General features: G+C 36.6%; 62 protein-coding genes (2 of these 62 cut by a window edge). 22 read left to right on the top strand and 40 right to left on the bottom strand.

The genetic code is table 11. From position 1 onward, the window contains the following. Positions 1-1,976: the 5' portion of a tetratricopeptide repeat protein gene (locus tag DDF69_RS12580; RefSeq protein WP_114821080.1), read on the bottom strand. It extends 988 nt beyond the left edge of the window; the window shows 1,976 of its 2,964 coding nt (coding positions 1-1,976); it begins with the start codon at positions 1,974-1,976; its stop codon lies beyond the left edge, outside the window. 257 nt (positions 1,977-2,233) lie between these two features. Between DDF69_RS12580 and DDF69_RS12575 the strand changes: the two genes are divergently transcribed. From DDF69_RS12575 to DDF69_RS12565, 3 genes are all read left to right on the top strand, one after another. Continuing rightward, positions 2,234-4,471 (top strand): CocE/NonD family hydrolase, encoded by a 2,238-nt coding sequence (locus DDF69_RS12575; protein WP_114821079.1) that lies wholly within the window; start codon positions 2,234-2,236, stop codon positions 4,469-4,471. A 104-nt stretch (positions 4,472-4,575) separates the two neighbouring features. After that, positions 4,576-6,258, top strand: a complete 1,683-nt coding sequence (locus DDF69_RS12570; RefSeq protein WP_114821078.1) for an APC family permease — start codon at positions 4,576-4,578, stop codon at positions 6,256-6,258. A gap of 158 nt (positions 6,259-6,416) precedes the next feature. Continuing rightward, positions 6,417-6,755, top strand: a complete 339-nt coding sequence (locus DDF69_RS12565; RefSeq protein ID WP_034697086.1) for a DUF962 domain-containing protein — start codon at positions 6,417-6,419, stop codon at positions 6,753-6,755. A 637-nt stretch (positions 6,756-7,392) separates the two neighbouring features. Here DDF69_RS12565 and DDF69_RS12560 read toward each other — a convergent pair. From DDF69_RS12560 to DDF69_RS12550, 3 genes are all read right to left on the bottom strand, one after another. Further along, entirely contained in the window at positions 7,393-7,857 is a 465-nt protein-coding gene (locus DDF69_RS12560; RefSeq protein WP_114821077.1) for a hypothetical protein, read from the bottom strand. 26 nt (positions 7,858-7,883) lie between these two features. Then, the gene (locus DDF69_RS12555; protein WP_114821076.1) at positions 7,884-8,339 is read right to left on the bottom strand and encodes a lipocalin family protein; all 456 of its coding nucleotides are present in this window, start codon (positions 8,337-8,339) and stop codon (positions 7,884-7,886) included. A gap of 119 nt (positions 8,340-8,458) precedes the next feature. After that, positions 8,459-10,468: a hypothetical protein gene (locus DDF69_RS12550; protein WP_373427980.1), complete on the bottom strand. Its 2,010-nt coding sequence runs from the start codon at positions 10,466-10,468 to the stop codon at positions 8,459-8,461. 155 nt (positions 10,469-10,623) lie between these two features. Here DDF69_RS12550 and DDF69_RS22295 point away from each other — a divergent pair, with 155 nt between their 5' ends. Then, on the top strand, positions 10,624-11,238 hold the full coding sequence (locus DDF69_RS22295) for a DUF4377 domain-containing protein (protein ID WP_228411985.1): 615 nt from the start codon (positions 10,624-10,626) through the stop codon (positions 11,236-11,238). 139 nt (positions 11,239-11,377) lie between these two features. Here the strand turns inward: DDF69_RS22295 and DDF69_RS12535 are convergent, their stop codons facing one another. Continuing rightward, positions 11,378-12,316: an SPFH domain-containing protein gene (locus DDF69_RS12535; RefSeq protein ID WP_114821074.1), complete on the bottom strand. Its 939-nt coding sequence runs from the start codon at positions 12,314-12,316 to the stop codon at positions 11,378-11,380. A gap of 203 nt (positions 12,317-12,519) precedes the next feature. After that, positions 12,520-13,875, bottom strand: a complete 1,356-nt coding sequence (locus tag DDF69_RS12530; RefSeq protein WP_114821137.1) for a deoxyguanosinetriphosphate triphosphohydrolase — start codon at positions 13,873-13,875, stop codon at positions 12,520-12,522. A 198-nt stretch (positions 13,876-14,073) separates the two neighbouring features. Here DDF69_RS12530 and DDF69_RS12525 point away from each other — a divergent pair, with 198 nt between their 5' ends. Both DDF69_RS12525 and DDF69_RS12520 read left to right on the top strand, forming a co-directional pair. Then, complete coding sequence (locus tag DDF69_RS12525; RefSeq protein WP_114821073.1) at positions 14,074-14,703, top strand: class I SAM-dependent methyltransferase; 630 nt, start codon at positions 14,074-14,076, stop codon at positions 14,701-14,703. Positions 14,704-14,720: 17 nt separating this feature from the next. Then, entirely contained in the window at positions 14,721-15,527 is an 807-nt protein-coding gene (locus tag DDF69_RS12520; protein WP_228411984.1) for a DNA-formamidopyrimidine glycosylase family protein, read from the top strand. Positions 15,528-15,736: 209 nt separating this feature from the next. Here the strand turns inward: DDF69_RS12520 and DDF69_RS12515 are convergent, their stop codons facing one another. Both DDF69_RS12515 and DDF69_RS12510 read right to left on the bottom strand, forming a co-directional pair. After that, positions 15,737-16,459: a LytR/AlgR family response regulator transcription factor gene (locus tag DDF69_RS12515; protein ID WP_114821071.1), complete on the bottom strand. Its 723-nt coding sequence runs from the start codon at positions 16,457-16,459 to the stop codon at positions 15,737-15,739. Beyond that, positions 16,459-17,535, bottom strand: coding sequence for a sensor histidine kinase (locus tag DDF69_RS12510; RefSeq protein WP_114821070.1), 1,077 nt, complete (start codon positions 17,533-17,535; stop codon positions 16,459-16,461). The genes DDF69_RS12515 and DDF69_RS12510 overlap by 1 nt, the downstream gene beginning before the upstream one ends. Positions 17,536-17,726: 191 nt before the next feature. Between DDF69_RS12510 and DDF69_RS12505 the strand changes: the two genes are divergently transcribed. The 3 genes from DDF69_RS12505 (at position 17,727) to DDF69_RS12495 (ending at position 20,044) form a co-directional block, all read left to right on the top strand. Then, the gene (locus tag DDF69_RS12505) at positions 17,727-18,155 is read left to right on the top strand and encodes a hypothetical protein (RefSeq protein ID WP_114821069.1); all 429 of its coding nucleotides are present in this window, start codon (positions 17,727-17,729) and stop codon (positions 18,153-18,155) included. Positions 18,156-18,162: 7 nt separating this feature from the next. Then, positions 18,163-19,134 carry a hypothetical protein gene (locus tag DDF69_RS12500; protein WP_114821068.1) on the top strand — a complete coding sequence of 324 codons (972 nt, stop codon included), beginning with the start codon at positions 18,163-18,165 and terminating at the stop codon, positions 19,132-19,134. A gap of 253 nt (positions 19,135-19,387) precedes the next feature. Then, positions 19,388-20,044 carry a glycosyltransferase family 32 protein gene (locus DDF69_RS12495; RefSeq protein ID WP_114821067.1) on the top strand — a complete coding sequence of 219 codons (657 nt, stop codon included), beginning with the start codon at positions 19,388-19,390 and terminating at the stop codon, positions 20,042-20,044. Here DDF69_RS12495 and DDF69_RS12490 read toward each other — a convergent pair. Then, positions 20,041-20,376, bottom strand: a complete 336-nt coding sequence (locus tag DDF69_RS12490; protein ID WP_114821066.1) for a DMT family transporter — start codon at positions 20,374-20,376, stop codon at positions 20,041-20,043. The two genes, DDF69_RS12495 and DDF69_RS12490, sit on opposite strands and share 4 nt — an antisense overlap. A gap of 1,185 nt (positions 20,377-21,561) precedes the next feature. Here DDF69_RS12490 and DDF69_RS12475 point away from each other — a divergent pair. From DDF69_RS12475 to DDF69_RS12455, 5 genes are all read left to right on the top strand, one after another. Further along, positions 21,562-22,281, top strand: a complete 720-nt coding sequence (locus tag DDF69_RS12475) for an AAA family ATPase (protein WP_114821063.1) — start codon at positions 21,562-21,564, stop codon at positions 22,279-22,281. Further along, entirely contained in the window at positions 22,278-23,024 is a 747-nt protein-coding gene (locus DDF69_RS12470; RefSeq protein ID WP_114821062.1) for a YggS family pyridoxal phosphate-dependent enzyme, read from the top strand. Before DDF69_RS12475 ends, DDF69_RS12470 begins: the two co-directional genes overlap by 4 nt. Before the next feature lie 6 nt (positions 23,025-23,030). Then, positions 23,031-23,471, top strand: coding sequence for a hypothetical protein (locus DDF69_RS12465; RefSeq protein ID WP_114821061.1), 441 nt, complete (start codon positions 23,031-23,033; stop codon positions 23,469-23,471). 594 nt (positions 23,472-24,065) lie between these two features. Then, a complete protein-coding gene (locus DDF69_RS12460; protein WP_114821060.1) occupies positions 24,066-24,677 on the top strand; it encodes an REP-associated tyrosine transposase in 612 nt (203 codons plus the stop codon). 148 nt (positions 24,678-24,825) lie between these two features. Next, positions 24,826-25,224 (top strand): helix-turn-helix domain-containing protein, encoded by a 399-nt coding sequence (locus tag DDF69_RS12455; protein ID WP_114821059.1) that lies wholly within the window; start codon positions 24,826-24,828, stop codon positions 25,222-25,224. A 247-nt stretch (positions 25,225-25,471) separates the two neighbouring features. Here DDF69_RS12455 and gcvP read toward each other — a convergent pair whose 3' ends face one another. Further along, entirely contained in the window at positions 25,472-28,330 is a 2,859-nt protein-coding gene (gene gcvP / locus DDF69_RS12450) for an aminomethyl-transferring glycine dehydrogenase (protein WP_114821058.1), read from the bottom strand. Between the two features lie 487 nt (positions 28,331-28,817). Between gcvP and DDF69_RS22190 the strand changes: the two genes are divergently transcribed. Continuing rightward, on the top strand, positions 28,818-28,967 hold the full coding sequence (locus DDF69_RS22190) for a hypothetical protein (RefSeq protein WP_164723264.1): 150 nt from the start codon (positions 28,818-28,820) through the stop codon (positions 28,965-28,967). 1 nt (position 28,968) lies between these two features. On the opposite strand, the gene DDF69_RS12445 is transcribed toward DDF69_RS22190, so the two are convergent. The 29 genes from DDF69_RS12445 to tpx form a co-directional block, all read right to left on the bottom strand. After that, the gene (locus DDF69_RS12445; RefSeq protein ID WP_114821057.1) at positions 28,969-29,616 is read right to left on the bottom strand and encodes a J domain-containing protein; all 648 of its coding nucleotides are present in this window, start codon (positions 29,614-29,616) and stop codon (positions 28,969-28,971) included. 390 nt (positions 29,617-30,006) lie between these two features. Then, positions 30,007-30,336: a hypothetical protein gene (locus DDF69_RS12440; RefSeq protein ID WP_114821056.1), complete on the bottom strand. Its 330-nt coding sequence runs from the start codon at positions 30,334-30,336 to the stop codon at positions 30,007-30,009. A gap of 2 nt (positions 30,337-30,338) precedes the next feature. After that, the gene (locus DDF69_RS12435) at positions 30,339-30,539 is read right to left on the bottom strand and encodes a hypothetical protein (protein WP_162800920.1); all 201 of its coding nucleotides are present in this window, start codon (positions 30,537-30,539) and stop codon (positions 30,339-30,341) included. Between the two features lie 253 nt (positions 30,540-30,792). Continuing rightward, entirely contained in the window at positions 30,793-31,050 is a 258-nt protein-coding gene (locus tag DDF69_RS12430; protein ID WP_114821054.1) for a hypothetical protein, read from the bottom strand. Positions 31,051-31,140: 90 nt separating this feature from the next. Next, a complete protein-coding gene (locus DDF69_RS12425; protein ID WP_114821053.1) occupies positions 31,141-31,473 on the bottom strand; it encodes a hypothetical protein in 333 nt (110 codons plus the stop codon). 11 nt (positions 31,474-31,484) lie between these two features. Beyond that, positions 31,485-32,039 (bottom strand): RNA polymerase sigma factor, encoded by a 555-nt coding sequence (locus DDF69_RS12420; protein WP_228406519.1) that lies wholly within the window; start codon positions 32,037-32,039, stop codon positions 31,485-31,487. A gap of 703 nt (positions 32,040-32,742) precedes the next feature. Next, positions 32,743-34,746 (bottom strand): S9 family peptidase, encoded by a 2,004-nt coding sequence (locus DDF69_RS12415; RefSeq protein ID WP_114821136.1) that lies wholly within the window; start codon positions 34,744-34,746, stop codon positions 32,743-32,745. Between the two features lie 172 nt (positions 34,747-34,918). Then, positions 34,919-35,377: a DoxX family protein gene (locus tag DDF69_RS12410; protein ID WP_114821052.1), complete on the bottom strand. Its 459-nt coding sequence runs from the start codon at positions 35,375-35,377 to the stop codon at positions 34,919-34,921. A gap of 116 nt (positions 35,378-35,493) precedes the next feature. Then, complete coding sequence (locus tag DDF69_RS12405; protein ID WP_114821051.1) at positions 35,494-35,952, bottom strand: SRPBCC family protein; 459 nt, start codon at positions 35,950-35,952, stop codon at positions 35,494-35,496. Positions 35,953-36,037: 85 nt separating this feature from the next. Further along, positions 36,038-36,466: an SRPBCC domain-containing protein gene (locus DDF69_RS12400; protein ID WP_114821050.1), complete on the bottom strand. Its 429-nt coding sequence runs from the start codon at positions 36,464-36,466 to the stop codon at positions 36,038-36,040. A gap of 117 nt (positions 36,467-36,583) precedes the next feature. Beyond that, complete coding sequence (locus tag DDF69_RS12395; RefSeq protein ID WP_114821049.1) at positions 36,584-37,417, bottom strand: SDR family oxidoreductase; 834 nt, start codon at positions 37,415-37,417, stop codon at positions 36,584-36,586. Between the two features lie 46 nt (positions 37,418-37,463). Further along, positions 37,464-38,330: a VOC family protein gene (locus DDF69_RS12390; RefSeq protein ID WP_114821048.1), complete on the bottom strand. Its 867-nt coding sequence runs from the start codon at positions 38,328-38,330 to the stop codon at positions 37,464-37,466. A 133-nt stretch (positions 38,331-38,463) separates the two neighbouring features. Continuing rightward, positions 38,464-38,703, bottom strand: a complete 240-nt coding sequence (locus DDF69_RS12385; protein WP_228411983.1) for a hypothetical protein — start codon at positions 38,701-38,703, stop codon at positions 38,464-38,466. Between the two features lie 35 nt (positions 38,704-38,738). Beyond that, positions 38,739-39,152 (bottom strand): SRPBCC family protein, encoded by a 414-nt coding sequence (locus DDF69_RS12380; RefSeq protein ID WP_114821047.1) that lies wholly within the window; start codon positions 39,150-39,152, stop codon positions 38,739-38,741. A 78-nt stretch (positions 39,153-39,230) separates the two neighbouring features. Beyond that, positions 39,231-39,662 carry a VOC family protein gene (locus DDF69_RS12375; RefSeq protein ID WP_114821046.1) on the bottom strand — a complete coding sequence of 144 codons (432 nt, stop codon included), beginning with the start codon at positions 39,660-39,662 and terminating at the stop codon, positions 39,231-39,233. An 89-nt stretch (positions 39,663-39,751) separates the two neighbouring features. Further along, the gene (locus DDF69_RS12370) at positions 39,752-40,528 is read right to left on the bottom strand and encodes an alpha/beta fold hydrolase (protein ID WP_114821045.1); all 777 of its coding nucleotides are present in this window, start codon (positions 40,526-40,528) and stop codon (positions 39,752-39,754) included. Between the two features lie 2 nt (positions 40,529-40,530). After that, positions 40,531-41,055, bottom strand: a complete 525-nt coding sequence (locus tag DDF69_RS12365) for a DinB family protein (RefSeq protein ID WP_114821044.1) — start codon at positions 41,053-41,055, stop codon at positions 40,531-40,533. 283 nt (positions 41,056-41,338) lie between these two features. Further along, positions 41,339-41,800 carry a hypothetical protein gene (locus DDF69_RS12360; RefSeq protein ID WP_114821043.1) on the bottom strand — a complete coding sequence of 154 codons (462 nt, stop codon included), beginning with the start codon at positions 41,798-41,800 and terminating at the stop codon, positions 41,339-41,341. A gap of 28 nt (positions 41,801-41,828) precedes the next feature. Further along, on the bottom strand, positions 41,829-42,239 hold the full coding sequence (locus DDF69_RS12355) for a VOC family protein (RefSeq protein WP_114821042.1): 411 nt from the start codon (positions 42,237-42,239) through the stop codon (positions 41,829-41,831). 97 nt (positions 42,240-42,336) lie between these two features. Continuing rightward, a complete protein-coding gene (locus DDF69_RS12350) occupies positions 42,337-42,744 on the bottom strand; it encodes a VOC family protein (RefSeq protein ID WP_114821041.1) in 408 nt (135 codons plus the stop codon). A 77-nt stretch (positions 42,745-42,821) separates the two neighbouring features. Further along, positions 42,822-43,412, bottom strand: coding sequence for a Crp/Fnr family transcriptional regulator (locus DDF69_RS12345; protein ID WP_079242156.1), 591 nt, complete (start codon positions 43,410-43,412; stop codon positions 42,822-42,824). 252 nt (positions 43,413-43,664) lie between these two features. Then, positions 43,665-44,876, bottom strand: coding sequence for a DUF763 domain-containing protein (locus tag DDF69_RS12340; RefSeq protein ID WP_114821040.1), 1,212 nt, complete (start codon positions 44,874-44,876; stop codon positions 43,665-43,667). 63 nt (positions 44,877-44,939) lie between these two features. Next, positions 44,940-46,070, bottom strand: coding sequence for an FAD-dependent oxidoreductase (locus DDF69_RS12335; protein ID WP_114821039.1), 1,131 nt, complete (start codon positions 46,068-46,070; stop codon positions 44,940-44,942). 47 nt (positions 46,071-46,117) lie between these two features. Continuing rightward, positions 46,118-46,951: a helix-turn-helix domain-containing protein gene (locus DDF69_RS12330; RefSeq protein WP_114821038.1), complete on the bottom strand. Its 834-nt coding sequence runs from the start codon at positions 46,949-46,951 to the stop codon at positions 46,118-46,120. A gap of 7 nt (positions 46,952-46,958) precedes the next feature. After that, positions 46,959-47,363, bottom strand: a complete 405-nt coding sequence (locus tag DDF69_RS12325) for a glyoxalase superfamily protein (protein ID WP_114821037.1) — start codon at positions 47,361-47,363, stop codon at positions 46,959-46,961. 11 nt (positions 47,364-47,374) lie between these two features. Next, the gene (locus DDF69_RS12320; RefSeq protein WP_114821036.1) at positions 47,375-47,722 is read right to left on the bottom strand and encodes a VOC family protein; all 348 of its coding nucleotides are present in this window, start codon (positions 47,720-47,722) and stop codon (positions 47,375-47,377) included. A gap of 87 nt (positions 47,723-47,809) precedes the next feature. Beyond that, positions 47,810-48,499: an alpha/beta hydrolase gene (locus DDF69_RS12315; RefSeq protein ID WP_114821035.1), complete on the bottom strand. Its 690-nt coding sequence runs from the start codon at positions 48,497-48,499 to the stop codon at positions 47,810-47,812. Positions 48,500-48,566: 67 nt separating this feature from the next. Beyond that, positions 48,567-49,142, bottom strand: a complete 576-nt coding sequence (locus DDF69_RS12310; RefSeq protein ID WP_114821034.1) for a Crp/Fnr family transcriptional regulator — start codon at positions 49,140-49,142, stop codon at positions 48,567-48,569. Positions 49,143-49,226: 84 nt separating this feature from the next. Continuing rightward, positions 49,227-49,727, bottom strand: coding sequence for a thiol peroxidase (gene tpx, locus DDF69_RS12305; RefSeq protein WP_114821033.1), 501 nt, complete (start codon positions 49,725-49,727; stop codon positions 49,227-49,229). Between the two features lie 357 nt (positions 49,728-50,084). Here tpx and DDF69_RS12300 point away from each other — a divergent pair, with 357 nt between their 5' ends. Next, the gene (locus DDF69_RS12300) at positions 50,085-52,304 is read left to right on the top strand and encodes an NADP-dependent isocitrate dehydrogenase (protein WP_114821032.1); all 2,220 of its coding nucleotides are present in this window, start codon (positions 50,085-50,087) and stop codon (positions 52,302-52,304) included. 7 nt (positions 52,305-52,311) lie between these two features. After that, positions 52,312-53,610 carry a hypothetical protein gene (locus tag DDF69_RS12295; RefSeq protein WP_162800919.1) on the top strand — a complete coding sequence of 433 codons (1,299 nt, stop codon included), beginning with the start codon at positions 52,312-52,314 and terminating at the stop codon, positions 53,608-53,610. A gap of 38 nt (positions 53,611-53,648) precedes the next feature. Here DDF69_RS12295 and DDF69_RS12290 read toward each other — a convergent pair whose 3' ends face one another. Beyond that, positions 53,649-53,987: a winged helix-turn-helix transcriptional regulator gene (locus tag DDF69_RS12290; protein ID WP_114821030.1), complete on the bottom strand. Its 339-nt coding sequence runs from the start codon at positions 53,985-53,987 to the stop codon at positions 53,649-53,651. Positions 53,988-54,087: 100 nt separating this feature from the next. On the opposite strand from DDF69_RS12290, the gene DDF69_RS12285 reads away from it, so the two are divergent. The 5 genes from DDF69_RS12285 to DDF69_RS12265 all read left to right on the top strand — a co-directional run. Then, positions 54,088-54,834, top strand: coding sequence for an SDR family oxidoreductase (locus DDF69_RS12285; RefSeq protein ID WP_185144345.1), 747 nt, complete (start codon positions 54,088-54,090; stop codon positions 54,832-54,834). A 169-nt stretch (positions 54,835-55,003) separates the two neighbouring features. Continuing rightward, the gene (locus tag DDF69_RS12280) at positions 55,004-55,987 is read left to right on the top strand and encodes a heme-binding domain-containing protein (protein WP_114821029.1); all 984 of its coding nucleotides are present in this window, start codon (positions 55,004-55,006) and stop codon (positions 55,985-55,987) included. Next, positions 55,984-56,427, top strand: a complete 444-nt coding sequence (locus tag DDF69_RS12275) for a hypothetical protein (protein WP_114821028.1) — start codon at positions 55,984-55,986, stop codon at positions 56,425-56,427. The genes DDF69_RS12280 and DDF69_RS12275 overlap by 4 nt, the downstream gene beginning before the upstream one ends. 80 nt (positions 56,428-56,507) lie before the next feature. Continuing rightward, positions 56,508-57,521 (top strand): sensor histidine kinase, encoded by a 1,014-nt coding sequence (locus DDF69_RS12270; protein WP_114821027.1) that lies wholly within the window; start codon positions 56,508-56,510, stop codon positions 57,519-57,521. Then, positions 57,502-57,671: the 5' portion of a LytR/AlgR family response regulator transcription factor gene (locus tag DDF69_RS12265; RefSeq protein WP_114821026.1), read on the top strand. 595 nt of this gene lie beyond the right edge of the window; only the first 170 of its 765 coding nucleotides appear in the window; its start codon is at positions 57,502-57,504; its stop codon lies off the right edge, out of view. The genes DDF69_RS12270 and DDF69_RS12265 overlap by 20 nt, the downstream gene beginning before the upstream one ends.

The following is a 57,671-nucleotide window of genomic DNA, read 5'->3' as shown; positions in this document are numbered from 1 at the left end:
TTCTGGTCGATATAATTCTGCGCCCTGTAGATAGAAGCATTCGCAATTAAATCCTTATCAGAAGATCCTTTAATTACTTTTCCGAAATAATCGTTGGAGTTCGCAAAATCATCCTGAGCTGCGTAAGCCGTTCCAATTTCGTATTGAGCATCATCATAATATTCGGAATCCGGATATTTTGATAAAAGGTTTTTAAGGTTGTTAATCTTCGCCTGTGTATCTCCCTTGAATCCTAAAGCCATCGCTTTTTGGTACAAAGTATAATCCGTAGCATCTTCGTTTTTATCATAGATGGCAATCGCTTCGTTCAGATCATTGTTGGCATAATGGATATCTGCAAGACGAAGTTCTGCATCATTTTTAAACTCCGGTTTCGGATTGATAAGATATTGTTTGAAGTACGTTGCTGCCTGATCAAATTTCTTGGATTTAAAATAAGCATATCCTAAATCATAAGGCAACTGCTGTTTTTCAGGGAAGTTTTCAGTAAGAAGCTTTTCGTAACGTACAATGGCAGAAGGATAATTTCCTTTCTGGTAATATACCTGTGCCAGCCAGTACAAAGCTCTGCTGTTGAATTCTTTATTGATATTAAAACCAAGACTTCTTAAGAAATATTTCTCCGCTTCATCATAATTTCCTTTGTTGAATTCTTCAGTCCCTAGTAAATAAGAAACTTCCTGATCTACTTTGTTGATCTCAGGGGTTGAACTCTGCAATCTGTCAATCGCATTCAGCGTTTCTTTATAGTTTCCGGAATACAGATAAGATTTCACCAATAATGACCTCATTTCTGTGGCATTGGCTCCGTTCTGATTTTCGTTGATATAACTTTGGATGACCGCCGAAGGACTTTCAAACGGGTTACCGATATCGTAACTTAATTTAGCGTACTGCTCATGAGCCAGCTTTTTCACTTTTGCATCATAATCCATCTGATAAGAAGAACGGAATGCAGAAAGAGCCTCCTGTTTTTTATCTACAGCCAGATAAGCATTTCCTAACTGGTAGTAAGCATTTTGTGCCAAAGCAGAATTGCTGTTCAGAAGCTGGTTGTAATAAGAAACCGCTTCATCATATTTTTTAAGCTGTGCGGCTACAAATCCCATCTCATACAAATCGTTTTCAGATGGATTCTGCTGTACACTCAGATAATCTTTTAAATGCGGGTAGGCAGAAGTATAATCATTCTTCATGAAATAACTCTCCCCGATGATCTTATGAACTTCTGCTTTATAAGAATCTGAAATATTTTCATTTAGCAAAGCATTTCCTTCGGTAATAGCCTGATCATAGTTCTTATCGTTGTAATACATCTGTACATAATAAGGACGTACCAGTTTGGAGAATTTATCCTGATCTTTTATCGAATCAAAATACTGGAAAGCTTTATCATTCTGTCTGTTGCTGTAATATAAATGCCCCAGCATATACGCGATATCTCCTTTTTGAGACTGATCTGCAGTTTTATAAGCTTCTTCCAGGGCATCAGTAGCTCCTTTGGAATCACCCGTCATAAACTTTGCGTACCCCAGTTTCAGAATATACTGGGTATTTTCCTCTTTCGAAAGCTGATACTGGTTTACTTTTTTCAAAGTCTCCAGCGCTTTGTCGAAATCCTTTTTTGCCAAATAGTAATCTGCCAGCGGAAGATTAGCCTGCGCAAAATAAGCAGAATTAGGATATTCTTTGATGAAAGCCGTTAACCCTTCTTCAGCATGATTTTTCTGAAGAATCACACCGATTACATTATCAAAAAACTGCGCAGCTTCTTTTTTCGAACGCGACAAATTCTGATTATAGAAGTATTGTCTTGCATATTCGTATTGGGAAGCGTTGTATATTTTGGTCTGATAAAGATTTTCGGCTAGATTGAACCTGTAATTTTCTTTCTGGGTAAAATATTGAGACTGTTGAGCATCGGTGATTCCGAAATAAATTACAGCAGCCGCTAAAAGTATTTTTTTTGATTTCATTCTTCTTGATATAAGAAAATTAGTCTAAATAAGTTAACGAAAATATTAAAAACTTATTGTTTAAGCAAGTTTTAACAGATTTAATGGTCGAAAATAACAATTTAATAACAATGAAAATTTTCTCACTGTACAATGATAAAATTTACTACTTTCGTCTGATAAAATGTAAACAGTTTTAATAAACAGTTATCAAAAACACATTTTAATTTGATACTTTTTCAACAGCAGCTAAAAACATACCATAAACACACCAATCCATGAAATTTAAGATACTTTTAGCATTAATTTTTGTAAACCTCCTGCAGGCACAAAAATTTTATTTTCCAAAGACAGCTGTAAATGACTCCGTTATACTGGAAAAGCAGATGCCGGGACTTGCACAGCAAGTGATTCCTCTCCTTGAGTCTGCAAAGTATAAACCTGAAAATACGGTTGATCTTATGGATAATCTTTTCCGCGTGCAGCTGGTGGCTCAGGATTATAAAAATTCATTGGCCTCCCTTTTCGAAAACCGTAATCTCTTTGCAGACCATAATATGGGAGGGTACAGAAATATAGGATTTGAACTGTACAGTCTGGCTAAACTGGCACAAAAAGAAACTAATACCTCTTTTTCAGCCTCTCTTCAGAAAGTATTTAATCAAAAATACGAAAGCCTTCCGGAAAAACTGATTCCAAGACTGGAACTCGCTCTTAATGGAGATGTGGACGCATCCAGAAAACTATTGAAGAACCTGCTTGATAAACAAAAAAATAAGGACAGCATCGATTACAAAACAGCGCTGGCTTTATGTAAAAGTTATCTGAACTATAAAACCTACTCCAGCATCAAACCTCAGGTCATGCAGCAGCTTGCTTCGAAAGACAAGGAAAGATTCATTATTGAAACGAAAGATCTTAAGATCAATGGAAATACCTTATCAATCACAATTGTTCGCAGAAAGGAAAACACATCCCCACTTCCTGTTATTTTAACCAATAATATCTATGCAGGTCCCATTGATGGTTTCTTTGGAAAGAGAGCCGCTACATACAATTACGTAGGGGTTGTTGTGAATACCAGAGGCAAGAGAAACAGCAATGATGTGAACAATCCTTTTGAGCATGAATCGCAAGATATTTATGAAGTGATAGACTGGGTCAGCAAACAGCCCTGGTGCAATGGGAAAGTAGGAATGATCGGAGGAAGTTATTTAGGTTTCAGCCAGTGGGCAGCCGTAAAAAAATTGCATCCGGCATTGAAGACGATTGTTCCTCAGGTTGCAGTAGGCATCGGGATTGATTATCCGGCACAGAACAATATCTTTATGAGCTATATGCTGCAGTGGATCCAGTATGTTACCAATAATAAGTTTACCGATGAAGCAGATTTTACCAATGCTGTAAAATGGGATTCTATTTTTACAAAATGGTATAAAAGCGGGGAATCATTCAGGTCGTTAGATAAAATAAGCGGAAAGCCAAGTAAAATATTTCAACGATGGCTGGATCACCCGGGATATGATGAATACTGGCAGAAAATGGTTCCTTACAAAAAGGATTTTTCTAAAATCAATATTCCTGTTCTGACAACAACCGGATATTATGACGATGATCAGATTGGTGCGCTGTATTATTTTAAACAGCATCATCTGTACAATAAAAATGCAGATCATTATCTGGTCATAGGCCCTTATAATCATGGAGGAGCACAAAGTTTCGGATTTACTTACGTGAATGGAAACCCTATTGATCCTTTGGCGAGAATAAGTATTGATGATCTTGCTTTCTCATGGTTTGACTATATTCTTAAAGGCGGTAAAAAACCAGAAATTTTAAAAGACAGAATCAATTTTCAGGTGATGAACACCAATACATGGAAGCATGTAGCCGATCTTGATAAAATGCATAATTCTTCTTTGAAATTCTACCTTCAGGACAAAAAAAATACATCTTCCGTATTTAATAAGCCTGAAACCAAAAATTTCACAACACAAATTGTTGATCTTAAAAACAGAGACCAGAAAGACACTTATTACAAAGTCAGTAAAAAAGACAGCATAAAAATGACAAATTCTGTCGCTTTTGAAAGTGAAGTTCTTGACAAGTATATCATCATGAGCGGAAACCTTTCCGGAGTCTTCAATGTTTCCATCAATAAAAGAGATTTTGATACGGATACTTATCTGTACCAGATTTCTCCGGATGGAAAATCCTATTTACTATCAACTCACATTGTGAGAGCCAGCTATGCGAAGAACAATGAAAAACGACAGCTTCTTGAACCCAATACAATGGAACAGATTCCGATTAACAATTCTTATTTTATGAGTAAAAAGATTGAAAAAGGAAGCAAACTCCTGTTATTGGTTGGAGTGAATAAAAATCCTAACTGGCAGATCAATTATGGTTCCGGTAAAGATGTAAGTGATGAAACAGTAAAGGATTCCGGTGAGCCCATGGAGATAAAATGGTACAATGACAGCTATGTGGAAATTCCTGTTTATAAAGACTAAAGATTTTTGTTTGAGCATTTTTACCCAAATGTTTTTAACAACTGTTAACATCAAAATAAAAAATCATTACATTTGCTTTTTTTCAAATCAAATATAGTTATTGAATGAGTCAACTTTTTAGAAGAAAAATCTATTCAGATACAGATACTTCAACGGGACTTTTAAGAGTCCTAGGTGTATGGGACATTGTATTTTTTGGTATTGCGGCTATTATAGGAGCAGGGAGTTTCAGTAGTTTGGGAGAAGCCGTTTTCAGAGGGGGCCCCGGCGTTATTCTACTATATTTGATCTGCGGTTTTGCCTGTGGGTTTACCGCTTTATGCTACGCTGAATTTGCCAGCAGAATTCCTACTGCAGGTTCTGCTTACACCTATGCCTATGCCAGTTTCGGTGAGCTTATTGCCTGGGTAATCGGATGGGCTCTGATCATGGAATATTCTTTTGGGAATATTTACGTTGCCTTTTCCTGGTCGGATTATTTCACCAGTTTCCTGGGACGTCTGGGAATGCATATTCCTGATTATCTGACCTGCAGCTATACAGAAGCGAGAAAAGCCGTTCAATATGGTTCAGAAAACAAAGAACTTTTAAATGCGTGGAAAACCGCTCCATTGATTGGAAGTTTGAAATTTATTGTAGATATTCCGGCATTGGTGATCAATGGCTTAATTACATGGCTTTGCTATGTAGGAGTAAAAGAAAGTAAAAACTTCAACAACTCTTTGGTTATCCTAAAGCTTGGAGTTATTTTACTGGTTATCCTGGTTGGTTTCTCCTATATCAATACTGAAAACTGGGCTCCGGTAAGTCCTGCAACGGGAACTCCATCCTTCATGCCAAATGGGTTTGCAGGAGTAATGAGTGCGGTATCAGGAGTATTCTTCGCCTATATCGGGTTTGATGCTTTAAGTGTACTTTCTGAAGAAACTAAAGATCCGCAGAAGACCTTACCAAAAGGAATGATTATATCTCTTGTATTATGTACAGTGATCTATATCGCATTAACGCTTGTATTGACCGGAATGGTGGATTACAAGAAATTTGACGGCGTGGGAGATCCGCTTTCCTTTATATTTGAAAAAACCAATGCTAATGTAGCCTGGATGGAACTTGTAGTTTCTTTCGTTGCGATTGTTGCTATTACTACCGTATTATTGGTTTTCCAGATGGGACAGCCGAGAATCTGGTATGCCATGAGCCGTGACGGACTAATGCCTGCAAGATTTCAAAAAATACATCCAAAGTATAAAACACCTTCATACGCAACTATTGTTACGGGAATTGTGGTAGGTATTCCTATCTTGTTTACAGATAAAACTTTCATCCTTGATTTTACAAGTATCGGGACTATTTTCGCATTTGTATTGGTGTGTGCGGGAGTTCTTCTTCTTCCTGCCAAAGAGAAAATTAAAGGCAGATTCCACCTTCCTTATGTGAATGGTAAAATCATTTTCCCTGTTATTTTCATTGGTGGTTTGCTGGCTTTCTACAAATGGCAGCCGGAGTTTTTTGATAACCTGATGAACTGGTCAGATCCTAATGAAGGAGAATTCAGAGCATCTATTTTCTTCTTTATTATCATCAATCTGATTCTATGTGTCGTAGCTTTTATTAAGAATTTATCATTAATTCCATTGATCGGATTAAGCTCATGTCTTTATCTTCTTACAGGAATGAGCCATGAAAACTGGTTCTGGTTCGGAATGTGGTTTCTGATCGGTATGGTCATTTATTTCTGCTATGGATACAAAAACAGTAAGCTTGGAAAAGAATTGAAAGACAGCTAAATAAGCACTTAATAAAATTGCGGAAAGGCAGAATAGCAAAGAGGTTAATCCCTATGGAGAGACTGATGGGCTATTCTGCCTTTTGCTTTTTTAGGGCTCTTTCAAAAATCGGCAGCATTATTGCTTTAACTTCAATATGATCAATAAACTAAATCACCATGGCTGAAAGAATCAAAACATACAGAGAGTTTTACCAGTTTTACCTTACTGAGCACAGTAAAACTGGCACCCGCATATTTCATTTTATTGGAACATTCCTTGTATTTTTCGTGATATGGTATGTCATCAGTTCCGGAAAAGAACGATTTCTATGGTATATTCCAATTGTAGGCTATGGATTTGCCTGGTTCAGTCATGCCGTGATTGAGAAGAATAAACCGGCTACGTTTAAATATCCTTTATGGTCTCTGATTTCGGATTTCAGACTGTTTTTTGAACTTTTGATCGGTAAACAGAAATTCTTTACCTCCAATAATCAGCCGCAGAAACAGGAATAACTTTAGAACCTTTTTGTTCTTCTTGGTTTTGGAAAATGTAAAGGCGCAAGAACATTTTGACTTTGCTCAATGTGAGATTTTCAATAAATAACGTTTTTATTTTTTCTCGCAGATTGTGGAGATTTCGCAGATTTTTCACTATCATCTGCTTAATTTGCTCAATCTGCGAGAGAATTTTAAAGTTTAGATTCCTTGCTTTGCCCGGAATGACAAAAATGCGGGTGAACACATTCAATAAATAGTACTTGCAGAAAGGTGAAGTTTTTTCACAGTAATCTGCTTAATTTGCCTAATCTGCGAGAGAATTTTAAAGGTTAGATTCCTTGCTTTGCCCGGAATGACAAAAATGCTGGTGAACTCATTCAATAAATAGTACTTGCAGAAAGGTGAAGTTTTTTCACAGTAATCTGCTTAATTTGCCTAATCTGCGAGAGAATTTTAAAGTTTAGATTCCTTGCTTTGCCCGGAATGACAAAAATGCTGGTGAAATGTCCATGTCATTTTTAGAGAAGTACAATTTTATCGGAGATAAAATCTTTGCGCCTTAAAAACGTAAAGTCTGTAAAATCTTTAGCGCCTTCGCGTTTTCCAATCTTTACTTTTTGATTCAGATTGCTTCACCTTCGGTTCGCAATGACTATGTGTCTGTAGAATTCTGTTTATTGTGATGAAGCTTCTTCCCTATCAGATATCCCAATGAAGGCAGAATAAACGACAATACCACCGGAATTATCAATGCAAGACCTGATCCGTCAAGAACAAGTGTTAACGGAAAAAGATATCCATTATAAACAATAAGTGCCAATGAAAAAAGAACACTGTCACTATTACTGGTAGAAAGGATGTTGAAATCACTTCCAAACTGATCAAACAAACCGGAACAGACAAATAAAAATAAATTCACAAAAAATACCCACAGAACCGTTCGGTAGATCATTCCTTTTTTTGCATTCAGGTATCCTGCAAACACCAGAAAGAGGGATAGGATTCCGGTAACCATATAATCAAGGCTGGACATTGCCACCTCACTTCCTGTTCTTCCCAGGAAATACAGGACATATAATACGATATTCAGGAGATAGATTACGGTTACATAATTCATACGTCAAAATGCTTAATTACAGACAATCAATATTGCTTTTCAAGGATATCATAGTGAACAGTGTTTGCTATTTTCTCAGCAAAAGCATCGCCATTCACTTTTTTCTGTTCAGAAATATAACTTGAAAAAGTGATGGTTTTATCTTTATTCAAGGTTACTTCTACCTCTTCCAGAATGCTTTGATCATCCACATAAAACTGGATTCTGTTTTCAACAATCCTCCAAAAAGAAAGTCTTGGTTCTGAAGCACTGCAATCACCTGACTTCCCTTCTACATAATTGTAAATGGCAAAGCCATCTTCCCTGATGGCATAATTTCTCATCAGACGGCAGTTATCAAACTGTTTTATTACTTTCTTCTGATCTTCGTAGAACCCGGCTTCCTTCAGTTTCCAGAATCCTGTAACATTTTCTTTGGTTAATTTTTGCGCACTGACCAGAGAAACGGTCATAAAAGAAGCAAGAAAAAATATCTTGTACATCAATGGATTTGTGTTTTTTTTACTTTAAACGAATATAATGAGACTAAGGAGTTTCGGCGGGCGGCGAAGCCGCCCGCCGAAACTTTAAACCTTAAACTTTAAACTTTGAATTCAAAGCTCTATTTAAACTTCTTCTTAAAACTGAATTTAAGCATATTCATAAGCCCTGGTTCAATGATATCAATTCCCAGTCCGAAATTGCTGTCGGCAACGGTATGATGATCTGTCCTGAACTGTTCAAACTCACTTTGCGGAATTTCAAGATTGATCAGAGGATTGTATTCAATAGACACACTTGCCCCGTTTTTGTGTACTTTTTTTCGGCTTTTATAATCAAAATACGGATTGGCAATAGTACTTTCCTGAACTGTATATTTTTCTTCAGTATCAATTTTCTGATCCGTATGCAGATTGATTTCATATTTTTCGCTGTCGAAATTATGCCAGAACGGTAAATCTTTGTGAATGAAATCTCTTGCACTCGCCTTTACTACATTCCGATCGAAGTACATCAGGAAACGGTTTTTCTGTGGATCTACAAAATAAGGATTCTCAATAGTTGCGGTATACTGGATCTTTACTTCATTCAGTCTCTTATCATCACTTACTACATCAATAGCAGCATCTTTGAATACATTTCGGACATCTGTACCGTTACGGTCACCTGAATAATTGAGTGCATAGAAGAGGAAGCTGTTCCAGCTGTCTATGATTTCTCTTTTATTGGTACTTTTAAAATACCTTCTCATAGCATTGGCTCTGTTTCCTTTGTAAGTCGTAGACAAAGTAAGTTTTCCGGTATTGCCATGTGCTGTTAAATCAACTTTTTCATTAATGCAGAAATAAGGGAATTTATAAGATTTTCTAACCTGAAGTTCCTGATCTTTTTTCACTTCCAGATAATGCATAAAATAGATAAATCCTCTGTTTTCAATCAATCCGAATTCATCACGGATCGTAGCATCAATGAAGTATTCTTCATCTTTGTAATTCACTTTTACGACGACATGATTGAAACTTAACAGTGATGGCAGATAGTATTTAATATAATAATCCGTATTAAAATTCACGAGCACTACAGATGCATCTACTCCTATATAATCCAGGATCACTTTCAATAAAACCGACTTCGCTTTACAATCTCCCTGTTTATTTTCATAGGTTACCGATGGCTCCTGTGGCTTATGACCATTCATTTCATCTGCATTGAATACATAATAGATATGATTTTGTACATATTCTATGGCAAACTGCAGTTTTTCATCCTGATCAGTAATAGCATCCAGTTTTTCAACCAGGTTTGGCGCAAAATCCTGTAAAGAAGATTTGTTAAAAATCTCCTCATAAAATGGAACAATATAGTTGGAAAGATCTTTCCAGTTGCTTTCTGTAGCAAAATCCACATAAGGAAAAATTTCACGTCCTGAGTCTACAGGATTGATATAATTCTCTTCTTCAATCACAAACCTTTCTCCTTTTTTCAGGTGATTAATTTCCGGTTCAAGAACATGGCCCTCCTGATCTCTGAAAAATGTTTTTTTGTAAGCAATAATCTGTTCACGCTCATTGATAAACGTGAATTTAAAACTTCCATAAGCCCAATAGTTATCCGGACTTACCCAGACATATTTTGAGAACTCCTTTCTCAGAAAATCGCGGTCTGTAAATTCTTTGATTCTTGAATCTTCTAAGATCAGAACATCATACAATCTTAAATCTTTGATGGTAATATTAATCTTTTTATTACTGCTCAAGACGCCTCCACTGCTCTGGTTTTCACTGTCTAGGACTTTGATTTTCGTATCCGGAATTTTATCGATTAAAACCCCATCCCTCAACACACTGATCCTGTGAATCTGATAGACTTCATTTTCCTCCACAATCACATCAGAAACAGAAGCTCTTTCCAGGTTTCCAGGTTCGTTCAGAGTATATGCCATGCAGACATACTCACTGTTTTCAGTGTTGCTGGTATAGTATTTTTTGTCTAAAAAATAGCAGTAATCACGACCTTCATCAATTTGTCTTCTGGCAAATTCGGAGTCTTTGATTCGGTTTTTTATTTCCTCATCCCCGATATTTCCTGCCCACATTTCAGGTTTTTGAATCCTGTAATTTTCAACTTGCATTTGATTATCCATATTGATTATAAGAATTATATTTTGGTTAGTGTTTAAGAAATTCAAATTAAATGATTAAAAAAGTAAAAAACAATAGCAGAAGTACTACAAATTCGGGATTTTTTTCGGCATGGTAATTGCGAGGTATGGGGAAAATCAAGTTTATGAAAAGTATAGCAACAATTCTAAAAGGGGCAGCACCCGCATTAGCATTATTCGCAATGACGCAATGTACAACCACAGCCAACGCATCCTCAGGTGATGAAAAAACATTCATCGTAGGACCACAAACAGCAGATTGTACAGGAGTAGCTCCTATGAAATGTCTGCAGGTAAAAGAAAACGCTTCCGGAAACTGGACGAATTTCTACAGCAATATCGAAGGATTTACTTATGAACCGGGATATGAATATGTTTTAAAAGTAAAAACAGAAAAAATTGAAAATCCGCCAGCTGACGGATCTTCCATAAAATACACTTTGGTAAAGCAGGTTTCTAAAACGAAAAAAGCAGAACTGGCAGCCAATGAAAAAACCATTATCGTAGGACCACAAACCGTAGAATGTTCTGCCGGAGCCGGCCGTATGCAATGCATGCAGGTAAAAGAAAGTGCTTCTGAAAACTGGACAAATTTCTACAGCCATATTGAAGGGTTCACTTACGAGCCGGGTTACGAATATGTTTTAAAAGTAAAAACAGAAAAAATCGAGAATCCTCCGGCAGATGCTTCTTCCATCAAATATACATTGGTAGAACAGGTTTCTAAAACGAAGAAATAATAAAAAACCGCTTCTGAATTTTCAGAAGCGGTTTTTTATTTTGTAGGAAGAACGAAGGCTGAAGTCTGAAGTTATAGTTAACAATCTTGGAAAGTCAGTCAGTCATCCATCTGTTTCAGGTTATTTCTTCCACTTTATCTTAAAATCCTGCTTCTTTTTGTGGTGGATCAGGATATTTTCCTTTCGTAGCCTCTCCTACTGTGTTGGCTGTTGTCATCGCTACTACAAGATCGTTCAGCATTCCGCTGGCTGCAGTGGGTGAATTGGGAAGAAGTACAAGATTACTTCTGTTGCTGGCCCCCACTGAGTGTAAAGTATCATAATGCTGTGTCACCACAATCAACGCTGATGCTTCATGAGAATTGATATCCACATTATTCAGCATTCTTACAGATTCTTCAAGTCCTTTGGCAATTTCTCTTCTCTGATCGGCAATTCCCTGCCCTTGTAATTTCTTGGATTCTGCTTCTGCTTTTGCCACCGCAACAATTCTGATTCTTTGTGCTTCAGATTCGTATTCAGCCGCTGTTTTTTCTCTTTCTGCTGCATTGATTCTGTTCATGGCATGTTTTACCTGCTCATCCGGATCAATATCGGTTACCAATGCTTTGATAATATCATAACCATAACTGTTCATGGCTTCCTGAAGCTCGCTTTTCACTGCAACGGCCACATCATCTTTTCTTACAAAAACATCATCCAGTTTCAGTTTTGGAACTTCTGCTCTTACGACATCAAAAACAAAAGAAGTAATTTGATTTTCAGGATTTTCCAAACGATAATAAGCATCTCCCACCTGACTTCTGATCACCTGATACTGAACAGAAATTTTCATTTTGATGAAAACATTGTCCAATGTTTTGGTGTCAATCATGACATCCAGCTGCTGAATTCTCAGATTAAGCCTTTTGGCAATCTGATCTATGATCGGCAGCTTCAGATGAAGACCGGAATGCTTTACCGCACGGAACTTCCCGAAGCGTTCTATAATCGCTGCTGTTTCCTGCTTGACTACAAAAAACGAAGCGAATAAAATAATAAGCCCAAAGAAAATAACGGGCGCAAAATATATACTCATAGTTTTAATTTTTATTAATATGTCGTCACAAATCCTGTTTTGTTAAAAGCATTTTTTGCAGTGTTTGTTTAAATATAAGAAAAATAAAATTAGAGTTAAAGTACAAATTTCAGCGGAAAAGCCGCTTTTAAACCCAAAAAAAGCCTCCACTTTAATGAAATCATTAATAGAAGAGGCCTGTGAATTATTACAATAAATAGGATCTACACCGTCATTCCGATGTCTATCCCTTTTATTTTCCTGTACAAATCGGTAGCGTAATTATCCGTCATTCCTGAAACGAAATCAATCACCCCAAGAACTTTCTGATAATCGGTTCCGTCATTATAAATAAATTGCTTTGGAATGAGTTTCAAAGCTTTTTCATCATAGGATTTTCTGTTGTCTTTAGACTTCAGAATGGAAGGAATAAAATGATCCAGCAATTCATACATTACGTTGTAACCTGCATTCTCAATTTCAACGACGGCTTTATGATTGTAGATTTTTTCTACTGAGAAACTCTCAATATCCTGGAGCGCTTTATTTTCCTTTTTATAAATATCAAGTAATCCATTGCTAAGATTTCCTTCAAGAATTGTTTCAAAGTTATGCTTATACATCTCAATCGATTTGTTGATTAATGCATTGATCACTTTTGCTCTTAAATAGGAAATCTGTTCATTTTCATTGGAGATAGAGCTTAGCTTTGTCTCAATTCTCTGAACATCATCCGTTTCCGATTTTACAAGCTCGAAAAACAGGTTTTTACAGTCTGCTGTGGAAACAATTCCCAATCTGTGGGCATCTTCCATATCAATGATGTTGTAACAGATATCGTCAGCCGCCTCTACCAGCCATACAAATGGGTGTCTTTTGAAAATATGAGGTTCCTCACTTTCGGAAATAAGCTGGGTTCCTTTGGCTATTTCCAGGAAAATATCTTTTTCATTCTGGAAAAAACCGAATTTCTTTCTGTGAATGATTCCTTTTTTCTTTGCAACCGCTTCACACGGATATTTTGCAATACTTGCCAGTGTAGAGAATGTCAACTGAATACCACCAGCATCTTTCCCTTGTTGCTGTTGTGCCAATACTCTGATGGCGTTTGCATTTCCTTCAAAATTAACCAGATCTGCCCACTCCTTTTCATTGAACTTTGATTTCAGATCTTTTTCATTCCTTTCAAAATAGCTGGCAATGGCATCTTCTCCGGAATGTCCGAATGCAGGATTTCCCACATCATGGCACAAACACGCTGCCGCAATTACATTTCCTAAATTATAGAGATAAAAATTCTTTGAATCTTCAGTGAGTTCATTTTTAAAATCTTCAGCAATAAATTCACCGATAATACTTCCTAAACTTCTTCCTACGGATGATACTTCCAGAGAATGGGTAAGTCTGTTATGTACAAAAACACTTCCCGGAAGAGGAAAAACCTGCGTTTTATTCTGCAGTCTTCTGAAGGCAGAAGAGAAGATTATTCTATCGAAATCCCTTTGAAAATCAGTTCGTGAAGCTTTGGTCTGTGGATTGTTTCCTGTACGTTGATTGGTGAAAATCTGGTTTAAATTCATCATTTTTCAAAATTACTCCAAATTTTAATTGTACGGAATAGTATTTAGATTTTTATTAAAGAGATCTTTCATTCAAAAAATCTATTATAGTAAACGTTTTTTAGGGATCGGAAAGCTTGAATAAATATTTTACATTTGATACAAACAATACAGTTGAAGAATCCCTCTAATTCTTCTTTCAAATTTTAAATTATAACTATGACAGACAACACATGGCTCAACAGATGGGACGAAAGGTACAGCAGCGAAGAATTTGCGTATGGAACAGAACCCAACAATTATCTTAGAGAACAATTATCACAATTAACTCCCGGTAAAATACTTTTCCCCGCAGAAGGTGAAGGCCGAAATGCGGTTTTTGCAGCAACACAAGGATGGAAGGTTTCTGCTTTTGATATCAGTGCAAACGGAAGAGATAAAGCGTTACAGCTTGCAGAGAAACAACAAATTACTATTGATTATCAGGTGGGAGAACTTTCCGCTTTGGATTATCAGAAAGAACAGTTTGATGCTATTGCGCTTATCTACGCTCATTTTCCGGGTGCGATCAAATCTTCTATTCATCAGATGTTAAATCAATATCTCCGTAAAGGTGGTTTTATTATTATCGAAGCTTTCAGTAAAAATCATCTTGAATATATTGCAAAAAACGAAAAGGTAGGCGGTCCAAAGGACATTGAATCCTTATTTTCTATTGAAGAAATCAAAGCTGATTTTCCGGATTATGATATTATTGAATTAGCAGAAACAGAAATTGAGCTCAGTGAGGGACTATTCCATAATGGGAAAGGTTCGGTCATTCGTTTTGTGGGACAAAAACTGGTCTAAAAATATTTTAAACAGGTTTGTTTTGGGATAAAAATCAGATTTTATGCAGCTATGGAATATTATTTGAATCTTTATCTCAAAACAAACGTATGCCTGAAGGTCCATCCATCATATTAATGAAAGAAAACCTGCAGCCATTTGCAAGGCAGCAAGTAACAGAAGTTTCAGGGAATGCCCAATTTGAGAAAGATTCTTTTATTGGCCAAACCCTTCTTGAAATCCGCACTTTTGGAAAACAGACTTACCTCGTTTTTGAAAAGGCAGCTATCAGAATTCACTTATTAATGTTCGGTTCTTACAGTGTTGATGAGCAGACCAAACCGGACAAAAGTTTACGTTTGGCCTTGTTTTTCTCTACCGGAAGCATCTATTTTTATACCTGTTCCGTAAAATCTGTACCTCTTGAATATCTTTCCACCATTGATTGGGAAGCCGATATAATGAGCGAACAATGGAATCCCAAAAAAGCCGAAGAAAAATTAAAATCCAATCCGAAAATGATGGTTTGTGATGCATTGATGAATCAGGATATTTTTTCAGGTGTAGGCAATATTATTAAGAATGAGGTTCTTTTCAGAATTGGTGTGCAGCCTGAAAGTTTACTGGGTAATCTTCCTGCTAAAAAAAGAAAAGAGCTTATTGCTGAAGCCAGAAACTACAGTTTTGATTTTCTGAAATGGAAAAGAGAATTTGTTTTGAAAAAACATTGGCTGGTCCATACAAAATCTGTGTGCCCAATTTGTGGACAAAAATTGGTTAAAAAACAAACGGGCGTGGGAAAAAGAAGAAGTTTTTATTGTGAAAAGGATCAGAAGCTTTATTGAATAAACCGCTATTCTTATGTTTTGGCTGAAGCCGTTGATTGTTTTTATTTATTTAACGGGCTAAAGCCCGTTGCTATTGAATCATAATATTGTATTTTGTCCCACGGATTACACAGATTTTCACAGATTTTTATATCACTTGAATGATATCTACTATTACTCTTTATTCATTGCTCATTGCTCATTACTCATTACTCATTACTCATGAATCAATCTGAATTCAGAAGTCCTCCGGCAAATTTTGTAAAGAACTCGGCTCTGTATACTTCTCCAAGAGGAATCTCGGAGTCTTCAATATATATATTATGATTGTCAAATGAATCTATATAATTCATATTCACCACGTAGGACTTGCTGACTCTGATAAAGGTTTCCCCTGAAATCTTCTGATGAATGGTTTTTAAATTCATTGCCGTGATGAGCTTTTGCTGCTTTGTATGAATAACCACATAATCTTTGAGCCCTTCAATAAATTTAATATCAGAAAAACTGATTTTATAGAATCTTCGTTCTGCTTTGATGAATAAAAAGTCTGCCGTATTAGATTCCACGGTATTTTTAACGGTATCTTTAGATAAAAGCTCTGTATAAAGTACCGCTTTATCAATTGCTTTTTTCAGCCTTTGGGGATCAATAGGTTTCAGAAGATAGTCTACGGCTTCCAGTTCATAGCTTTTCAATGCATATTGAGAATAAGCAGTGGTAAAGATAATCAGGGATTTTTTCGGAAGCATTTCTGCAAATTCGAGACCTGTTACCATAGGCATTTCTATATCGAGGAAAATAAGATCTACGTCATGATCTTTAAGAAACTCAAGGGCAGACGGAGCATTGGAAAATTCGCCCAGGACATCCATAGTAGAAATTTCAGCGATCAGCGATCTCATTTCGGCTCTTGCCAGCGGTTCATCATCAACAATAATACAATTCATCACACAGGAATTTTTAAATTTACAACATATTCTTTATCACCGGATTCTATCTTCAGATCAAAGGTATCACCGTAAAGAAGTTCCAGTCTTCTGGTAATATTAGCAAGCCCCAACCCGCTATTTTTACGGTCCGAAACTACATAACCTGCATTCCGTGAATTCACACACCGGAAATAAAGCTGTTTATTCTCCATATTGATTTCTATTTCTACATAGGTTTCTCCTCCACTGAGATCTACACTATGTTTCACGGCATTTTCAACGAAAGTCGTATACAGATTCGGAGGAATAAAAGTGCTGCTCATTATTCTTTTCTCCATATTGATCTGAATATCAAAAGAGAAATTGTCACGCCTTATTTTTTCCAGGTTTAAAAAATTGGACAAAAAATCAATTTCCGAAGTCAGTAGTGTTTTTTCTTCACTGTTTTCATACAGCTGATATCTGAGAAATTCGGACAGCTTTACAATTACCACTGAAGCTTTTGCCGGATCAGTTCTGATGAGCGCTTTTACATTATTCAGCATATTAAACAGAAAATGCGGATTGATCTGGTTTCTCAGTTCATTCAATTCCATATTCAGGGTAAGATTGCTCAGTTCATTGATCCTTTTATTATCACTGATCCATTTCTGTAAAAGCTTTATGGTAGTAGTCGTGAGGATTATCGGAATGCACATCAAAACACCCTCATAAATACCTCCTCTTTCATTATCTTTCGGAATGTATTGTGTTCTGAAATCCTGAAAGAGATGCCTGAAACTATAGCCGATGAAATTAAGTCCCACAACTCCCATAAGAACCAGCAGTACAAGATAAGTGATGTATTTTGTTTTAAAGAAAAACCGCGGAACCAGCACATATATATTAATGTATACCATTGCAATCAGAATCGTATATACAAAAAACAGAACATAGTACTGATAAATTCCGGAATACCAATGCCAGAACCTTGCGCTGTACATTAAAAAGAAAAAAAAGATCAGAAACAGCAAGTGTCTCCGGAGCCCGTACTTCGCCTCCACCAAAAAATCCATTACAAAGGTTTCTTCAAATTTCCACGGACTGTATTTCATGCGACTGGCTCATTTTATTGATAACAAAAATACTCAATAACGGAAATTACAACTATTTTATTATACAAAACCTGTATTTTATTATACCAATTATCATGCTTGGGGATTTTGTATAAAATACCAGCCATTTTGTATAAAAACAAATTTACACCCTTCTTTTCTCTATTCCTTTGTACCGTAAAATGACACATATGGAATTAACAGTTTTTCACGAACTCACTCAGGAAATATCCCTGGAATGCTTTTTTATGACAGAATCTCAACAGGAAGAAAAAGTAATACAGCTTATTGATCTGCATCATTTTGTAGAATGTTTCGATTCGGAAATGAAAATTCTCAGCTATCTCCACCATTCTATTAATATTGTAGAACATGAAGGAGAGAAAAAAGGAATTCTGTTTTGTGACCTTAAACATTCTGCTGTGCCAGACAGCAATGCCTCTGAAGAGTTTAGAAGAAGATACGGACTCTCGGAACTCTGGTTTGTTTTTGTAGAGGAAACCTTTGTTCAGGATACTGCGTGCTATACGGATGCCATTATTGAAAACAGTCTGGATATCTTCTATGACAGGATTTTTACCTTCAGCTTTTTCCAATCTATTATTCAGCCATTAAAATAAACTACCCATGAAAACATTGAGAAGAGTACTTGTTCCCCTGGCAATACTTCCTTTTAAAAATATTATTTATACTCAGAAAAAGGACAGTATTCCATTGAAAGTCCGTGCATTCTTTGCAGATAAAATCCCGCAGTCACGGAACTTCAATCTTGAATATACTCTGGTAGGTCCATCGTCTTTTTCTTCACAGTTACAAGGCCAGGATCTGCCGGATAATAAGGTTAAAAGTTTTCAGCAAATGAAGGCAGATGCCAATATTTATTTTATTAAGAACAGAAGCTGGCTTTTGAGTACTGCATTGAGCTACCGTTATACTTCGATCAGGAACGAAAATCCTGTCATCCCAGGAATTCAGAATGAAGAAAACTTTCATTATCATTCCGAAGCTATTAATTTAAGCTACTTTTCAAGATTATTTAATAAGACCGCAGTATATTCCGCCAGTATTTCTACAGATGGAAGTGAACAGCATTTTGAACGAATCAGAGGATTAGTAACTGCTTCATTAATTTTAAAGGCAACTCCAAAAACAAAAATGAGTCTCGGACTGGCTGGTATTATTGACCCCAGTTCTCAAATTCCCGTGCTCCCTGTTTTTACCTATGAGAACAGATTCAATAACGGATGGGTACTGGACATCCTTCTTCCGAAAAAAGTACTGGTAAGAAAAGCTATTTTTTCCAGCGGCAGGATTTCTCTGGGAACGGAAATGGATAACACTTCATTTTATACTTACCATAATGATAACACTTATGAATTCCGGCAGGTTGCCATCAATTCAGGAGCTATTTATGAGCATAATCTTGGCGGAAATTTCATTGGTACTTTCAAAACAGGAATCAGAGCTAATATCAATTCGAGAGCATTTAATAAGCAGGATTCTTTTAATGATTACCTATGGAAAGCAACTTATAAACCTTCACTCTATTTCAATATTGGAATTTCTTATAACCCTTTTGAAAGACCGAGAACAAAATAAATTCAAGAGACAATCAATCTCTATAATATCGAACCTTATTCTTGAAGTTCCTCGCCCGGAAGATTAAAAAAAAATTAAAATTTTTCTCCACACTATTTAACAATTCATCTAAAACAGAATCAAAACTCCAGCTCAGCATAAGCTATTTCAAAGATAGATCTCTCTCTATTTCATGAAAAACCTTATTACTGTTACACGTCACAGGTGAAAAATGATTTCGGCTTCTATATAAGAATATAATTAAAAAAAGAAAATGGCAGTACCCAAACAAATATTTCAGACTTTCATAACTAAAAAACTTCCTTTGATTACAAGGTATCACATCTGGAATATGAAAAGGAAAAATCCGGGATACCGCTATTTTTTCTATGATGATCAGGATATTGAGAAATTTATTGCTGAAGAATTTCCTCCTGAATACATTAACAGTTACCGCAAGCTGACTATTGGAGCAGCAAAAGCAGATTTCTTCAGATATGCCATTTTATATAAAAAAGGGGGAATATACCTGGATATAGACAGCAGCACTATCAAACCTTTTGAAAAACTCATCAGTGAAGATGATGAAGCGGTGATCAGTGTAGAAAGACACGAAAATCTGTATGTTCAATGGGCTCTTATTTTCAATAAAAACCATCCTTTTCTAAAGAAAACATTAGAATTGATGATTGATAATATAGACACCCACCGTTATCCTCATAATATTCATGCTACTACTGGTCCTACCGTATTCAGTAAAGGAATAAGGGAATCATTAAAGGAAAATCCAACCATTCCGTTTACATTATTTAACGGTATTGAGTTCCGCGGATATTTAAAGTTCAAATATAAACTGGGAAAATTCTTTTTATACAAAACAAGATCTCAACACTGGAAACAGAAGCAGAAGCATCAGGAAATTATTTTTTAGTGAGTTCCCATTTTTGAGAATACATTGATAATAATCACACCAATCACAATCAAGGCAATCCCAATAATGGCAGGCAGATCTGGAACCTGTTTAAATGCTATTACTCCAATCATCGTTATAAAAATAATTCCTACTCCGGACCAGATGGCGTAGGTAATTCCTACAGGAATATGACGCAGGGTAAGACTCAGAAAATAAAAAGCACACGCATATCCAATCACCGTCACTACCGATGGCCATAGTTTAGAAAATTCCTCAGATTTCTTCAGAAAAGTCGTGGCGATAATCTCAAATATGATTGCCAAGGCGAGAAATATATAACTGCGTCCCATAAATTCATTCTTTCTGCAAAAGTAGTAAAAGCCTCCGGGGAATTCAAAAATAGAATTCTCTCACCCCTCTCTATTCGCGGGATAAGAAATGTTTATCTCATCCATGAAAGGTCTGCTCTTTGGAAACTTCAATAATTTTCACAGGAGTCTAAATACCGTTAAGTATCTTATTTTCAAAGCCATTCATTTTCATAGTGTGATCTGAAATAATCGGACAGCAGACAACATTTATTTTCATTTCTTGCATACAATAATATTTCTCTATGACATGAAATGTGACAACTGACAAAAATTCAGTGTAAAAATTAGCGCTAAAAATAAATTTTATTAACATAAAAATCTATTTAAAGTAACAAATTAAAGTTCAAGAATCACACTTTACCACAATATTATGCTAAGCATTATTTATTATTTGTTTTATCAACTCCAATATAGAAGTCAATAAACGGTTAACACATTCACATGATTTTACAGATAGAATAATAAAAGTATTAATAAATTTCAAATAATACATTAATTTATTGTAAACAAAAATTCACTAATACATGAACGCCAATCACCGTAATACACTGATAAACATCATGGTATTTTACTTTGGCACATGATTTGAAAGTAGTAATATTGCAATTGAAAGATTGATAAAAAAAAGTCAAATAATTAAAAATAATACAAAATGGTAACTTATATCGGTATCGCAACAGGTTTAGTCGTAATCACTTCATATTTCATGACAGTAAGAAGAGAAAGAAACTAATCTTAAAATAAAACAAGCCTATAGAATATCTATACTAATTATATTGTTTTATGTTTTTAGTCTGAGAAAATCGGATTGCTCTTTTACCATCGGGTAAAAGGGCCCAAAAACATAAGCAGAAAGATCTTAGTTTCATAACAAATTTTAATATCCAAATGAGAAAAGCCGGCCGCAAGTCTGGCTTTTCTTTTTTTTGTTGGAAGCGTTTTGTAAAAACATCATTATTTATTTCCCACAGATTTCGCAGATTTTCACAGATGTTAGGGAATATTTTTTGTTTTACAGATGTACACCCATAATTCATCACTCATAATTTATCATTTATAACTTATCATTCACTTTACGCTGGACCAGACATTTATTATGATTCAGAATTCTTTTTAACATTCAATAAAGCTTTATCTTTGTTTATTCAATAATCATTAATCATCATGAATCTGTACAACCTTATTATTCAAGATAAAGAACAGGTAAACCTTAACGAAGTATTTCTTAATGCCAACAACAGAGAGCAGCTTGTACAGCTTATTAAAGAGCATAATTACGTTAAAGAACTCCAGGAGTATGGCTTGCCGGTTAACCATAAAATTTTGCTTGAAGGAAGTTCCGGATGTGGAAAGACCATGACGGCAAAAGCAATTGCCAATGCCCTTGGAAAGAATATTATTATTTTAAATCTTAGTAATATTGTTTCATCCCGTATCGGAGAAACGTCACAGAATATTAAAATGATCTTTGATAAAGCCGCCAGAGAAAGATCGGTATTATTCCTTGATGAACTGGATCAGATCGGGAAAGCGAGAGGCAGCGATGACAAAGACGTGGGCGAAATGAGAAGATTGGTTAATACTTTGATTCAGCTGATTGATTATTACCCTGAAAATGCTTTATTAATCTGTGCCACCAATCATCCTGAGATTATTGATACTGCTCTTTTAAGACGTTTCCAATTAAAAATTAATTATGAAATGCCTTCTGCTGAGATTCTGGATACCTTCTACGATCAGTTATTAGCTCAGTTTCCGGAAAATATGCGCACTATTGAAAGAAAGTATTCTATTTCCTTTGCCGAAGCTAAAGATTACGCACTAACAGCCGTGAAAGCTGCTTTAATTAAAAAACTGGAAGCCAAAGAAGCCATCTCATCATGAAAGAAGATATCCTCCACAATCTCGCTTTGATCAATGATCGGATAAAAAAGGCTTGTGAGCAATGCGGAAGAAATAGTAATGAAGTCAAATTATTACTGGCTACGAAAACTGTTTCTGCAGAGCGCATCAAAGTCGTACTGGAACATGGGCAGACGTTAATTGCTGAAAATAAAGTCCAGGAACTGAAAGTGAAATATGAGGAGCTAAAGGATATTCCCCATGAAAATCATTTTATAGGCCATCTTCAGACCAATAAAATCAAAGATCTTCTGAAATATGATGTTACCTGTATCCAGTCTCTGGATCGATTGGAACTTGCCGAGAAACTTCATCAAAAGCTTTTAGCTGAAAACAGAACAATGGATGTTTTGATTCAGGTGAATACGTCCAATGAAGAAAGTAAATTTGGTGTGGATCCTAGTGAGGCCATTGAACTTACCCGAAAGGTCTCTCACTACTCTACTTTGAAAATAAAGGGTCTGATGACGATCGGTTTATTCAGTGCCGAAACCGAGAAAGTAAGAGCATGCTTTAAAATCCTGAAAAAACTTCAACAAGACATCATCACCGAAAATATTCGCAATGTAGAAATGAAAGAACTTTCTATGGGAATGAGCAGCGATCTGGAAACTGCCATTGAAGAAGGCGCAACCATTGTACGGGTGGGGACTGCTGTTTTTGGAGCGAGAATCTATCCGGACAGCTATTATTGGAATGAAGAAAAAACAGATAACGAAGCTTAAAACTATATGTTCCCATTTACCTATACTTTTGAGAGAGAAATAAAAAATAGCAAAACGTTTAAAAATGTCACTGATGCAGTATGTCATTCAATCACAGAAAGGGGCTTAACTTATATTGTTCCTGCTGACGGCACCGTCATAGGTGAAAACAAAATGTTTAAACTTGATTTTGCCAACAAATCTCCATTAGTTTTCTCGCCTGGCAAAGAATACTTCTACTACAATAAAAATACAAGAATTCTTACCTACCAAATAACAGCATTTTATTCTATACTATTTTCCCTGATCTATTCCGCTGTACTTTTCCTGATCCTGCATTTTATCCTACATCACCTGACTACTGAGATAATAATAGCATTTCTCCTTTTCATTGCCGGTATCATTATTCATTATTGTCATTATATTTTGGTAATAGATAACGTTTCCAAAAATTTAAACGAAAATTAAGCAGTAAAAACGATCTCTTTAGTAATACGGGCTTCGACAGGCTCAGCCTGACAACGCTTAAAAATTTCGGTTAGTATTCGGGTTGTCACCCTGAGCCTGTCGAAGGGCTATTATTAAGAAAACCTTTGTTACTCATTATCCCAGGTATTAACTAAAGGGACAAGTCAATAAACTCATTCCTTAGTCTACAAATCCGGTATACTTTTTGCTGTAAATATTTCGTAACCAAACAAATACATTTATGGATAAAAAATTACTATCGGTATGTCTGTTCATGACATTATTATTCTTTTTTTCATGTGAAAAAGAAAACACACAGATGAAAAGTGGAATTTCCATTGAAACTATTTCAATTATAACCTGCGTTACTATGGGCGTAGCTATTTTGCTGGCGTATAGCTTTAAACGAAGATAACAGCCGGAATTTAAATACTAAGGCACCTCTCAATTTTGGGAGGTGATTTTGTTTTTAATTAAGAAGATTTCAATACAAATCTCACGCTCCGCAAAGTCTCCTGACTTTGCGGCATTAAAAAAAATGCTGTAAAATATCTAATTTACAACTCCATTAATTATCTTTGATAAAAACCAAAGATGAAAGAAGGATATGTTATCAGAGATCAGGATAGACCTCATTTTTTAACCTGTACCATTATTGAATGGATAGATATTTTTACCCGAAAAATATATCGAGATACCATCGTAGAATGCTTCGAATTCTGTATAAAAAATAAAGGAATGATTCTTTATGGTTATGTCATTATGAGTAACCATTTACATTTTATTGTACAGTCAAGAGATGGAAAACTTTCAGATCTAATCAGAGATTTTAAAAAATTTACAGCGAAACAAATATTAGAAAAAATACAAACAGAACCGGAAAGCCGAAAAGATTGGATTCTGGAACGATTGGCTAAAGCTACTGAAACTCATTCCAGAAATAAAAATTTTCAGGTTTGGCAATATGGAAATCATTCTGAGGAAATTTTCAGCTTAAAGTTCCTATGGGATAAATTAAATTATATACATCTGAACCCGGTTCGTGCCGGAATTGTATCAAAAGCAAATCACTACATTTATTCTTCAGCAACTAATTATTCTAATGGTACAGGAATAATAAATTCAATTGAAATTGCAGAAAATCCAGTGATTAATGTAAATAGAAGTTCTGAATTTTGGAAATATAACCATTATGATGAGGAATAATGCACTCAAAGTCAGGAGACTTTGCGTAGCTTGAGGTTTTGTTTTAATTAAAAAGAATTTGGTACAATCTTCAGCGTCACATCTTAATATTCACCACATTTTTTTATCTTTACTGATCATAAACCTTCAAATAAGCTTAAAACCACAAATGGAACAAAAGATACATCAGGGAAGAAATGTAAAAAGATTCAGAGAAATGCTGGGCATCAAACAGGAAGCTTTAGCGCTGGATTTAGGTGATGACTGGAACCAGAAGAAAATTTCCTTATTGGAACAGAAAGAAACTATTGAGGATCCGCTTCTTCAAAAGATTTCTGAGGTTTTAAAAATTCCTGTGGAAGCATTTCAAAATTTTGATGAAGAACAGGCTATCAATATTATTGCAAGTAATTTCCATGATAACGCAACAGGTGTAATTGTCAATAATTATAATCCTATTGATAAAATCATCCAGCTTCATGAAGAAAAAATTGCACTTTATGAAAGAATGCTGAAAGAAAAAGATGATATGATGACCAGGCTTGAAGGACTGATTAAAAGCAAGTAAAAATCATTGAGATTGCTTCGCTACGCTCGCAATGACGATGGCCATACAAACTTCGCCATTTTCCGAAAAAACATATCGTTTAAGCTTCGCTGAGTGGAACGCCTTTGCGAACATTGAAACAATGAGTAGTCGAAAAATCCTTGCGTCATTTGTGTTAAAGAGATTGCTTCGCTACGCTCGCAATGACTATAAAAAACAAAAATCCCTTTCATTGCTGAAAGGGATTTGTTATGTATAAAAACTGAGATTACATATAAGCTTCAATAGGCTCACAAGTACATACTAAGTTTCTGTCTCCGTATGCTTCATCTACTCTTGATACAGAAGCGAAGAATTTGTGGTCTCTTACCCACTCTAATGGATAAGCTGCCTTTTCTCTGCTGTATGGTTTATCCCAGGAATCGGAGATTACCAGTTGTTCTGTGTGAGGAGCATTTTTCAATACGTTGTTGGCAGCATCTGCTTCACCGTTGGCAATTTCATCTATTTCTTTTTTGATAGAGATCAATGCTTCAGCAAAACGATCAATTTCAGACTTGCTTTCAGATTCTGTAGGCTCAATCATTAGTGTACCTGCAACCGGGAAAGAAACGGTAGGAGCATGGAAACCATAATCCATTAATCTCTTCGCCACATCAGCCACTTCAATTCCTAAAGATTTGAACTGACGGAAATCTACGATACATTCGTGCGCTACTCTTCCGTTTTCGTTTGAATATAAAATCGGGAAATGCTCTGCTAAAATTTCTTTCAGGTAGTTAGCATTCATGATGGCATGTCCTGTAGCCTTCTTAAGACCTTCTGTTCCTAACATTTTGATGTAAGAATAAGAAATGTTAAGGATCAATCCTGAACCGTAAGGTGCAGCAGAAATACCTTCGATAGCTTCTTTAGAACCAATTCTGATGTTCGCGTTAGAAGGAAGGAAAGGAACTAAGTGTTTAGCAACACAGATCGGACCTACTCCAGGACCTCCGCCTCCGTGAGGAATTGCGAAAGTTTTGTGAAGGTTAAGGTGGCAAACGTCAGCTCCGATGTTTCCAGGACTTGTAAATCCTACCTGAGCGTTCATGTTTGCACCATCCATATATACTTGTCCTCCGTGCTCGTGGATAAGGTTGGTAATTTCTTTAATGTTGGCATCAAAGAAACCGTAAGTAGAAGGGTAAGTGATCATTACAGCTGATAAGTTTGCTGAATGAAGTTCTGTTTTAGCTTTAAGATCTTCGAAGTCGATTTCTCCGTTTTCAAGGTTTTTCACCACTACGATTTTCATTCCTGCCATTGCAGCAGAAGCCGGGTTGGTTCCGTGTGCAGACTGAGGGATCAATACTACATTTCTGTGGTGGTCTCCTCTTGAAATGTGATATTCTCTGATCACCATTAATCCTGCATATTCTCCCTGAGCTCCTGAGTTTGGCTGAAGAGAAGTTCCTGCAAAACCTGTAATTTCTGCTAAATCTTTCTCCAGTTCACGGATCATTTCCTGATATCCTTCCGCCTGGTTCACAGGTACGAATGGATGAACTGCTCCCCAGTTTTCCCATGAAAGTGGTAACATTTGAGTCGCTGCGTTCAATTTCATGGTACAAGATCCTAAAGAAATCATTGAGTGAGTCAATGATAAGTCTTTTCTCTCAAGACGCTTGATGTAACGCATCAATTCTGTTTCCGTATGGTATTTGTTGAATACTGATTCTGTAAGAATTTCGTCTTTTCTTAAATTCTCTTCCGGAATGCTGTATCCTTCTTTAATTTCTAATTTGAAAGTCTGCTTGTCTTTAAACTGAGCGAAAGAAGCCATCAGGTAGTTTAATTTCTCTAATGTTGTACTTTCATTGATCGCAATGCTTACTACTCCTTCTGTGAAATAGTTTAAGTTTAATCTGTGATCAAGCATCAGTCTTACCAATCTTGCTTTCTCATCTTCAGCCATAGTGATTTTCACTGTATCGAAGATTGGCTCTTCTACTACCTGATATCCTAATGCCTTAAGACCGTTTTTCAAAGCATTTGCTTTAAAGTGAATCTGATCAGCAATATAGTTTAATCCTTTTGGTCCGTGGTAAACAGCATACATACCCGCCATTACTGCCAAAAGAACCTGAGCGGTACAGATGTTTGAAGTAGCTTTCTCTCTTTTGATGTGCTGCTCTCTTGTCTGTAATGCCATTCTTAAAGCACGTCTTCCGTACATATCCTGAGAAACCCCAATGATTCTTCCAGGAATATCTCTTTTATAATCTTCTCTACAAGCAAAAAAAGCTGCGTGAGGACCTCCGTATCCTAATGGAATACCGAATCTCTGTGTAGTTCCTACCGCACAGTCAGCACCCATTTCTGCAGGAGACTTTAGCTTAACCAAAGCCATCGGGTCACAAGCAACCGCTACCTGAAGGTCAAGTTTTTTATATTCTACGATATCTTCTGTATAGTCTAAAACGATTCCGTTTTTACCAGGATACTGTAATAAAATACCGTAATAAGAAGCATCCAACTGGTGAGTTTTATGATCTCCTACTACGATTTCAATTTCTAATCCTTCAGCTTTTGTTTTTAATACAGAAACTGTTTGAGGAAGTACGAGATCAGAAATGAAGAACTTATTAGCTCCTGCTTTTTTCTGGTCTTTAGATCTGTTGTTGAAAAACATGTGCATTGCTTCAGCAGCAGCAGTAGATTCATCCAATAAAGATGCGTTGGCTAATGCAAAACCAGTAAGATCACATACGACAGTCTGGAAATTAAGAAGAGCTTCAAGTCTTCCCTGTGCAATTTCTGCCTGGTATGGAGTATATGCCGTATACCAGCTCGGGTTTTCAAAAATATTTCGCTGGATTGCTGAAGGTAAAAGTGTATTGTGATATCCAAATCCGATATAACTTGTATAATCAGTATTTTTAGATGCCAATTCCTTTGAGTGGTTCAACATTTCGTATTCAGAAAGTGGTTCCGAGATCTCAAGATCTTTCTCTAAACGGATAGAAGAAGGGATGGTTTGAGAAATTAACTCTTCAATACTAGAAACGCCAAGTTTCTCCAACATCGCCTGTTTATCGGCTTCATTAAGGGAAATGTGACGGCTCACAAACTGTTCTGTATTCATTTTTATTTATTAGATTTTGTTTGTAAAAAGATGGGTAAAATTACAATTTTTTGGACGATTGTACAAGAGGGTATCCCATGCGATAATTCACAAAAATATTTGTGACTTTTCTCACAATTTATTTTTCACAGCCATCATATAAAGTTCATATTAGTTTCAACAATAATATTCATTATTCTATACATAATACACAATAAAAACATCAATTATCTCACAATTAAACACTCTCGATTTTATCAAAGTGAAATAAATTATTCAACAACATCTGTTCTATTGATTAAACTATTCTTGTAAAAAGTCTGCAAATTTTAATTTTATTCAAAAAACAAACTTTAACTGCATTGATGGTGAATGTAGGAAGTGATGAGAGCGCCAATCCAGCTCTTTTATTTCTTTATGTAAAGGACTTTTCCCGTTATACATCAGGTTTTAAGAATTTTATGAAATTTTATTAATTATATTTATTCTAAATTAATATATTTGCAGCATGAATATGATTGTCCCATTTAAAGTTCCGCCATTGGCTCCTTACTCATTCAATAACGAAGAGATGTTCTGTGAAAAGAAATCTTGTTGTAAAAAATTCAAAAAAGGGAAAAGATGTAAAAAATGCCCGGGAAGAAAGAAAATGGCATAAACTAGCTGAAATTTTTGATCAGCACATAAATAGCAATCGCTAAAATAATAACTCCCCAGATCAGCATCATAATTTTAGGCTGACCGGATTTGTTAATTCTTGTTCTGGGTTGTGGCTTAAACATTTCTTCCACCGAGTTTTTGAACTTTTCAGAATCGTTCTCAAAAACTTCTGTAATGGTAATTCCCTGAACAACCGTCTTGTGCAAAAGAGAATTCGTTGCATGAAGCAAAAGCTGGAATTTCCCGTCTTTAAATTCTGTGATCTTAAAGATCCTTTCTCCATACGGCTTTTCCAATCCGAAAGGCAATACCTTTACTACATCAGCATTGCTCGTCTGCCAGTTGATGATAATCTCCTCTCCTTTTTTCGCATGAATTTTATTCGCTGTAAAAGTTTTGATGGCTGGCGGAATATTATATCTGAAACTTTTCTGATGATTTTCCAGATTCTGATCATAAGTACGTCTGAGTGCACGATCACTCAAGGTTTCATAAGCCTCCTGAATCTCACGGAAACGGTCTGCAAAAAAATCGTCATTGTCATTTTTATCGGGATGATATTTTAAAGACAGTTTTCGATAGGCTTTTTTGACGTCTTCTTCCGAAGCATCCTGTGATATACCGAGAAAATAGTAGTAATCTTTCATTGAGCAATACAAAAATAAGGATTTATTTTTCTTTGTGTTGGATGTTTACAGTAATTTTTTGTTGAAAGTATGGATCAGAAAGTCATTGCGAGCCGAAGGTGAAGCAATCTCAATACGCTTATTCTCTGACGATTAGAAAACGCAAAAACGCTAAGTCTTTTTACAACAAGCTGTATATTTTTAAGATGCAAAGATTTTATCTCCGATAAAATTGTACTTCTCAACAAATACTGCGAATTGAATGAGTTCAACAGTCCTTTTGTCATTCCGGACATAGCAAAGAATCTCTACTTCATATTAACAGTATTTCCCGCAGATCTCGCAGATTACGCAGATCATTGAGTAGTAACTTCAATCATAAGAACTAAACGGTAATAGCCCAACCAGTATTTATTTACGGGAAATCCAATCCTTAGTGGGAGCAATCCAATCGTTGAGGGCTTTAAACAGAAAACCGTGATGTAAACCTGTATTAAGTTCAATTTCCTTAAAATCTTTAATATCAGATCTGATCAACCTTTGTTCCTTCGATAACGGCACATGTCCGTCATCCGATTTCTCCGTAATGGAAAGTATTCTTCCATACAATCTGAAGTTTTTATCCTTTTCCAAAGAATCATCTTTGAAGCTGGCTCCAATGAAGACAAACTTCAATTGCGGGTTCTTTTCGTAATAAGATATATATTGTGCAATATAACCTCCCTGAGAAGTTCCTACCACTGTTATTGTTCCAGCTGGAATCCCTTTTTCAGGAGACTATCAATCTGCTTCTTTACCTTCTCAGCATACACCGATGGATCTGTACCCGCTTTTCTTTTCTCAGAAATAACAACTGTATTTTGACCTCTGAGTTTGTTGAGTATTGTTTCATATTCTGCAACACCATATTTCGGATGTTTTTCCTCAAAAGAATGGTCTTCCAAAAATTTATTATGTAAAAAGATAATATATTGTTTTTGTTGTGACTTTTGGCCAAACAATATGATCGAAAAAAATGAAAGTATGACAATAAAAACATTTCTAAACCTCATCATAACCTGAAATAGCTTTTAATTAGAACGAAACAAATATAGTATTAAAAACCCTTTACTGGGACTATTTTATATAAAAATTCCGGCGCGGGAAGCTTTGCTTCCCGCGTCGGAATTAAACAATTTCAATTTAGTCCTGTATGGATTATGCTTCACACATATGATCCTTCTTGCAGCATCTTGAATGGAATTCTTTTTTGAATTTCCCTTTCAGTTCCTGATAGTCTTCCTCATTCATTTCTCTGATCTTATCTGCAAGTCCGAAAGGTGACTTTTCTTTAATTCCATACTCATCAAAAATACCTTTGATAAATCTTTTTCTTTGTATTGCTTTTTTAGCGATTAAGGCTACACCTACAACGGCTAATGCTCCCAGAGCTCCTTTTAATGCTGAATTTTTCATTTTTCAAAATTTTAAATTTTACTACTTCTTGTTTTTTATAGAGACGAATGAATTTTAATTTTACTTTACTACTTCTTTAAAAATTTCAAATTATTCGTTGTTTCTGTTGAAGAATCCACCGGAGCATTTGTTTCTCCAGACTTCTTTAAATTTCTCTCTTTCCTCAGGAGATAAACCTGCCATTTTCTCTCTCATCTTTCTTTCCTTGAAATCTCTCATTCCTTTACCGAAATGGAAACCTCCGAAAAGAATTTTGCTTAGGATCAATATTCCCATGGCCTGCCAGAAAGTAATGGTTTTAGCTCCTAAAATCTCCGGAAGAAGACAGTTCCAAAGCATCATGACAATCCATGTAACGGCAGCTAAAATTAATGGCGGGCATAGCAATAAAAAAATCCAACCCTTTTTGTGTTTATGATTCATAATTTCTTTTTCTAACTTTTTAAATCTTCGTATAACTTTCTCAATCTGTTTCTCAAGTGCTTCACAGCATAGTTTTTTCTACTGATGATGGTTTTGATGTTTTCTCCCTGCTCATCGGCGATCTCCTGGAGGGTTTTGTCGTTCAGTTCATTTTCTACGTAGACCAGCCTTTGTTTTTCGGGAAGTTCATCAAGTGCTTCAAACAGTTTTTTCCAGATCTCATCCTGAAACATCTTCACTTCAGGACCGGCACTTTCATCCATCAAAAGAATATCCTTGATAGAAAAACTGCCGTCTTCATCTTCATATACGAAATCTTCAAGATTTTCTGTTTTCTTTTTCCGGTAACGGTCTGTAATTTTATTTGCCGTCACCCTGTACAGCCAGCCTCCAACGTTTACGATCTCAGAGAGATTCGTAAGGCTACTGAACTGATACCACACTTCCTGCAGAATATCTTCCGCATCCTCCGTGTTTTTCACTTTCGGACGAATATAGGACATCAGCTTCCCTCCGTAGTTGGAAACGGTCTGTGAGATGATGCTTTCTTTCTCCTTCTGTGGCATTGTTATTTTTTCGACAACCTCCATATGGTTATGACGGCTGAACTTTTGGTTTTACTTTAATAAATTTAAAATATTTTTCTTAGAAATCAATTTTTCTTTTATCCATCGTGTTTTTATTTCATAAATTTTCAACAACTTAGGCATACATTATTTTTTCAGAAGCTTTTTCCCGCTATCCGCTCATACTCCTCACGCCCCACTATCCCAAGCTCTTTCCCTCCGGCTCTCCCACTCATGTTCCGGGGTAACCGCTGCTATCGGGGCTACGGGTATCAATGATGAATGATGAATGATGAATGATGAATGATGAATGATGAATGATAAAATAATGTTCTTTTTTTGTTGGAAAGCGCAAATGCTCAAGAATATTTCGGCTTCGTTCAATATATGATTTTCAGTAAGCGACCGATTACTATTTTTCTCGCAGATAATACAGATTACGCAGATTTTTTTCATAACCATCTACTTCATTTGCAAAATCAGCGAGAGAATTAAAATATACACTGACCAATTTTATCATAGATAAAATCCCTGCGCCTTAAAATGTACAGCTTGTTGTAAAAAACTTAGTGCCTTTGCGTTTTTCCAACCATCAAAGTATAAGCATATTGAGATTGCTTCGCTTTGCTCGCAATGACATTAACCATAAAAAAAGAAACGGAAGACCTAAGTCCTCCGTTTCAAACATTATTTAATTAATAGTTTATTTATTAAAATTTTCTGCAAAGAATCCCAGCATCGATTTATAAAGCTCAATTCTGTTCGGTTCTTTTCCAAATCCGTGTCCTTCATCATATTTTACCAGATAAGGAACTTCAAAACCTTTGGCACGCATCGCTTTTACAATCTGATCAGATTCATTGATGTTAACCCTTGGGTCGTTAGCTCCCTGTACCACAAATAATGGTTTCTTAATCTTATCAATCTGGAATACCGGGGAAACTTCTTTAGCAATTTTGGCTTCTTCAGGATTATCAAGATCATACCAGATCTGTTTTACCATTTCTTTGTAGGGCTTCCAGTATTCCGGGAAAGAATCAAAGAAGGTAAAGATGTTGGATACTCCTACATAGTCTACTCCACAAGCATATAAATCAGGAGTTTTGATCAGCCCCATCAGTGTTGCATATCCACCATGGCTTCCTCCGTAGATGGCAACTTTATCTTTATCTACCCAACCCTGCTCAATGGCGTATTTTACACCATCTTCCACATCATCCATTGCTTTTCTTCCAATCTGCTTGTAACCTGCTTTCTGGAATGATTTTCCATATCCACCGGAGATTCTGAAGTTCACCTGAAGCGTAGCATATCCACGGCTTGCAAACAGCTGTGTTTCCGGATTGAATCCCCAGCTGTCTCTGATTCCCTGAGGACCGCCGTGAGGATTGACAATCAAAGGGACTTTTTTACCTTCCAATGCTGCTTTAGGCAGGGTAATATATCCATGGATTGTCAGCCCGTCTCTGCTTTTGAATTCGATTGGTCTCATTTCAGCCATATCTTCTTCCTTCAGCTGAGGCATCAGGTTGTAAAGAAGTTTGGTTTGTTTGGTTTTGGTATCGTATTCATAATAAGTTCCGTAGAGCTTATCGCTTCCAACCACAATCAGAAGTTTATCATTATTATCATCAGAAGAAGCAATTCCAAATTCTTTGTCTCCAAACTGAGATTTTAATTGGTCATGTATTTCTTTATAAAATTTGCTTACCGGAACTGTTTCTCCTTTGGTTCCTTCATAACTGATATAGTCAAGCTCATAGTTTCTGTTTTTACCGGCAGTGCTTATTGAGCTTACATCATATACCGGATTGGAATAAATTTCTTTAATCACCGCATTCTTCTTCAGATCATACAGTACAATTCTCGCTTTATCACTATCCAGATTGGTTACTACATAGGCTTCGTCTTTATTTTTAGAATTTTCATTAAATTCTATAATACTGAAGGTATCAGACCAGTCTGCAGATTTGATAAGATTGAATTTTCCGGTCTGCAGATCTTTATAATAGGTTTTTGTGGTTAATCCGTTTTCAAGGACGCTATAACCTCTCAGATTTCCGTCTTTATCAAAAAGATAATCGTCAATAGGGCTGTTAACATCTTTATTTTCATACAGCTGGGTCATTTCCCCGGTAACGAAATTGATTTTAAAAGGTTCAAAGATCTGCTTGTTGTTTTTATTCATGGTAACCACAACGAAATCAGTATCTTTTATAGGTATAATTGCCTGTACTTTTACTCCGTCAAATGGTGTCAAATCTTTCTGATTTCCTCCATCAATGTCTGTCGCATACAAATGAATATTTTCATTTCCTCCTCTATCCTGAGTATAGAAAAGACGTTTTTTGTTCAGCCATCCATATGCTCTTACCAAATCATCTTTTTCTACAATAGCTCTGGTAATTTTTCCTGTACCAAGATCTTTTACATAGACATGATTTTTTTTCTCCTGGTCTTTTTCTTTATAAGAAAGATATTTTCCGTCAGGGGAGATTTTAAAGGTTGAGGCTTTTGGTCTTGCAAAATAATCTTCAACTTTGTATTTAAAGTTTCCTTTATCGTAAGAAATCAGCTTTTCAAGGTTAGCTTTGGAAGATGGTAAAGTAGGATCTCCCGGCAGTTTGGCAGTAGAACTCTGTGCGTTGGTCATAATGGTAGATAGTACAATAAGCGCTGTACCGAAAATGTTGTGATTTAGGTTCATAACTTCTGTTTTAAAGGTTAAAGTTATAGAAAGCACTCATTTTTAAACAATAAAAAACAAATGCATTTTATACAATAAGACACAATACACCTGCGAAATGTTACAATTTCAAATCATTTAATTAAAAAAAATCTCAATTACATAAAAAAGACAGCCCTTACAGACTGTCTTTTTAGTGTAAATAAATTCCGAAATACCAGGTCCAGACAATCAGAATCATCTGCATGGGAATCCTTTGGGTGTAAAGGTATTTCATTCCCGGCCCTGTGTAATCGGCTTTAAAAATATTAATCTTTTTCCTGGAAGAATTGATATTGGCTATAAAAACCACTATATAGAAAATGATCAGTAAAATCGCTGTCATTTCACGAATCGAAGGAATCATCAATCCAATTCCTGCTGCAATTTCCAGAACTCCCGTAAAATACACCCAAAACATTCTGGCAGGAATAAAATCAGGAATCATCATCGCCATTCCCTTTTGAAATTTAAAATGGGAGAAACCTGTAAATATGATGAAAACAGCCATCCCTAAATTCCCTGAAAATATAAAATCCGGCTTTCCCTGAAACAAAAAAGTTCCCAGCAAAGCCAGAATAAATGTTGCGAAAAGTATTACAAGTAATTTCATTTTTTAGATAGTAGATTTTAGGTGGCAGGTAGCAGGTAATAGTATTCAGGATAAAATAATAACTCTAAACTTCAAACTTTAAACCTTGAACCTTGAACTTTAAACGTTGAATTTCTTTACACTGAACCGAGGCTCACTCCTTCGGCAAGACTTTTCACAACCATCAGTCCTTTTGTAAAGCCTGTATTCATGTGATCCTGCCATTGTTTTTCTACCTGAACTTCGGCATGAAGTTTTGTTTTTCCTTCAAAGTCTATCAGAAAGTATTTCTCAAAACTCCCGTTCCATTCCATGACCTCTTTGCTCTGAGTGTCTTCATTTCCCTCTTTATCCACCATTCCCAGATGTTTAAATACAATCTGATTGGGCTCGTCCATACTGTCTATGGTTGAGACCATTCCTTCTCCCTGAGCATTCAGGAAATAGGTTTTCCCTCCTACTTTCCAGTCGGACTTCATAACAGATCCTGCACCGAAATACTTCGTCCATTCGCTGTACGTTGCAGGATTCCAAAGGATGTCCCATACTTTCTGCATCGGCGCATCAATTACTGTTTCGTATGATAAGGTTTCCATTTTTTATTTTTTTTAGGGTGGTCATTGCGGGCAAAGCGAAGCCATCTCAGAGCTCGCAGATTTTTTTTAATTCTAACTCAATTATTTACAGCTGATTTTCAGAAAGATGCTTGACGAGTGACATCGCTTTTGGAAATTTCTCTTCAAAAAATTCTTTAAATTCTGCCGGAGTCTGAACTTCTGTTTTCAGTAAAGTTCCTTCTTCGTTCTCCTCAAGAAAGTAAGCCTCCGTAGCTTCTCCCCAGTCCTGAGGGACTTCGATACCTTCATAGATTTCTCCAAGGTGCAAAAATTTTATTTCCTCATTGGGAATCACTTTTTCTACCCTGCTGTACATCCCGTTGTTTTTGGGATCAAGAAATTTAACAATATTATTTTCTTCAAGCGTTCCTTCATAAAAAGAACCTTCTGTAAATGCTGTTGTCCATTGCCTGTAGGTAATGTCTCCCCAAAGGACACTCCATACTTTTTCAGGTTCAGCATTGATCTCTATTTCGTATGATAATTTTTCCATATATTTTTTTTAAGGTATTAGGTGGTGGATAATAGGTTACAGGTGACTGTGTTGGTGAGTGAGTTTGAGAGTCAGAGAGTAAGAGTGTTATTTTGTGACAGCTTCTAGCTTCTCATTCTATCCTCCGACAAAATCACCTCCGTTTATGTGAATGATTTCTCCGGTGATATAACTTGAATCTTTTGAAGCGAGAAAAACATAGGCAGGTGCTACTTCTGATGGCTGTCCCGCCCTTTTCAGCGGAGTATCTTTTCCAAATGTGGAGAGATCATCAAAAGCTTCTTTCACCAGTGGAGTCCATATAGGCCCCGGAGCAATTCCATTCACCAGAATTTTTTTTTCTGCGAGATTATCCGCCAAAGAACGGATAAAAGACAAAACAGCTCCTTTTGTCGCCGCATAATCTATTAAGTGATCGCTTCCACGGTATGCTGTGACGGAGGTTGTACAGATAATCCGGCCACCTTTTGCTATCATCGGAAGAAAATTTCTGGTGAATGAAATCATGGAAATGATATTGGTGTCAAACGTTTCCTGAATCTGTTCATCAGAGATTTTTTCCAGATTATTTTTTGAGGTATGAATTCCAGCATTGTTAACCAGAATATCAAGGTTCTTCCACTCTGTTTTAATCTTGTCTGCACACTTGGTTCTGAATGCTTTCCGGGTAAGATCTCCTTTGATGAGAAGACACTTCTGCCCTTCTTTTTCCACCAGTTTTTTGGTTTCTTTAGCATCATCGTCACTTTCTTTATAAATAATGGCGACATCTGCTCCTTCTCTGGCAAAATGAACAGCTACAGCCTGTCCTATGCCGCTGTCTCCTCCGGAAATAACCGCTTTTTTACCCTGCAGTTTCCGGCTCCCCTGATAATCGTTCCGGATAATTTCCGGAAACAGCCCTTCTTTAGGGACTTTTGACTTAGATTTTGATTTGTTCTGCGTTTTCATAAGCAAATCTTTTCTCTAAAGTACATCAAACAATACGCCGAAAAGTTTAAGAGTTGTATGCATCTTCCAGATCCCGGATGATAATTTTCTGCATTTTCATCATCACCTGTACCACCTGATAAGCTTTCTCCTGATTAGAATCGTTCATTAACTGGATAAGTCTTTTAGGAACAATCTGCCAGCTCAATCCATATTTATCTTTCAGCCAGCCGCACATGCTTTCTCTGCCGCCATCAGCAGTGAGTGTATTCCAGTATTTGTCGGTTTGTCCCTGGTCGTCTGTCATTACCACCAATGATATTCCTTCATTGAAGTCAAACTGGTGGTCATAGGAATTATCCATACAGAATAAGCTGTAATTATCGATTGTAAAATGACCATGCTGAACATTTTCTGCCGGTTCCAGAATGTTATGTCCTTCGCTCCCTGCTCCGTAGGTCAATATATTTCCTATGCTTGAATTGGGAAAAGTTTTCGTGTAAAGTTCCATTGCTTCTTTGGCTTTGCCGTTGTTCGCATGGATAAACATCAAAGTAGGAATTATTTTCTGATCAGTTGCTTTTTCTCCCAGAAACAATTGCCATGTTACACCGTATTTATCCTGAACCCATCCGTATTTCGGACTCCATGAGTAAGATCCCAGTTCCATCAAAGCGATTCCTCCATCCAGTAACTGATCCCAGTATTTTTGAACTTCATCTTCTGTTTCACAGATGACCATGAAAGAGATAGAAGCATTTTTTTTGAATTGAGGGCCTCCATTCAGAAGCATGATTCTTTGTCCAAACAAATCAATATTCATTACAACAGGAGTATCTGCTGTGATTTCGCCTCCAAAAACTTTACAATAAAATTCTGCAGACTGCTTGGCGTCTCCATCATACCAGAGACATGGGAAAATATCGTTATTCATAATTTTAAATTTTAACAGGGGTACTATATTTTTATTCTCTGTACAACAGCAAAAAGTTTTATGTCTTTGCATTTAAACAACATACTTTCGTTTTTAACGCAATGACACTGCAAATTTTTCAGTCGTCTATGTATTATGTTTCTTTAAAGCAGACCTGATTTTCTTTCATGTAATTCTTCAGTTTCATCATTGCATTTTTACCGAAACCATGCAGCTGCATGATTTCTTTTTCGGAATAATCTGAAAGTTTTTCCAAAGAATTTATTTTTTCTTTTTCTAAGGCTCTTCTTGCGGGTATTGCAATAACTCCGTGAAGAAATTGCTCTGCAGAGTCATAATTAAAAGCATACATAGAGTTTAAACTCTTTGACATGATAACTAGATTGATCATGGCTACAAAAAATATTGTTAATGATTCTCAACATATTTGTGGAAGTTGTTGAGAATAGCATACCAGCCATCCCGCTGCATTTCCACAGAATTTTGTTTTTCCGGATCGAAAACTTCAATCACTTTCGTTGTATTTTCATCTATTTTATCGAAAACAACTTCTACTTTTCGTCCGTCCTCCATGTGATATTTAATGACCTCATGAGGAATAATCTCATCATATACGCCTTCAAAATCAAATCCGAAGCTTTTGTCTTTTGCTTCCATTCTGTTTTTGAATTTGCCTCCTACTACAAGGTTATTTTCAGAACTAGGACAATGCCAGGTTTCATGGGCGAAATTCCATTTCGTAATGTGTTTGGGTTCATTGAAATAATTCCAAACCTTTTCCACTGGTGCTAAAATTGTAATATCGATTTTAATTGGATCCATAGTTCTATATTTTTAAAAGTTAAATAAAGAGCTGCCCAAAAATGAGCATCTCTTTATTATCATTAGTTAAATATAAGATTATTTTGCATATTCTTCATTATAGTTCACCATCCAATGAACACCATACTTATCCTGGAAACATCCGAAATAGTCTCCCCAGAACTGATCTTCAATAGGCATTTCTACATTTCCGCCATCAGAAAGTTCCTTAAAAATTCTGTCTGCTTCACTTTTGGAGTCTGGGAAAATAGATACATAATTATTATTTCCTACGGTAAGAGTCTGCCCGAATGCCGGTACAATATCAGATGCCATTAAAAGGTCTCCTCCCACAGGTAAAGCAATGTGCATTACTCTGTTTTTTTCTTCTTCTGAAAGGTTTTCGGTACCGGGAGCATTACCCATTTTATGAATTCCACCAACGAATTCACCACCGAAAACAGTTTTGTAAAAATTGAACGCTTCTTCTGCTGTTCCATCAAAATTCAGGTATGGATTTAATTTAGCCATGATTTTAAATTTTAAAGTTATTATTATAAGATATAGTTTCTACTGTTGATCCATTAAGGATTAATTAATTTACTATGAATAAAAAATGCTTAATGGTTTAAAAATTTCACCACTTCCCTGACGGTAAAGTCTATGAGATTAGTATCCATACTTCCGTCAAAGTCCGGCATCATATAAGTGCCATGAGTGGCAGGAAGGATCATTAATCGTGAACCTTTCACCAAACGCCACATTGCTGCTGTATGTTCCGGCTTCATCACATCCTGATCTCCACTGATGAATAAGGTGGGAGATTTTATAGACGCCAGCACCTCATCATCCCAGTCTTGAAATGTCTGCATCCTTGTACAGTCTTTCTCAAAAAGGTTTTCAAGCTTTGAAAAATCAGGATTGAGGCTTAAAAAATTAATTTTAAAAGGTTCCGGCATTGATTCAAAAGTGGCCTCTTGCATTCCTTCAAAAAAACCATCTATCATTCCGCTTCTTTTGTAGAAAGCTGAAGCAACAACCAGTTTTTCAACAATTTCCGGATGACGATGCCCAATCTGCATTACGGTACTTCCTCCGTTGCTGAATCCCCAGAATGAAGCTTTTCTGATAGTAAGTTCTGCTAAAAGTCCTGCAACATCGTCTGCATCCTGTTCAAAGGTTTCAGGAATATCGCGGTGCTCACTTCTGCCATGATTTTGCAAATCTATTCCTATCAACTGAAATTTACCTTCCAGTCTTGCAATGACTTCTTTAAAATCATAGAGCATGGAAGAACCACCACCATGGATCAATACCACAGGCTTTCCTGATCCGTAGATCTCGTAATACAACTGGATTCCGTTGACTTTTTTATAGCCTTTTTCTACTGGATTCATTATTAGTACTTAAGATTTTCGTCCACATCGTATTTCATTCCCGGATAGTCTAAAATTCTGCGCATCAAACCTATCTGTCCGCTTAAATAGTCTTCACGGCCGATGCACATTCCGACAAAATTGAGTTTTGTTTCTTTAATGAAAGGGATGTTCATTCCTATTTCAAATATTTCATCCAGCTCTTCATCCGTTACTTCATGAAGTTTTTCATATACTTTAGCAGAAATTGAGTGAAAATTTTCTTTCAATTCGGCCAGCGTTGGATATTTAAAACTTTCATCCAGAGCTTTTCCCTGGAAAAATAAATCATTGTACGGATCTTCTCCCTGAAGTCCAAGTACTGAACCTAATCCGTAGCGCATGTTGACAAAATTTCCTGCCATCCATACGATATGATTGGTTTTATTTTCAATTCTTTTCAAGGCGTCTTCTTCCGAAATGCCGGCCAAAACGTTCATAAAACTTTGGGAATGCATTCTGTAAGCAGGAATGACGAGCTCCATTTTTTTTGATTTTGGTGTGTTCATTTTTAATTAGAGATTAGAAGTTAGAAATTAGAGGTTTGAATTTTGGAGAAACGCTAAGGCGCTAAGGGTTTTACATACCATACGTTTTTAAGGCGCGAGGATTTTATCTTCGATAAAATTGTACTATTCTAAAGTATGGAAAACTTAAATTTTTCATTTGTTATTGCGAGCAAAGCAAGGAATCTAAATTTAAGATGCTCTCGCAGATTTTGCAGATGATTGCAGGTATTTTTTTGCTTCATCTGTTTTTCTCATTTCTGACAAGGTTAGAAATCTAAAATTATTATTTTATTGCACCTGGTTTTCCTAAAATTCTGCGGAGATAGCCCAGCTGTCCGCTGTGATAGATTTCATGAAGGCTTAGGGTTGATATATCTTTAACCATTTCAGCCTGAAAGCTTTCAAGAGTGCTGAGCTTTGCTTCCAGCTTATCCTGAGATTGTTTCAGATAGGATTTTAAATCTTCAAAATTGACCAATTCATCTTTTCGATCTAAAGGCATTTCTCCTCTGTTATAGAAGGAAAATTGTTCGCTGTCCCAGACAGATTCTTCTCCTAAAATATTCAGTAAAGGATTTCTGATGTAGATTAAATGTCCCAGAATCCAGTTCATACAATTGGCTTCACCATTAGGAAAAATCATAGATTCTTCGTGGGTAATACCGTTAATATTCATCGTAATCACATAATAGTTACTGGTTACCTGATTTTTTATGATTTCTATATCGTTTGACTGCGTTTCCATTGGAGATATAATTTGGGGTATTATTAAATTATTCGGCAGGGATCTGAGAGACATCTCCATGCATTACTTCCCACTGATGGCCATTGATATCTGCAAAACTGCTTTGATACATCCATCCGTAATCTACAGGTTCACTGTATTTTGAACCTCCGTTTTCAATCGCTGTTTTTACCATTCCATCTACTTCTTCCCTGCTGTTGACTCCGATAGCAAGAAGTACCTGTGTGGTATCTCCTTTCGCAAAAGGTCTGTTGGTAAAAGTTTGGAAAAACTCTTCTTTAAGAAACATAGTGTAGATATGATTTTCTTTCATGACTACGCATATTGCTTTCTCATCTGAAAACTGTTCATTAATAGAAAAGCCAAGCTTCGTCCAGAATTCTCTGGTTTTTTGAACGTCTTTTACGCGTAAATTGACGTAAATATCGGTAATATTCATTTTGTAAATTTTAGTGGTGATTGTTATCCAAAATTACCAGGATAGGATAAGAATGTGCTTGCCATAGGACAAGATTTATTTTTTATTTGGATTTAAATTATTCGGTCGGCATTTGAGACATATCGGCAAAAGTGATATTCCAGCCGTGCCCATCCGGATCCCAGAAAGAATTCTGGTACATCCATCCATAATCCTGAGGTTCTTCATGCTGCCATGCCCCGTTTTCTACAGCAGTATTCACTATTGTATCTACTTCTTCACGACTGTTTAATCCCACCGCCACAAGAACCTGACTGGTATTTTCTTTGGCAACAGGTTTATTGGTGAAGGTCATAAAATAATCTTCCTGCAAAAACATCACATAGATGGTATCATTCAAAACAACGCAGGTTGCTTTATCATCAGAGAATTGTTCATTGATAGAAAAACCTACCTTAGTCCAGAATTCTTTTGTTTTCTGTACATCTTTTACCGGGAGATTCACATAAATTTGGTTGACTTTCATTTTTCGTAATTTTAGTGTTAAACTGTAATCCAAAATTACCGAGGTGCAATGAAAATCTACTTGTCATAGGGCAAGATTTAAATTTTCTTAGGATGGGAGACGATTTCCTTACGGATACGGCTCAGTGAAGTGTCTGTAACTCCCAGATAGGAAGCAATTTGTTTTAAGGGGGCAAATTGTATGACTTTAGATTTCTGTTCCAGCAGATTAAGATATCTTCTGGTGGCAGAAAGGGTAAACATCTCTACAGACCTTTGTTTGTAGGCAAAAAGCTCCTGAGACATCCATGATCTACCCCATTCCCTGAGGTTTGGGATTTTATGGAACAGCTCCTGGAAGGTATCATAATCTAATCTCCAACATTCGCAGTCGGTAATACAAACAATATTTTCCTGAGATGGAACTCTCTGAAACATCGACAAAACCTCGATAATTACTTCATTTTCTACAAAAAAATGAGTGGTTACTTCATTTCCGTTGAAATCATTCACATAGGAACGCGCCAATCCGCTTTCAAGAATATAATATTCATTGGCTGTTTTTCCTTCTTCAAGAATGAAATCACCTTTCTGGAAAGACGTTTTTTCATGAGCCTGGAATATTTCAGCAAGCTCTTCAGGGAAAAAGAAGGGGAAATCATAGCAGGTTTCTAAAGCTTTATTGGTCATTTGGTGTCAATTTTTTAAGTCTTTAAAAGTAAAATTTTTAATTGAATTAAAGCAAGAAACATTAAACAAAGAATGTAACACCTTTATAAAAAGCCATGTATTACACTCTAATCAATACTATTTTAAAATCTATAATATTAAACAGTTATTTAAACCACCCCGTCAAAAATTCTTTGAATTTTTGCCACCCCTCCGGAGGATGGGAATGGTAAAACATTTATTTGACGGTAATAGAATTATAAGACTTTTGCTTTAAAATAAAGAAAGCTGGATTGCTTTTGGAGGGTTAGGTTTCTGGGCATCTCCAAATACGGTTTTTCCACCAAAACGCCAGGAATTATGTCTTTCTTCTTCAATGACCTGCTGAATATCAAAATCCGGTGTAAAGTCTTTTTCTGCTTCAGTGACAATCTGGTGAAGCTTGTTTAAGGAATTCAGCTTATCAGAGTTTCCCAGCCTGGATTTTTCAATTCCTTTTCTGAGAATGCTGATACTTTCGTCATACGTATTGATCGGAACTGGAAAAGGATGTCCGTCCTTACCTCCATGAGCAAAAGAAAACCTTGCAGGATCTTCAAATCTTGACGGTGCTCCGTGAATCACTTCACTGACCAGAGCCAATGACTGCATGGTTCTTGGTCCTACACCTTCCAGCATCAGTAAGTCTTCAAAATTCTGGGGCTGTTGTTCTCTGGTAACGTATAAAAGTGCTCCCAATCGTTTCAAATCAACATCAGAAGCCTGAACATCATGGTGGGCAGGAAGAATAAGTCTTGCAAAATCTTTCATCACCTCAGCCGAATCGGTATGGGAAATATCCAGAATTCCTTTTCTGTTTTCTGAAGCTTCGGTATCCGTAAGGTTAAGAATTCTTCCTCTTGAAATCCCATTGATTCCTGTGTGGGGCTTTTCTACAAACGAAGTGATATTTTCCGAGTGCCAGTGGTAACGTCTTGCTGTTCCATCGGATTCATGCATTCCCTGCTGAATAACGCTCCAGTTTCCATTGTCTGAAAGGATGAAATTGTGCAGATACAGCTGATATCCATCCTGAATGGCTGTGTTATCTACTTTTGCAGAAAGTTTGCTGGCTCTTACCAGCTCGGTCCCGTTCAGTCCGGTTTTATCTGCAATCTGGATCAGTTCTGATGGAGTTTCGCGGGAGAATTTCCCTTTTCCGCCACAGATATAAAGTCCGAGAGATTGCGAATTAGGATTAATAGAACGTTTTAAAGCGCCCATAACGGAAGTGGTAATTCCTGAAGAATGCCAGTCCATTCCCATCACCGCTCCAAAACTTTGAAACCAGAATGGATCTGCTAATCGGCGCAGCACTTCATCTTTACCGTAATCCATGAGAATGACTTCAATAATAGACAGCCCAAGAACAGACATACGCTCATACAGCCATGGCGGTACTTTGCCATAGTGAAGGGGTAAATCTGCTGTTCCTGAACGTTTCATTCTTTTTTTAAAATGTAAAGGTAAGTTTTATTCCCCTTACCTTTTAATGATCCGGATCATTAATTATTGGATAAAGCTTGTAAAAGAGAATTTGATATCCCGCATTTCCAGTTCGTTTTTGCTGGATTCAAGCTGTGCTTCTCGGGCATAAAGAAACATCTCTTTTTCGTAAGCGTTAATGGCTTCAGAAATGGTTAGGTATTTTCCTTCTGTCAGATTTTCTGATAAAATTAATGCATCCACTAATCCCGTATTCACGCCCTGTCCTGCAAAAGGTGGCATCAGATGGGCAGCATCACCAATCAATGTAACAGGTAACAAACGGTTATTTTTCCAGGGTTTTTCTAATGGAATCCTTCTCGTTGGCAACCCTACAAAAAAGGAAGTTGCGTTAAATAGCTGTTGATAAAGCTCACTCCATGCAGAGAACCTCTCGGAAAGGAACTGACGAACCTGTTCTGTATCTTTAAAGTTTAAGGTACAGCCATCTTCCCATTCTTCAGGTTTTTTGAATATAACTCCGTAAGTCAAAGCACCATTATTATAAGGATTAGCGACCAATAAATTGCCTTCAAAAGCTGCCATTGGTCTTTTCCCATCACACCAGTTGAAAAATTCGGGACAAGTTTTTTCAGGATGTGGAACATCTCCCTGAATGATAAACGTCCCGGTTTCTTCTACTTCGGCATCTGTTACATATTTTCTTACTTTAGACATTCCACCATTGGCACCGATAACAAGATCAGCTGTCACATCAGGTTTGTCTTTAAAATGAAGCAGCCATTGTCCATCATTTTCTTCCATTCCGGTAAAATTCATATCCCAGATTATGGTATCGTCGGCCAGACTGCCAAGCAGCATTGCTCTCAAATGATTTCTGTTAATTTCAGGATTGTCATATTGATTTTCGGGGGTGATTTCTTTTGTAAACAGGATATTTCCCTGTTCATCGGCAATTTTGATTCCCATAGGTAAAGCTGTCGCGTAATATTGTTCAAGCAGCCCGGCTTTTTTCATGGCTTTCTGCCCTGATTCTTTATGCAGATCTAAGGTACCGCCCCAGACTCTTGTCTGTGCATTAAGATCTCTTTCATAAACATTCACTTCAACACCTTTTTGCTGTAACAGAACAGCCATTGTTAAACCAACGGGTCCGGCGCCAATAATAGCCACTTTTTTATGATTCAGTACCATAATTTCACTGTATTAATTAGGGTACAAAATTCCGGAATGCGTTTCTTTTATGCTTGTACAAATGCGACAAAATCATTACTTAAAGCTTGTTTTCTCTTTTTGGATTCCCGTGCAAAAGCGGCAGGTGTTGTGCCACTATAACGTTTAAACTCTCTGCTTAAATGAGATTGATCTGTATATCCAAATTCCTGTGCCAGTTCAGCAATGGAAGCTTCAGGAGCATTCCACAGACGATTTCTGATCTGCTCAAAACGCATAATTCCGGAGACATCTTTTACCGTGTGACCGGAAGACTGTTTAAATTTTCTTTCTAATGTTCTAACGGTCGTATGCGCTGAATCCGCAACCTGATTTACAGGAATGGCTCCTTTATTTTTTCTTATGGCGGCTCCGGCTTTAGAAAGGAGACTGTCTGATTTGGTATTTTGATGTAATTTCAGAAAATAATACTCTACCTGGGTAATAGCTTCTTCTATTTTTACTTGAGTAACAAGATCACTTAATACCGTTTGAAGTTGAACAACAGGATGTTCGAATGTATGAACTCCGTTTTCTGTTTTTTCTGATGAAATTTCCAGCAAATCAAAAACAGCCCAGGGAAAACATCTGATTCCGATAATTTCCAACTGGTTCTGAGCATGAAAAAGAGCAGGTTGATTGAGCAGTCCCATAATAAACGGAGAAGGTAAAGCCTGTAAAATTCCCTGGTGAGCAATACTGCATCCGCTTCCAAAATGAAAAATGATTTCTGCATAACCATCCGGAAGGACTGTAAATTCGGACAGTTCTTCTCCATAATCTCTTCTGTTATACCAAAAGCATTTGATGGTATCCCTTACTTCTTCCGGCACTTCAAATTCCTGGTGTATATTGGAAAGCATAGTTTTATCAATCGTGGGAATACAGGTTCAGGTCTTTATGTTTTACTTCATCGTATTCTTCTTCGAAAGTAATTTTATTTCCAAAAGGATCAATTACAGTAAAGGATATGGCTCCGTAAAACGTTTTTTCAAGTCCGGGACGGTTGTATTTGTATTTTTTGCCGGTCAGTTCTTTGTGATATTCAGGAACGCCTTCTCCCCAGACTGAAACTCTTGTTCCGGGTGTTCCGTCCCCATGATGTTCACTTAAATGGAAAATGATATTTTCTTTTTTCACCCCCATATAAACAGGGGTATTTTCTTCAAAATAATGTTCCCACACGATCTCAAATCCCAGCCAGTCTACATAAAATTCTTTTGTTTTATGATAATCGAAGATTCTTAATACAGGAATAATTCTATCCGCTTTCATTGTAATTGTATTTATTGGTGAGACAGTATATTGATCAGTTTCTTAAACGGATCTTTAACAAAAAACCTGCGGACACCCCAGTCTTCATTGATAAGTTCGTAAGTGATTTCAAAACCGGCTTTTTTCATCTTTTCATACACTTCATCCACATTATCTACTTCAATGGAAAGATCGGGAACTTCCGTATCGTTTCCTCCCTGTTCGGCAAAACTGATCTGAATTTTAGCTTCTTCATCATTACCTAACGTTTTAATCCAGCCATGATCCATCAAAACATCCAGTTCTAAAATATCCTGATAAAACTGACTGGCTCTGGAAAGATCATTGGTTTTAATATTGGCTACGATTCTTTTTACCATTTTGTACTGTTATTTTCATTAAAAAAGCCTTGTGAAATTACGTAAAATTTCACAAGGCTTACTCAATTCTTGTTTTATATCTTATATTTAAACGGCAGCCGCTGCTTCTAAGATCAGCTGAGTAACTTCTTCAGGATGTGAAGCCAATGAAGCGTGTCCTGCATCTAAAGAGATTATTTTCTTTGGTTCAATACGTTCTGCCATTTCTCTTTCCGTTTCTGCAGGAATCATGCGGTCCTGCAAAGAGATCTGATACCAACTTGGAAGTGTTTTCCATGCCGGTTCACCTGCTACATCTCCAAAACACTGACCATGAATAGGTTTCTGTGATAATGACATTACCAGTGCTTTTTCACCATCTAAATCCTGACAGAAAGCAGATTTGAATTCATCATATTTAATCCATAAAAAGCCTTTGTTATCCGGATAAATGCTTGCTCCACCCGGCGATTCTCTTCTTCCTAGCAGAGATCCCAGACTGTCTCCTGCATCAGGTGCAAAAGCCGCAATATAAACGAGTCCAGCCACCTTATCATGATGTCCGGCTCCTGAAATAACGGCACCACCATAAGAATGCCCTACTAAAAGTACTTTGCCATCCTGAGCATCAATAAGGTCTTTGGTCTTATTAATGTCGTCCTGCAGAGAAGTTAGCGGGTTCTGAACACTTCTTACTTTATATCCCGCTTTTGTCAGTGAAGGGATAATGTATTGCCAGTGTGATCCATCTCCCCATGCTCCGTGTACCAGAATAATGGTTAAATCTTTTTGTTCCATAATGATTGTGTTAAAATTTGATGATGATAAAGCTACGGTTTAAAACATGAGCGGACGTTAACTTAAGTTAATTAACAATGCGGCTTCTGATACGGCTCAGTGACTGTTCTGTTACACCAAGGTAACTGGCAATATGTTTCTGGGCAATTTTCTGAAAAAGTGCTGGCTGTTTTTTGACAAGATTAAGGTATCTGTTTTCGGGAGAAAAGCACAAAAGATCATCGATTCGTTTCTTGGCATCCAGATAAATCTTTTCACTCATTACTCTTCCGAATTGCTGCCAGTAGGCTTCTTTTTTATATAAATCCTGTAAATGTTCTTTACTCAGCAGTAGAATTTCACAGTTTTCAAGGGCTTGAATATTCATATTGGATACAGTATCGCAAAGAATACTTTCGTAGTCAGTAAAAAATTCATTTTCGAAATAGAATCCAAAATTGATTTCGCGTCCCTGATCGTTGATGTAGAAAGATCTTATGGTTCCTTTTTTAATAAAACCCAGATATTTGCATTTTTCTCCCTGTTTGAGAAAAAAATCAGATTTTAAAAGCTTTGTGTCTTGAAGCAGTGCATAGAATTCTTCAAAATGATCCTGATCTACCTGAAAAAGTTCTCCATATTTCTTATAATTATTTGACATCATTTGGTGTGATTGGATGAGGTGTTATATTCAAAAAAAGCCTTGTAAAAATGATATTCACAAGGCTTTTCTACAAAAATTATTTTATTATTTCAATGCAGCAAGAGCAGCATCGTAATTAGGCTCATTGGCAATTTCCGGAACCTGCTCGGTATAAACTACTTTGTTGTTTTCGTCAGTAACAATTACTGCACGGCTTAATAATCCTTTCATAGGAGAATCTGCGATGGTCACTTCATAATCATCTCCGAAGCTGCTTCTGAAGTCTGAAAGTGTTTCCACATTATTCAATCCTTCAGCGGCGCAGAATCTTCCTAATGCAAATGGAAGGTCTTTAGAAACATTGATGATCACTGTATTATCAAGTTTTGAAGCCTCTTCATTGAATTTTCTTGAAGAAGCAGCACAAGTAGGTGTATCAATGCTTGGGAAAATATTGAATACCTTTTTCTTTCCTGCAAAAGTGTCAAGAGTTTTTACTGCTAATCCTGAATCTACCAGTGCAAAATCTTTTACAGTGGTTCCTACTGATGGCAATGTTCCTATTGTGTGTACTTCGTTTCCTTTTAAAGTGATGGTCGTCGACATAATATTTATTTTTAAAGTTTTTCAAATGTAATCAAAAAAGAAAATTTTATCCGTTTTATTATGATTAAATTAATCTTAAAGTTAAAAAAAATTCATCCATTTGATAATCAAGTTTCCAAACAAAAAATTCACTATTTCTATAGTCTGGAAAAAGAAGATTTTATAAACAGAAAGTTCAGTTTCTGAAAATTATAAAATTGTTTTTAAAATAATTATGAAAGGAAGTGAAGCACAAATTATACAGATATCAAATTAAAGAGTCAAAACCCTCTTTTTTTTATGGAAATATCTTCAATAAAACAATGATATTTACTAAATTTGTGGGACTTAAAATTTCAAATAAAAAATAACAGTATAATGTCAGAAAAATCAAAAATCTATTACACACTTACTGATGAAGCTCCAATGCTGGCTACTCACTCGTTTTTACCGATCGTAAAAGCTTTCACAAAATCAGCAGATATCGAAATTGCAGTTCCGGATATTTCTCTGGCAGGAAGAATTTTAGCTAACTTCCCTGAGTTTTTAAAAGACGATCAGAAAATTGGTGATGCTTTGGCAGAACTGGGAGAATTGGCAACACAACCTGATGCGAACATCATTAAGTTACCTAACATTTCTGCTTCTGTACCTCAATTGGATGCAGCGATTGCTGAACTGCAAGGTAAAGGTTTCGCAGTTCCAAACTATCCTGCAGAGCCTAAAAATGACGAAGAAAAAGCAATCAAAGCTAAATATGCTAAAGTACTAGGAAGTGCTGTAAACCCTGTATTAAGAGAAGGAAACTCTGACAGACGTGCTCCAAAAGCTGTTAAAAACTATGCAAAAGCAAACCCTCACAGAATGGGTAACTGGGCATCTGACAGCAAAACTGATGTAGCTCACATGAACAATGGTGATTTCTACGGTACAGAAACTTCTACAACTTTAGAAAATGCTACCAAATACAGAATCGTATTCAAAGGTAATGATGGTTCTGAATCTGTATTAAAAGACTTCGCAGGTCTTCAGGCTGGTGAAGTAATTGATTCTTCTGTAATGAACTTAAATGCACTAAGAGCATTCGTTCAGGAAGCTATCGAGGAAGCTAAGAAAAGAAATGTACTTCTTTCTGCCCACCTTAAAGCAACAATGATGAAAATCTCTGACCCAATTATTTTCGGGGCTATCGTTGAGACTTTCTTCAAAGAAGTATTCACAAAATATGCTGAGACTTTCAAGTCTTTAGACATCAATCCAAATAACGGTCTTGCGGATCTTTTTGAAAAAATCAAAGGAAATGCTCAGGAAGCTGATATCAAAGCTGATATTGAAAAAGCTCTTGCTGAAGGACCTAGAGTGGCCATGGTAAATTCTGACAAAGGAATTACTAACTTCCACGTACCTTCTGACATCATCGTTGACGCGTCTATGGCTGCTCTTGTAAGAGGCGGAGGTAAGATGTGGAACAAGGACGGAAACGAAGAAGATACTGTTTGTATTATCCCAGACCGTTCTTACGCAGGTTTCTATCAGTCTGTGATTGATGATATGAAAGCGCACGGAAAATTAGATCCTACCACAATGGGATCTGTTCCAAACGTAGGTTTAATGGCTCAGAAAGCTGAAGAATATGGTTCTCATGATAAAACTTTCCAGGTAGCTGCTGACGGAACTGTAGAAGTTCAGGATGAGGCTGGAAACGTTCTTCTTTCTCAGAAAGTAGAAAAAGATGATATCTTCAGAATGTGTCAGACTAAAGATGCTCCTATCCAGGACTGGGTAAAACTAGCGGTTAACAGATCAAGATTATCTGATACTCCAGCAATCTTCTGGTTAGACAAAGGAAGAGCTCACGACAGAGAAATCATCAAAAAAGTAGAAAAATATCTTGCTGATCACGATACAACAGGTCTTGACATCAGAATCCTTGATGTAAAAGATGCTATGACTGAAACGTTGAAGAGAGCAAGAGAAGGTAAAGATACCATCTCTGTTTCCGGAAACGTATTGAGAGATTATTTAACAGACCTTTTCCCAATCCTTGAGCTTGGTACTTCTGCAAAAATGCTTTCTATTGTTCCATTGATGAACGGTGGTGGTTTATTTGAAACTGGTGCCGGAGGTTCTGCTCCAAAACACGTTGAGCAGTTCCTGGAAGAAGGATATTTAAGATGGGATTCTCTAGGTGAATTCCTGGCACTTCAGGCTTCTTTAGAGCACCTGGCACAAACTCAGGGGAATACAAAATCTCAAGTTTTAGCTGATGCATTGGATGAAGCAAATGCAAAATTCTTAGCAACAGACAAATCTCCAGCAAGAAAAGTAGGCCAGATTGACAACAGAGGTTCGCACTTCTATTTAGCAATGTACTGGGCTGAGGCGTTAGCTAACCAGACTGCAGATGCTGAATTGGCAGCTCAATTTGCTCCTGTTGCTCAGGCAATGCAGGAAAATGAAGAAGTAATCAATGCTGAATTAATTGGTGCTCAGGGTAAACCTCAGAACATTGAAGGATACTACAAAACGGATACCTATAAAACGTATGCAGCCATGAGACCTAGCACTGTGTTAAATGAAATCATTGACAGTATCTAAAAATTTTATGAAAAAAACTATAATCGTATTATTTGCTTATTTATCAATATTTTCATGCAGCAGTTCAAACGATGATATTACGGAGGTGGTCACAGTAACACCTCCTGTTATTGAAAATAAGATCAATTTAACTTCAAATTACAGTGATACCACTGAAACGGTAAGCTTAAAATGGACGCTTAGTGGAGATGCCACTTATAATCATTATAAAATTGTAAGAAGTGATTCTCAAAATGGGATACAATCCGAAATTGGTACCAGCTATCCGAATCTGTTTACATTTACTTCAGCCGTACCATTTAACCCTTATGTAGAATATCAGGTTATTGGTATTAAGGCCAATGGTGAAGAGGTTAAAAGTAATATCATAAAAATTGAAAGATCTGAGATTAAATTGGTTAATCTTAAAACTTTTGATGCCCAATTTGATAAAAACTCCGGAAAGCTATACTTATTGGATACGGATGGGAAAATTGCTATTTATGATGTAAATACAAATTCTGTTACCCATCAGATCAGCACAAATGCAACTTTAGGCTACTCTGATATTGGAACCTATAATGGGAGTGTAGAACTATATGTTCCCAGAAATGATGGCTGGGTAGATATTTATGATGGAAATGACCTGACATTGAAAGCTCAGGTAAGTTTCGGAATGCCGCTTATCAGTACTGTTTATCATAATGGTATACTTTACGGTTCTTCAAATAGTAATAGCAGTTCCAGTGTGATTAAATCAGCAAGCAGGGCTACAAAAGCTATCATTTCTCAATCACCTCAGCTTTATTATAATAGCGGGAGGATGAGAAAAGCTGTAGGAAGTTCTGTGCAATTATATACCATAACACAGAATATTACACCTGTAGATATGGATCTTTATAATTTTGATCTTAATGGGAATTACATAAGTCATCAGGATGATACCTATCACGGAGATCATCCTCTGAATCACAGGATATTTGAAGCATTTCCTGATGGAAGAATCATTACGGCAAGTTCAGGTTCTGTATATAATTCGCAAATGATTTATCAGAATGATCTGCCTTCCGGAAACTCCAAGCTATCAAGTTTTGATTTTGATAGTAACAGTATTATTGCAGGAACTACAAGTAAGACCATTGAGCTTTATAACATCAATTCTTACACAAAAACCAAGACAATCAATACAAAGAGGTATCCTTATAAAGTGTTCAGCTACAACAATAAGGTAGTCTGTGTAAGTTCAGTTACTCAACTTAACGTCCAGTCTTATGATTATTCGGGAATAATTCCTGACAATATAATGATCGAAATTTTTGACAAATAGTTATAAACCTCTCCCTCGCGAGAGGTTTTTTATTGGTATTATTTTCTATCTTCCACAATCACTCTCCTATGCTCCCTGCCCCAGTTGATCATTTCCTGGATAATATTTCCAAAGGTCCGGCAATATTCTGTGGGTTCATATTCTATTAAAACAGGAGTTTCGGGATAAACGGTGCGCTTTAGCAGTTTATTCAGTTCCATATCTTTCAGTTCTTTGGAAAGCATTCTGGTAGTAATTCCGGGAATACTTCTTTCAATTTCTCTGAAACGTCTGTTCCCGTTACACAATGAATTGATGACAGGAATCCGCCATTTCCCTCCGATAAAATAAAGGGTATCCTGTAATGCTCTGAGTTCTTCGTTCTGATCTCTTTCCATAATTGCAAAGTTAAGTGATATCACGAATGATACTGGTATACTCTGTGATACTGGTTACAAAAGTATACCATTTTGAAATAACTTTGTCAAAAAATTTACAATGAAAAAATTCAGTAACAAACTGGCTATCGTAACAGGAGGAAACAGCGGGATCGGATTCGCTGCTGCCAAGGAACTTCTCTCAGAAGGAGCAACCGTAATCATTACCGGAAGACGAAAAGAAGCTGTAGAAAAAGCAGCTGAGGAGCTTGGAGCGATCCCCTTTATTGCAGATCAGGCGGATCTTGAGGATATTGATCTGTTGAAGAAAGAAGTAGAGAAAAAGTTCGGTAAAGCAGATATTCTGTTTATCAATGCCGGTATTACCGGAACTCTGACACCTATAGAAAATATGGATATCAAAAATTTTGATCAGGTGATGAATATTAATTTCAGGGGAGCTTATTTTACTTTAAGCAAATTCATTCCATTGTTAAACGATGGTGCCTCTGTCATCTTTTTATCTTCTATTGTTGCGTCTACCTATAAACCCAACAGTTCGGCTTATCAGGCAAGCAAAGCTGCGTTGAATTCTATTGCCAAAACGGCAGCAGCAGAATTAGCTCCAAGAAAAATCAGAGTGAATATGATAAGTCCGGGGCCTATACAAACTGAAATCATGAGTAAGGCGGGTCTGGATGAAGAAACGTTGAAAAATATTCAAAATCATCTTATAGACCAGATTCCGTTGAAGAAAATGGGAACTGCTGAAGAAGTTGCGAAACTTGTTACTTATTTAGCCGACAACGATTCTTCCGGGTATGTCACCGGAACCGAAATTATTATAGATGGCGGTATTACTTTATAAATAATCAATCCAGCAAATCCCGGTAGTCCAACTATCGGGATTATTCTTTTGTATTTTCACAGTTAAAAATTCCGGATTCGCCCTTCGATTTGTCCGGATTGGTCTATTTTCCGTTTCACAGCATGCGCTGCCCAACTATTTTTGAATCAGAAAATAAAAACAATACATTATGGATACCGTAAAGAAAAAAAGAAATCCCATTGCCATTGTATTTCTGACCATACTAGGTGTTTTCGGAGGGTTGCAGCTATTCAGCACACCATTGGAAGGGAAACCGGTTACAGGAAAAATTGAAGCACCAAGGGAAGTGATCAGTATTCTTGAAAACTCATGTTTCAACTGTCATTCCAATCAGCAGAATTTAAGCTGGTACGATAAACTTGCTCCTGTTTCCTGGGCTGTGAATAAAGATATTAAAAGAGCCAGAGAAGTCCTGAATTTCTCAGAATGGGAAAAGCTCTCTCCTGCTGAGCATCAGGGAAAAATGTACGGTATTCTGAACATGATGCAAAGCGGAAAAATGCCTCTTCATGAGTACACGCTGCTGCATCCTTCAGCTAAGATTACCGCAAAAGATATTGAAACGATTAAAAAATATACCCTTTCATTATCTTCAGTAAACCCTTCTGTACACAATAAAACTGAGCCCAGTTCATCTTCTCCAACTAAAACTCATCTAACTCCAGCTCAATTTCCGGTTTCTCCCAATGGAGTTCCATATACTCCTGATTTTAAAAACTGGAAAGTCATCAGCATGAGTACATTGTTTGACAATTCTATCCGTGTAATTTATGGAAATGATATTGCCGTAAAAGCTATAGAAACAGAAAATTTTCATCCGTGGCCAGACGGAAGTATGGTTGTAAAATCTGTGTGGAAACAACAAGAATTTCCTAACGGAGAAATCAGACCCGGAAAATTTATCAATGCGCAGTTTATGGTTAAAGATTCCAAGCAATATCAAGATACTGAAGGTTGGGGATTTGCAAAATTCTCAGGAGATGATCTCCATCCAACAGGAAAAACGGCTTCCTTCGCCAAAGAATCCTGTATCGCCTGCCACAGACAACTCGCTGAAAAAACAGGGTATCTGTTCGATGTCCCGATGAAAGTCAATACCCAAAGATTAATTCAAAATTTACAGAAAAAATGAAAAATACAATCCTGATCTTATTGGTAGGTCTTATTTCACTTACCTCTTGCAGCAAGCAAAATAACAACACGAACAATGGACTTTCAAGGGTTGTTTTTGACCCGGGAAATCTCAAATTCATCTCCAATTCTTTAAATCCTAAGAAGAAAACGATGTCTGCATTGTATGGAAATGAAAAAGCGCTGGAATCTTTATCCAAAGAAAATCAGATGCCGGAAGCTGGTTCTGTGATGAAACTGGTAACCTGGAAATATCATGACAATCCTCAATACATAGGCGGAACCATCACAGGAGAATTGGTAAGCATTGAAACTCTTCAAGCCGATCATCCCGGAAAAGTTTCATATGATATAAAAAATAGTCTGCCACAAAGCAGCTTTCCCAATAAAGAAGAAAGAGTACAGTATTTTATGAGTTACCGCCCGGCAAGCAGACCTTAATAAAAAACTACCGTCTCACTATTTATCATAATATTTTCAATAAAAAGCATTAATTTAACCCTTTCAAATCAGCAGATTTCATGCAACAGCAAAAAATAAAAATCTCACAGGCCATTATCTGGATAAGCTCGATTTTCCTGGGCATTTTATCTTCTGTTCCACAACTGGCTTCTCATGCATTCAACTGGAAAGAAGCTGTGGTCAACTCAGCTATTACGGCAGCTTTTTCTGTGATCATGTGGTATATCAATATTTATATGCTGAACCGTACCGCAAAACGAAGACAGCATATTTCCTATTCCAGATTGATGGTGGTACTGGCTTTCGGGATGGTCATTATGTTTGGCCTGGCGTGGATTCAGCAGCTGATTCTTTCCCATATTAATTTTGGTCCTGTGATGCTGATGGTGGAAGTACGGGGAATTTTAATCAATCTGGTATGTTATATGTTTCTTACGCTGCTTCAGAATAATTATACAGGACAGCAGATACAGCTTGAACTGGAAAAGGTAAAGAGTGATAATCTGGGTGCTCAGTACGAATTGTTAAAGCAGCAGATTAATCCGCATTTCCTTTTCAACAGCTTGAATACATTAAAATTAATGGCAGAAACGCATGATGAAGAAACCGTTGATTTCATTGTAAAACTTTCCGATTTTTACCGTTTTACGCTGGAAAGCAGAAAATTGGATCTGATCAACGTTCAGGAAGAAATGAAAATCGTAGATTCTTATCTTTTTCTTCAGAAAGCGCGTTTTGGAGAAGGAATCAGGTTTACCAATGAACTTGGAAAAGAAACCGCTCAAACCCTTATTCCGCCTTTTACGCTTCAGCTTTTGGTAGAGAACTGCATCAAGCATAATATTGTTTCGCAGAGCAAACCTTTACATATTAATATTTACACTGCTGATGATCATATTGTGATTGAAAATCCTATACAGCGAAAAGTAAACCCCGAAGATTCTTTGGGAGTTGGACTGGACAATATTAAAATGCGTTATAAACATTTATTGGAAAAGGACATTATTATTCATTCAGACGAAAAAACGTTTCAGATAAAACTACCATTAATTCATGAATATAATCATTATTGAAGATGAATTCCGGGCAGCCAAATCCCTGCAGAATTTAATCTCAGACTTAAAACCGGACTCAAAGATCCTGGGTGTTTACGACAGTATTGAAACAAGTATTGAAGGTTTAAAGGAGAACAAACCGGATCTTATTTTTATGGATATCCATCT

The organism is Chryseobacterium sp. KLBC 52, assembly GCF_003347605.1.
Lineage (GTDB): Bacteria > Bacteroidota > Bacteroidia > Flavobacteriales > Weeksellaceae > Chryseobacterium.
Note: the sequence above shows the minus strand (reverse complement) of the source record. Positions and strands in the feature narration are given on the sequence as shown.

Coding starts and splice junctions, on each gene's coding strand:
- DDF69_RS12575 (WP_114821079.1), top strand. CDS start 2,234: ATGAAATTTAAGATACTTTTAGCATTAATTTTTGTAAACCTCCTGCAG.
- DDF69_RS12570 (WP_114821078.1), top strand. CDS start 4,576: ATGAGTCAACTTTTTAGAAGAAAAATCTATTCAGATACAGATACTTCA.
- DDF69_RS12565 (WP_034697086.1), top strand. CDS start 6,417: ATGGCTGAAAGAATCAAAACATACAGAGAGTTTTACCAGTTTTACCTT.
- DDF69_RS12560 (WP_114821077.1), bottom strand. CDS start 7,857: ATGAATTATGTAACCGTAATCTATCTCCTGAATATCGTATTATATGTC.
- DDF69_RS12555 (WP_114821076.1), bottom strand. CDS start 8,339: ATGTACAAGATATTTTTTCTTGCTTCTTTTATGACCGTTTCTCTGGTC.
- DDF69_RS12550 (WP_373427980.1), bottom strand. CDS start 10,468: ATGCAAGTTGAAAATTACAGGATTCAAAAACCTGAAATGTGGGCAGGA.
- DDF69_RS22295 (WP_228411985.1), top strand. CDS start 10,624: ATGAAAAGTATAGCAACAATTCTAAAAGGGGCAGCACCCGCATTAGCA.
- DDF69_RS12535 (WP_114821074.1), bottom strand. CDS start 12,316: ATGAGTATATATTTTGCGCCCGTTATTTTCTTTGGGCTTATTATTTTA.
- DDF69_RS12530 (WP_114821137.1), bottom strand. CDS start 13,875: ATGAATTTAAACCAGATTTTCACCAATCAACGTACAGGAAACAATCCA.
- DDF69_RS12525 (WP_114821073.1), top strand. CDS start 14,074: ATGACAGACAACACATGGCTCAACAGATGGGACGAAAGGTACAGCAGC.
- DDF69_RS12515 (WP_114821071.1), bottom strand. CDS start 16,459: ATGAATTGTATTATTGTTGATGATGAACCGCTGGCAAGAGCCGAAATG.
- DDF69_RS12510 (WP_114821070.1), bottom strand. CDS start 17,535: ATGAAATACAGTCCGTGGAAATTTGAAGAAACCTTTGTAATGGATTTT.
- DDF69_RS12505 (WP_114821069.1), top strand. CDS start 17,727: ATGGAATTAACAGTTTTTCACGAACTCACTCAGGAAATATCCCTGGAA.
- DDF69_RS12500 (WP_114821068.1), top strand. CDS start 18,163: ATGAAAACATTGAGAAGAGTACTTGTTCCCCTGGCAATACTTCCTTTT.
- DDF69_RS12495 (WP_114821067.1), top strand. CDS start 19,388: ATGGCAGTACCCAAACAAATATTTCAGACTTTCATAACTAAAAAACTT.
- DDF69_RS12490 (WP_114821066.1), bottom strand. CDS start 20,376: ATGGGACGCAGTTATATATTTCTCGCCTTGGCAATCATATTTGAGATT.
- DDF69_RS12475 (WP_114821063.1), top strand. CDS start 21,562: ATGAATCTGTACAACCTTATTATTCAAGATAAAGAACAGGTAAACCTT.
- DDF69_RS12470 (WP_114821062.1), top strand. CDS start 22,278: ATGAAAGAAGATATCCTCCACAATCTCGCTTTGATCAATGATCGGATA.
- DDF69_RS12465 (WP_114821061.1), top strand. CDS start 23,031: ATGTTCCCATTTACCTATACTTTTGAGAGAGAAATAAAAAATAGCAAA.
- DDF69_RS12460 (WP_114821060.1), top strand. CDS start 24,066: ATGAAAGAAGGATATGTTATCAGAGATCAGGATAGACCTCATTTTTTA.
- DDF69_RS12455 (WP_114821059.1), top strand. CDS start 24,826: ATGGAACAAAAGATACATCAGGGAAGAAATGTAAAAAGATTCAGAGAA.
- gcvP (WP_114821058.1), bottom strand. CDS start 28,330: ATGAATACAGAACAGTTTGTGAGCCGTCACATTTCCCTTAATGAAGCC.
- DDF69_RS22190 (WP_164723264.1), top strand. CDS start 28,818: ATGAATATGATTGTCCCATTTAAAGTTCCGCCATTGGCTCCTTACTCA.
- DDF69_RS12445 (WP_114821057.1), bottom strand. CDS start 29,616: ATGAAAGATTACTACTATTTTCTCGGTATATCACAGGATGCTTCGGAA.
- DDF69_RS12430 (WP_114821054.1), bottom strand. CDS start 31,050: ATGAAAAATTCAGCATTAAAAGGAGCTCTGGGAGCATTAGCCGTTGTA.
- DDF69_RS12425 (WP_114821053.1), bottom strand. CDS start 31,473: ATGAATCATAAACACAAAAAGGGTTGGATTTTTTTATTGCTATGCCCG.
- DDF69_RS12420 (WP_228406519.1), bottom strand. CDS start 32,039: ATGCCACAGAAGGAGAAAGAAAGCATCATCTCACAGACCGTTTCCAAC.
- DDF69_RS12415 (WP_114821136.1), bottom strand. CDS start 34,746: ATGAACCTAAATCACAACATTTTCGGTACAGCGCTTATTGTACTATCT.
- DDF69_RS12410 (WP_114821052.1), bottom strand. CDS start 35,377: ATGAAATTACTTGTAATACTTTTCGCAACATTTATTCTGGCTTTGCTG.
- DDF69_RS12405 (WP_114821051.1), bottom strand. CDS start 35,952: ATGGAAACCTTATCATACGAAACAGTAATTGATGCGCCGATGCAGAAA.
- DDF69_RS12400 (WP_114821050.1), bottom strand. CDS start 36,466: ATGGAAAAATTATCATACGAAATAGAGATCAATGCTGAACCTGAAAAA.
- DDF69_RS12395 (WP_114821049.1), bottom strand. CDS start 37,417: ATGAAAACGCAGAACAAATCAAAATCTAAGTCAAAAGTCCCTAAAGAA.
- DDF69_RS12390 (WP_114821048.1), bottom strand. CDS start 38,330: ATGAATAACGATATTTTCCCATGTCTCTGGTATGATGGAGACGCCAAG.
- DDF69_RS12385 (WP_228411983.1), bottom strand. CDS start 38,703: ATGTCAAAGAGTTTAAACTCTATGTATGCTTTTAATTATGACTCTGCA.
- DDF69_RS12380 (WP_114821047.1), bottom strand. CDS start 39,152: ATGGATCCAATTAAAATCGATATTACAATTTTAGCACCAGTGGAAAAG.
- DDF69_RS12375 (WP_114821046.1), bottom strand. CDS start 39,662: ATGGCTAAATTAAATCCATACCTGAATTTTGATGGAACAGCAGAAGAA.
- DDF69_RS12370 (WP_114821045.1), bottom strand. CDS start 40,528: ATGAATCCAGTAGAAAAAGGCTATAAAAAAGTCAACGGAATCCAGTTG.
- DDF69_RS12365 (WP_114821044.1), bottom strand. CDS start 41,055: ATGAACACACCAAAATCAAAAAAAATGGAGCTCGTCATTCCTGCTTAC.
- DDF69_RS12360 (WP_114821043.1), bottom strand. CDS start 41,800: ATGGAAACGCAGTCAAACGATATAGAAATCATAAAAAATCAGGTAACC.
- DDF69_RS12355 (WP_114821042.1), bottom strand. CDS start 42,239: ATGAATATTACCGATATTTACGTCAATTTACGCGTAAAAGACGTTCAA.
- DDF69_RS12350 (WP_114821041.1), bottom strand. CDS start 42,744: ATGAAAGTCAACCAAATTTATGTGAATCTCCCGGTAAAAGATGTACAG.
- DDF69_RS12345 (WP_079242156.1), bottom strand. CDS start 43,412: ATGACCAATAAAGCTTTAGAAACCTGCTATGATTTCCCCTTCTTTTTC.
- DDF69_RS12340 (WP_114821040.1), bottom strand. CDS start 44,876: ATGAAACGTTCAGGAACAGCAGATTTACCCCTTCACTATGGCAAAGTA.
- DDF69_RS12335 (WP_114821039.1), bottom strand. CDS start 46,070: ATGGTACTGAATCATAAAAAAGTGGCTATTATTGGCGCCGGACCCGTT.
- DDF69_RS12330 (WP_114821038.1), bottom strand. CDS start 46,951: ATGCTTTCCAATATACACCAGGAATTTGAAGTGCCGGAAGAAGTAAGG.
- DDF69_RS12325 (WP_114821037.1), bottom strand. CDS start 47,363: ATGAAAGCGGATAGAATTATTCCTGTATTAAGAATCTTCGATTATCAT.
- DDF69_RS12320 (WP_114821036.1), bottom strand. CDS start 47,722: ATGGTAAAAAGAATCGTAGCCAATATTAAAACCAATGATCTTTCCAGA.
- DDF69_RS12315 (WP_114821035.1), bottom strand. CDS start 48,499: ATGGAACAAAAAGATTTAACCATTATTCTGGTACACGGAGCATGGGGA.
- DDF69_RS12310 (WP_114821034.1), bottom strand. CDS start 49,142: ATGATGTCAAATAATTATAAGAAATATGGAGAACTTTTTCAGGTAGAT.
- tpx (WP_114821033.1), bottom strand. CDS start 49,727: ATGTCGACGACCATCACTTTAAAAGGAAACGAAGTACACACAATAGGA.
- DDF69_RS12300 (WP_114821032.1), top strand. CDS start 50,085: ATGTCAGAAAAATCAAAAATCTATTACACACTTACTGATGAAGCTCCA.
- DDF69_RS12295 (WP_162800919.1), top strand. CDS start 52,312: ATGAAAAAAACTATAATCGTATTATTTGCTTATTTATCAATATTTTCA.
- DDF69_RS12290 (WP_114821030.1), bottom strand. CDS start 53,987: ATGGAAAGAGATCAGAACGAAGAACTCAGAGCATTACAGGATACCCTT.
- DDF69_RS12285 (WP_185144345.1), top strand. CDS start 54,088: ATGAAAAAATTCAGTAACAAACTGGCTATCGTAACAGGAGGAAACAGC.
- DDF69_RS12280 (WP_114821029.1), top strand. CDS start 55,004: ATGGATACCGTAAAGAAAAAAAGAAATCCCATTGCCATTGTATTTCTG.
- DDF69_RS12275 (WP_114821028.1), top strand. CDS start 55,984: ATGAAAAATACAATCCTGATCTTATTGGTAGGTCTTATTTCACTTACC.
- DDF69_RS12270 (WP_114821027.1), top strand. CDS start 56,508: ATGCAACAGCAAAAAATAAAAATCTCACAGGCCATTATCTGGATAAGC.